The organism is Actinomadura sp. RB99 (assembly GCF_014706005.1).
Classification (GTDB): domain Bacteria; phylum Actinomycetota; class Actinomycetes; order Streptosporangiales; family Streptosporangiaceae; genus Spirillospora.
In genome coordinates this window covers 57,196-112,669 of the sequence record NZ_JABMCA010000030.1, presented here as the reverse complement: position 1 = coordinate 112,669, position 55,474 = coordinate 57,196, and the positions used below count along the sequence as shown (strand labels likewise).

The window sequence follows — 55,474 nt, the reverse complement described above, 5'->3', positions numbered from 1 at the left end:
GGTGGGGTCAGCCGTTGACCAGGCCCTTGAGGGTGTTGACGCGGGCGGTCTTGTTCTGTTCGGCGGTCTCGTACTTGGCCTTGGTGTGCACGAGCTTTTCGTGGATGAGGTCCAGATCCTTGAGGACCTTGGCGAACTCGGTCTCGAACAGGTTGTAGACCTGGGTGAACGCGGCCGAGGACTCGCCCTTCCAGGCGCTCTGCAGCTCGGCGTGGTGGGTGTTGAGCTGGTTCTTGATCTGCCCGATCTGGCCGTGGGCGTCCTGGACGTTGCCGGCCGCCTGCTGCATGTGCTGCCGGTTCACCGATGACCGGTTGCTCATCGCCGTTCTCCTTCGTCGGCTGGTTCCGGGCGTCACGACGTGACACTCGCCCGTACCGGCGAAAATCCCCATCCGCCCGATACGACGACACACCCCGTGACAACGAGCAAGATGAAGCGTAGAGACCGCCGATTCCGCCTGTCCATCAGGTAAGTCACCTGTGGATAACTATGGCGGGCGTCGCCGCTGGGCTGATCAGCGCAATCAGTCAAGTCCCTGATCGGTTCCACTGCTATTTGGCCGGAACCGGCCGCTGTGCAGCCGAAGATGTAAGGGTTGGCCCCTCTTTGAACAGTTGCAATAGATTCGCCGGAATTGGCGTCGCGTCCTTCGTTCCGTAGCCGAGCTTGGCGATGTCGTCGGCGGTGGGGATCGGGTAGCGGAGGCCCTGGTCGGTGAGGAGAGAGAACGTCTGCAGCGGCTGGCCGGGGCCGGAGAGGGTGCCCGCGAACGTCCCGCCGCCGGGGAGGACGACCTGGTCGAGGCCGGAGGACGTCTGGCCGGACACGGCGGGAAGGCTGCCCCCGATGGTGAAGCGGGCGTCCGTCGATAGGTGGGACGCCTTCCGGTAGACGGTGCACAGGGGTTGCTGGGGGTCGTACGCGACGATGCGGGGCGGTGTGTCCGGCAGGGAGCGGTCGTACAGGTTGGTCTGGGACGGCTTGGACGCGGCCTGTGCGGGGGTGATGTCGCGCGGTGGGCCCGCTGCCAGTGAGTCGAGCAGGAGCCGGGCCTGCGTAGCGGAGATGCTGGCGAGACCGTCGGGAACTTGGACGTACCACCGTTCCGGGGTGCCCGCTATGGCGGCGACATGGAAGATCTGGCCCGCCGGCGCCGAGGTGTCGCCAGGGCCGGGGAACTCGTGTCCTTCCTGGGGGATGGAGGGCGCGGCATAGTCGGGCCCCTGGGGCAGACCGTTCAGCCAGCGTTCGTCCACGGGCACGGGCTGGTCGGCGCTGAGGCCGCGGGCGGCCTTCGGGGTGATCCGCATCCGGCTGTTGCGCCAGATGAGCCAGTCCTGGGATCCGCCCCTGACGACCACGCCTTGGGCGTCGGTGAGAGGGCGCCCTCCTATGTCGCGTCCGCCCACCAGGGAGACCGTGGATCCGCCCGAAGGTGCCGTAGTGCGGGCGCACAAGGACCATGACGTGTGGCTGGGCTTCCCTGGCGCGGGCAGGGACTCGGGGGCGCCCTGGATACCGGTGAGCGGGTCGCGTGGGTACTTCGCCAGGGACTTGGACGAGACCGCCTTGCGCTGGATGTCGGACGTCGGCATGGCCAGGCGGGCGGACGCGTAGTTGAGGAACGGGACGAGCTTGCGGTCCTGCCTGCTGTAGGCGTAGGTCGCGCCCGTCTCCTTCTCGATGATGAGGACACCGGGGCGTTCGAGGTTGCGGGCGCCGCCCTTGAAGATGAGGCCGGTGATGCCGAATCCGGCTGCTACCAGGACGGCCACCATGACGCCGCAGAGCGTCCCGACGCCGGTGCGGCGCAGCGGGGACTCCGCGGCGCTCGGGCGGCCCTGGAGGAGCGCCAGGGCCACGCGCTGGGTCATCAGACGGTGCGCCTGGTAGAGGTCCTTGCGGGTCTGCATCAGCCGGCCAGTCCGCGCAGCCAGGAGTACAGGCCGAGCAGCCCCAACGCGAGGGGCAGCAGGCTGATGATGAGCATGATGTCGACGATGTCGCCGGCACGGCCCCAGAAGGGTGACGGCTTGCGGACGGGGAGCCGCAGGGCCATGGCCGTCATGACGGCGACGGCCAGTACGGCGGGGACGATGACCGTCAGCAGCGTCACGGCAGGGCCGGCCGTGGCGGCCTGGTGCAGGGCGAGGATGGCGAGGCCGGCGAGGCCTGACAGCAGCATCCAGAGGCGCTGTGAACGGCCGTGGAAGACACGCGCGCGCAGGAGGAGCACCAGGGAGAGGCAGAGGCTCATCGTCACGGGGAGCCATCCGTGCGTGGTCAGTAGGGAGAGCTGTGCGCCGAGCCCCGCCAGCCCTACGGCGGAGACCAGTCCGGTGGCGAAGCGGTCGGCTTCGCGCGTACGGCGTAGGAGGGTAGGGCCGTCGAAGGTCTGGGCGCTGCGGAGTTCTTCGGCGTTCTCCGGGACGGGAGGCAGGGGCAGGCGGGCAAGGCGGAACGCCAAGGACGGGATGAGGGCCGTGACGGCGAGGCCCAGGGAGGCGTCGAGGGCGGCCGTACCCGACGGGGACAGCCCGCCCCCTTGGACGAGTGCGGCGGAGACCAGTCCGAGCAGGGCGACGAACGCGATGCCCAGGAACGTCGGCAGGCCGTCGTGGATAGCGAAGGCGGAGACGACGGCGGCGAGAGTGACCGCTGCAAAGGCTGCCGCCAGGTGGGGCGTTCCTAGGTCCAGAAGAGGCACGGGCCTGGCCGGCGCTAGGAGGCCGCCTAGGAACGCGTATGGAAGCGCGCTGTAGCCGAACACGGCTCCGGCCCCCGAATCGCCCAGCGCGCGCGACAGGACGATCCCCGCCAGCAGGAGCACTACGGCGACACCGGCGGACACAGCAGTCAGCAGCCCCCAGGGCGGCCCCGATAGGGCGATGCCCACGGCGCCCAGGCCGAGGGTCGCTGCGCCGGCGAGGAGGCCGAAGCGCCGGGTGGTCTCCGGGCGCCACCGGTCGGCGTGCTCGTTCACCCCGGTGGCGACGACGTCGGCCACGTCGTCGAACGCGACCTCGGGGAACTGGGACAGCTCGGGCCGAAAGTAGAGGATCTCCCCGTCTCGGACGCCGAGGGAGGACAGCGAGCGGGACTCGTCGAGGGGCGCCTCGTCCAGCCGCTGCAGCACCCAGCCGGAGTGCGCGAGCCCGGCGTCGGCCAAATTGTTGCCCGCGACCTGCAGCAACGTCGGAAGCATGTGGGAAAGGGGAATGTCTCCGGGCAGCGAGAGGTCCAGCCTGCGGTGCGGGGCGACGACGACCACGCGGCACAGGTCGGCGCCCGTCGAGGTATTCACGCGACCTCCGTTCGTAGCGATGACCGCACATTCACTATCAGCCGGGGCCGTTTTCCGCCACCTGGAGAATGGCTTTACATCGGGCCGCGGTCCGCGTCCGGGATCACTAGGATGACCGAAAATTGACTCCGGGTCATGACGATGCGAAGGGACGCGGCCGTGGGAATCGTGGTGGTGCGGCGGCCGGAAAGGCGGCCGCCTCCGCGGCTGCCCGAGGGCGAGATCGTGCTGGAGCCTCCCCCGGAGATCCCGGAGACGATCAGCCAGGGGTTCGCGAACGCGCTGATGTACCTGCCGATGGCGGCCAGCGGCGCCGCCATGGGGCTGATGTTCATGGGCGGCGCGGGCGGCGCCGGCGGCGGCAACCCGATCATGTGGGTGGCGTCCGGCCTGTTCGTCCTGTCGATGGTCGGCATGGGCTTCGGGCACATGGGGCAGGGCGCGGGCGAGCGGAAGCAGCGGCTGAACGGGGCGCGCCGCGACTACTACCGCTACCTGGACCAGATGCGCGCGCGCGTGCGGAAGGCCGCGGCACAGCAGCGGGAGGCCCTGGAGTGGAGCGGGCCCAGCCCGCGGACACTGTGGTCGCTGGCGATGAGCCACCGGCTGTGGGAGCGGCGCCCGGCGGACGACGACTTCGGCCAGGTGCGGATCGGGCGCGGGCGGCAGAGGCTCGCGCTGGAGCTCGTCACTCCGGAGACCAAGCCGATCGAGGACCTGGAGCCGATGTGCGCCGGTGCGCTGCGGCGCTTCGTGCGCGCCCATGCGACGGTCCCCGACCTCCCCGTCGCGGTGTCGTTGCCGGCGTTCGCGCGGATCGTGGTGACGGGTGACCCGATCGCGGCTCGGTCCATGGCGCGGGCGCTGGTGGCGCAGCTTGTCACCTTCCATACGCCGGACGATGTGCGCCTCACCATCTGCGCGTCGCCGGACCGGATGAGGCACTGGCAGTGGGCCAAGTGGCTGCCGCACTGCCTGCACCCCACGGAGGAGGACGCTGCAGGGCCTGTGCGCCTCACAGGGCACTCGCTTGCGGACCTTGAGGCTCTCCTTGAGGACGACCTGAAGGACCGCCCTCGGTTCTCTCCTGGGGTCGACACCCAGGATCTTCCGTTCCACGTGGTGGTGATGGACGACGGCATCGTCCCGGCGGACTCGCAGATAGGCGCGGACGGCATCAAGGGCGTGTGCGTCATCGACCTCAGCGGTTCCGTTGCGCCGACGTCCGACGCGACCATGCTGCGCCTGCACGTCACCAACGACGGCATGCGGATGCTGGAGCGCGACCACACCGGCAAGGACGTGTCCAGTCCGCTGGGTAAGGCGGACTGGTTCACGCCCGTGCAGGCGGAGGGTCTCGCGCTGCGCCTGGCGCCGTTGCGGGCGGGCGCCGCGGACGAGCCGGAGCAGAACGCGCTGGCCGGCAATCTCACTTTGACGTCGCTGCTCGGCCTGGCCGGGCCCTACGACATCGACCTTCGCTCCACCTGGCAGCCGCGGGCGCAACGCAACCGGCTACGCGTTCCCATAGGCGTGGACTCCGACGGCCGTACCGTGGAGCTCGATATCAAGGAGTCCGCGCAGGGCGGCATGGGTCCGCACGGGCTGCTGATCGGTGCGACCGGTTCGGGTAAGTCCGAGCTGTTGCGGACGCTGGTTCTGGCCTTGGCGGTCACGCATTCCTCGGAGACGCTCAACTTCGTCCTTGTCGACTTCAAGGGCGGGGCGACGTTCCTCGGGCTGGAACGCCTGCAGCATGTGTCGGCGGTCATCACGAACCTGGAGGAGGAGCTTCCGCTCGTCGACCGCATGTACGACGCGCTCCAGGGGGAGATGATCCGGCGGCAGGAGCTGCTGCGGGCCGCCGGTAACTACGCCTCGCTGCGCGACTACGAGCGCGCGCGCGAGCAGGGTGCCCAGTTGGCCCCGCTGCCGACGCTGTTCGTGGTGCTGGACGAGTTCTCCGAGCTGCTGGCCGCCAAGCCGGAGTTCGCGGAGCTGTTCGTGATGATCGGGCGCCTGGGGCGTTCCCTGGGCGTGCACCTGCTCCTCGCCTCGCAGCGGTTGGAGGAGGGCAAGCTGCGGGGACTCGATTCGCATCTGTCGTACCGGATCGGGCTCCGCACGTTCTCGGCCATGGAGTCGCGGGTGGTCCTGGGTGTGCCGGACGCCTACGAGCTGCCGTCCCAGCCCGGCAACGGTTACCTCAAGGTCGACGTCAGCGACATGGTCCGGTTCAAGGCGGCGTACGTATCGGGGCCGGTCGAGGAGGAGGAGCGCACGCAGACGGCCGCTGCCGGTACGGGGACGCCGCGCCAGATCATTCCCTACAGCACGGCTTATGTACCCCCGCAGACGCCGCGTCAGCCCGCTCTCGAGCAGTCCGGTGCCGGGCCGGAGTCGGGCGAGACTCTGTTCAAGGCCGTCATCGATCAGCTCGCAGGGCAGGGCCCTCCAGCGCACCGCATCTGGCTGCCGCCGCTGGACGTTCCCCCCACGATCGACCAGTTGCTTCCCGCGTTGACGCCCACGCGCGAGCACGGCCTGACAGCAGCGGGCTGGGAGGGCCGTGGCCGTCTCGCCGCCGTGGTGGGGATCGTCGACCGGCCCTTCGACCAGCAGCGCGTCCCGTTCTGGGTGGACCTGTCGGCGGCGGCCGGGCATGTGGGGATCGCAGGCGCTCCGCAGACGGGCAAGTCCACGATCCTGCGCTCGCTCATCACGTCGCTCTCGCTGCTGCACACACCGGAGGAGGTGCAGTTCTACTGCCTGGACTTCGGTGGCGGCACGCTCGCCGGCCTTTCAGGGCTGCCGCATGTGGGCGGTGTGAGCAACCGGCTCAACGCCGATCGCGTCCGCAGGACGGTCGCCGAGGTATCCACGCTCCTTGAACGGCGTGAGCGGGACTTCGCCGAACGCGGCATCGACACCATCGCGACGTATCGGCGTCTACGGGCGGCCGGTCAGATCCCCGGTGACGGGTTCGGAGACGTGTTCCTCGTAGTGGACGGGTGGATGACGCTGCGCCAGGAGTACGAGCATCTGGAGGAGGTCATCACCGACATGGCCGCGCGCGGGCTCGGCTTCGGCGTGCACGTGGTGGCGACGGCCGGCAAGTGGTCGGAGTTCCGGATGGGGATCCGGGACGTTTTCGGCACGCGGCTGGAACTGCGCCTGGGCGACTCCTACGAGTCGGAGATCGACCGACGGCTGGCCGAGAACGTCCCCGAGGGGCGCCCGGGGCGTGGCCTCACGCGGGACCGCCTGCATTTCCTGGCCGCGCTGCCGCGCCTGGACGGGAAGGGCGGCGCCGACGACCTCGGCGACGGCGTGGCGAAGATGGTGGAGGCGGTCGCGGGAGCCTGGCAGGGGCCCCAGGCGCCGCCCGTCCGGCTGCTGCCGGACCTGCTGCCGTCCTCGGCCCTGCGGGAGGCTCTCGGGGACGCTGAGACGCCGAAATGGCGGGTCCCCGTCGGGATCGACGAGGACGCCCTGTCGCCGGTCCTGCTGGACTTCGCCGCCGACCCGCACTTCGTGGTCGTCGGCGACACCGAGTGCGGCAAGTCGAACCTGCTGCGGCTGATCACCGAGGGCATCGTGGCCGGCCACGACCCCGACGAGGCGAAGCTGATCTTCATCGACTACCGGCGCGCGCTCCTCGACACGGCCGACACCGACCACCGCGTCGGCTATGCCGCTTCGGCGTCGGCCGCCACGGAGCTGGTGGCCGATCTGGTGGACGCCCTCAACGACCGCCTCCCTCCGGCCGACCTCACCCCGGAGCAGTTGCGTAAGCGGTCCTGGTGGAAGGGGTCGGACGTGTTCGTCGTCGTCGACGACTACGACCTCGTCGCCACGGCGAACAACCCGCTGTTGCCGCTCCTGGACCTTCTCCCCCAGGCGCGTGACATCGGCCTTCACCTCGTCCTGTCCCGGACCATGGGCGGGATGGGTCGCGCCCTGTACGACCCGGTGATTCAGCAGTTGAAGGACTTGGCCGCACCGGCGCTCATCATGTCCGGCAGTAAGGAGGAGGGCGCGCTCTTCGGCGAGGTGCGCGCGACGCCACTGCCGGTGGGCCGGGGCACCTTCACCGACAGGCGGAACGGCGCACGCCTGGTGCAGACCGCCGTACTCGACGACTAACGGAGGCCGCTCAGTGGTGGGCGCCGATGGTGCCGCCCTCGGTGCCGGTGACGATCGGCTCCTCGTCCTCTTCCCGGTCGCCCAGGACGACGCGTCCGGGACGCCATCCGCGGCGTTTCCCCATGGGAACGACGATGCCGCAGAGAGCCGCCAGTGCCGCGAGCCCTACGGCGCCTGCCGCGACGCCTATAGCGACGTCGGTCGTATGGCCGTCCGGGTGCGATGGCGCCGCCAGTTTCACCGGGTGCAGTGAGGGTTGCGCCGTCGCCGCTCCAGGGGCGTCCTCGCCGGGCACTATCGCGGTGACGGCCTGCGTCGGGTTCACCATGCCGCGCCCTGTGCCGTCACCAACGTTGCCGTCGGCGGTCGACAGAACGCGCCGGACGACCTGGTCCTGATGCAGCGCCGGGTGGCTCGCCCGCACCAGCGCCACGACACCCGACACGTAGGCGGCGGCGAAGCTGGTCCCTTCCGCTTGGGGGTTGTAGCCGCCGCCGGGCCACGGAATGGTGAGGTCCCTTCCGGGCGCACCCACGTCCACCCTGGACTGCAGGCCAGACGACTCGATGCGGTGGCCGTCCTCCCCTAGCGACGCGACGGAGATGACCCCCGGATAGCTCGCGGGGTAGGCGGGGCCATCGTTTCCGTCGTCCCTGGTGGCGTTGCCCGCCGCGGCGACGACGACCGCATCGTGGTTTTGCGCGTAGCGGACGGCCTGCTCCAGGGCCGAGGACGGAGCGGCCGCTATGGAGACGTTGACGACCTGAGCACCGGCGTCGACCGCCTTACGGATGGCGCTGGGAAGGCGCTCGCCGCCGTGCTCGTCGCGGTCGGCGTTCTGCTGTTTGACGATGACGAGGCTGGCGCCTGGCGCGACACCGGCGAGCGGGATCCCTCGGGAGGTCAGGTCGCGGCCGGCGATGAGCGCGGCGACACCGGTGCCATGGCCGGCGCAGTCCTTCTTGCCCGTTGCGGTGAGATCGGTGTAGTCGGCGACGCGCCCCTCCAGCATCGTGTGACCCGCGTCCACGCCGCTGTCGACGACGGCCACCTTGACGCCCTGTCCCCGGGTCAGGCCCCACACACGCTGGAAGGCGAGCCGCTTCTGCGCCCAGGATTCCTTGATCGCCCCGCGGTAGCCGCGTGGGAGGTCGCATGTGACCGGAACCTGCGTGGCCGGTGGCGGCGCACTAGTGGACGGCTTAGGGGTCGGCTTGGCGGAGGGTTTGGCGGACGGTGCCGTCGTGGGCTTCGACGATGGCTTCTTCGACGGCGAGGACTTCGGCGACGGCTCCACTACGGGACGTCCGAACGCGGTGCCTGGTACGGCAGCGGACGCCGGTGAGGCGGGCCACGAGGACGCCAGTAAGACACCGGCCGCAACGAGTCCGATCGCGCGCATCGCCTTCTCCCCCGGGGGCATGGGTGGCTGCTCGGCGAACGACTGTAGAGGAATCCTTACGCCGTTGGCATCGCACCTGTAGGGGAGCTGTCAAGGAACGTGGCGCCGGTGGTCCCGCCGTAGCCGGACGGTCATCAGGACCGCTGCGATCACCGCGCCCAGGAGGAAACCCACAAGGAAACCGGTACGGGAGTCCGCCGGCGCGAAGGCGAGCCATCCTGCGCAGACCACGACGACGAAGGCCGCGTAGCACGAGATGAACACGTAGAAGCGCTTGCTGCGGAAGAACCGCCTGGCCGGAACGTCGGGCAGTGCCTGCTCCCAGGCATCGTCTCCAGGCGAGGTCAGCCGTGCGGCGAACTCCTCTACGGGACCGAACTCCTCTTCCGGGGCCTTCCCTGACTCCGCTACGTACGCGGCAAGGTCGTCCACCGTCTCCGACACCTCGTCCGCGGGGACGCCGCTGGCGCGCAGCCGTTCCGCGAGATCGTCGAAGTAGGGAGCCATGGCGGCCATCTTCACAGCCGGGCGGACGGGGGGACAAACCGGCTCCTGGCTGGGACGGCACCGGGAGTCCCGCGCCCAGACGGTGGCTCGGAGACGGCCGCGGCACCTCGATCCTCGCTAAACGGAACGATCACTCGGAATAGCCGGAAGGATCTTGCGGTTGCAACTAACGTGCGAACCCCGGCCCTTGGGGTAGCACGTACGCCACGTCCACCACGACCCCCTGGAGGCGAGCCATGCCCAGCAGCATCCTTCGGCCCCGCGCCAACAACGGCCGCAAACACGTGAAGTCCACCTCGCTGCGCGCGCTCGCGGTCGCAGCGCGGCTGGAACGACACCATGCCCCGGAGGGCCCACCGGGCCGCTCCCCCGGCCGGGACGAGCAGCCGCCGCCCGAGCGGCGGACGCCGGACCCGGCCTGACCCCAGCACGAGCGGCCACATCCGGCCGCCGCATCCGGAGCCCTCGCGCACCCGCGCGAGGGCTCCGGCATGCCGGGCCGGGGACCTAGATCAACCGTTTCACGAAGCGCATACCATCTTGTGGCCATAGTCTTACGAGACGAAGCGACAGTAACGGGGAGCGAGTGGTGTGACGGACAGGACGATGCCGGACGCCCATCCGCTGCGGTCGGGGGACCCGACCGAGCTGGGTGGATACGAGATCCTGGGCCGTTTGGGAGAGGGCGGGCAGGGCGCGGTCTTCCTGGGCCGGCCGTCCGGCGCGCAGGCCTCGGTCCGCTCCTCCGACCATGTCGCGATCAAGCTGCTGCACGGCGGGCTCGCCGGGGACGAGTCCGCGCGGGCCCGGTTCGTGCGGGAACTGGAGGTCGCCAAGCGCGTGGCCCGGTTCTGCACAGCCCAGGTCCTCGACGCCGACCTCGCGGGCGACCAGCCGTACATCGTCAGCGAGTACGTCCCCGGGCTGTCCCTGCACCGGGTGGTCCGCGAGGAGGGTCCCCGTACCGGTGGCGCGCTCGAACGCCTCGCCATCAGCACGCTGACGGCGCTCACCGCGATCCACCAGGCCGGGATCGTCCACCGCGACTTCAAGCCGCACAACGTGATGATGGGCCCGGACGGCCCCCGCGTGATCGACTTCGGAGTGGCGCGCGCGCTGGGCGCGGCAGGTGAGACCCAGAACGTCGGTACACCCGCCTACATGGCGCCCGAGCACTTCACGGGCGGCCAGGTGGGTCCCGCCTCGGACATGTTCGCCTGGGGCACCACCATGGTGTTCGCCGCCACCGGACGGCCCGCGTTCGGCAATGACGAGATGGCGACCGTCATGAACCGGATCATCACCGGTGAGCCGGACATCGGCGACCTGTCCGGTCCGATGCGCGACCTGGTGCTGGCGTGCCTGGCCAAGGAGCCCTCCCAGCGTCCCACTGCGCGGGAGGCCCAAGAGCGCCTCGTGGGAGCGGCCAGCGGCACCTCCCAGGGGGCCGCCGCGGTGCCGCCCCTCCCCACCTTCCCGGGGCTCGCCGTGGAGAACGCGGCGCCCGGCCATCCGGGATCGACGGACCCGAACGCTCCGCCGTCGGTGATGGCGGGAACGTTCCTGCCGCCCGACCGCGTCTCCGACGCGACCGGCCCGCGGAACGCGACGATGCCGCAGCCGCCGCCGTACGGCGAGATGGCGCCGCAGCCGACCGATCCCCGGTACGCGCCGCCACCGGCTCCCCCAGGGCTTCCAGGGCCGTCCTATGCGCCGCCGGCGGGCGGGAAGAAGCGCGGGCGTCTCGTGCCGATCGCGGCCGCGCTGGCGGTGGCCGCCGTCATCGTGGGCGGTGGCGCGGTATGGGCCGGTACGAGGTCGGGTGGCGACGGCCACGACGACGAGGGCGTCACGGCCTCCGAACGGAGCCCTGGCGCGGACGGAGGCGCGGCCGGCGCGGGCGGCACCACCGGATCGGCGAACGGCCCGACGAACCCGAAGCAGCCCGGCAAGGGCAAGCAGCAAGGGCTGGGAAAGGGGCAGGACCCCGCCGACCCTAAGAAGAAGCAGGGCGGCAAGCAGCAGCAGCCGGGCGGGTCGACGCCGACCAAGGGCACCGGAGGCGGCGGGTCCTCGGGCCAGGAGCCGCCCAACAAGTACACGCCGCAGCAGGCGTGCGGCAGCGGCTACAACGTGCAGCGCTCCGTGTCCGGTTCCGGGGGCACCGCCTACCTGCTGTACAGCAACAGCACTAAGAAGAACTGCGCCGTCACGATGAAGACCAAGAACGTGGGCAAGGCCTCCGCGGTCTCGGTGTGGCTCCAGGCACAGGGCCGCAGCCGCACCGGTGACAGCGGCTCGTACGCCTGGTACGCGGGACCCGTGTACGTGAGCGCGCCGGGCGTGTGCGTCCGCTTCGGAGGCAACGGCGCCACCGCCCCCTACGGCAACTGCGGCTGACCCCGGCGTCCGGCCGGGAGATCGGCCCGGCCCGGAGCACAAGAAGGCACGGAGCACAAGAAAAGGCCACCCTCGCGCCGGGGTGGCCTCTGCCGTGTTCGTTCTTCGCCCTGGCGGACGGGTCGACGTGCGGTGCACCGTAGCCGACCCGCCGCGTTTCGACGTGCCGTGCGGCCCTCGTGCGGCCGGACGGCGTTGTTTGGCGGTTTTCCTGGAGTGTCAGTTGCGGGAGGCGATGAGGTGGTCGAAATCGCCGTCCTTGGCACCGAGGATGAGCGCCTCGATCTCAGGGCGGGTGTAGATGAGGGCCGGGCCCTCCGGGTGGCGGGAGTTGCGCATCGCGACCTGCCCACCGGGCAGCTCGGCGATCTCTACACAGTTCCCCTGGGAGTTGCTTCGCCGGGACTTCAGCCACCGCGCCCCGTGGAGCTTGGTCGCGGGCATCCCGTTGTCGTAGTCGGTCTGGAGCATCATGTCTCTCTGAGAAAATCACCAAGAAGCTCGACGGTGCGCTCCGGGGTCGCACTGTCGACGCACAGGCGTTCCATCGCCTGCAGATAGGTGTCGACGTCGTCGCGCTTGTCCAGGTACATGGCGCCGGTGAGGTTCTCGACGTAAACCACGTCCGGCAGGTCCTGCTCGGGAAAGCGCAGGATCGTGAACGCCCCTCCCTCGGCGGCGTGGCCGCCGAACCTGAACGGCATGATCTGGATGGTGACGTTGGGCAGCTTCGACATCTCGATGAGGTGCTCGAACTGGCCCCGCATCACCTCCGGCCCCCCGATGGGACGCCGCAGCGCCCCCTCGTCGATGACCGCCCACAGACGCGGGGCGTCCGGGCCGGTGAGCCGTTCCTGCCGTTGCAGGCGCAGTTCCACGCGCTGGTCGATCTCGTGTTCGGCGGCTCCGGCGTTGCCCAGGCGTATGACCGCACGCGCATACCCCTCCGACTGCAGCAGTCCCGGGACGAACTGCAGCTCGTACGTGCGGATCAACGCCGCCGACTCCTCCAGGCCCACATAGGTCTGGAACCAGCCGGGCAGCACGTCGTTGTACCGGTGCCACCAACCAGGGGTGTTGGCCTCCCGCGCCAGCTGTATCAGCGCCTCGCGTTCGGCCTTGTCGCCGACGCCGTACAGCGTGAGGAGGTCGTCCACGTCGCGTTCTTTGAAGCTGACGCGCCCGAGCTCCAGGCGGCTGATCTTCGACTCCGACGCGCGGATGACGTAGCCGGCGTCCTGACGGGTCACGCCCTTCTGCTCGCGCAGACGGCGCAGCTGCGACCCGAGCAGGATCCGACGAACCGTCGACCCGCTTCCCGGCGTCTCTGGAGTCACGCCCAACCTCCCGGCTATTCGGCGGACAGCGAACCTAGTGTGCCACTGGCCTCCGTGTCCTGCGGTTACCTCCGATCATCCGCGTGCAGCCCGGTCGCCCCACACCCCCACAACCCGGATGCACGTGCATTGGGCCTTGCATTCGCACGCTACGATGCGCAGGATAACGCACGAGACTTCCGAGCCACGGCTGCACAACGAGATCACTCTGCGGGGTCCGGGGAATGACGTCACGCCAGGCGCACGACGACACGCGGTGGGAACTCGGCTCCCTCGCGGGGCCGGCGGTCCCGCGGGACCATGCCGTGCACTCGACGCCCATACCCGAGTCGTGCGATCTCCCTCCGCGCCTCGACGCGGCCGTGACCGCGCTGACGGAGCCCGCCGGGCCCGCGGCCTCCTTCATCGTCCGGCCCGACCCCGAGTCGGTCACCGAGGCCAGGCACTTCGCGCTCTCCCGGCTGTCCGAATGGGGCCTGCAGGAGCTGACCGACGACGTGGGCCTGGTGGTCTCCGAACTCGTCACCAACGCGCTGCGGCACAGCGGCAGGGCGACCTGCGGGCGGCCGGGCGACGACGTGCACCGCGAGGGCGTGTACGACGACCCGGCCGACCCGCTGGGCTCGGCGCCGTCCGCGATCCGGCTGCGGCTCGTGCACCAGAAGCCCTGGCTGCTGTGCGGGATCATGGACGCGAGCCAGGCCGCGCCCCGCCGCAAGGAGCCCGACTACATCGCCGAGACGGGCCGCGGACTGCACCTCGTCGAGTCGTTCAGCGTCCGGTGGGGATGGCGGACCCTCTCCCGCGGGAAGATCGTATGGGCGCTGTTCCGTTCGCCCTGAGGGATTCCCCCTGAGGGATAACGTCCCGTTCCGCTGGGTATAGGGGACTGTCCCCCCGACGAACGGCAGAGAGGGAGCAACGGTGGAGTTCGCCGTCGAGCACCGCGTCGAAAAAGGTCTCACCGTAGTGAAGATCAGTGGCGAGATCGACGTCTTCACGAGCCCCCGGCTGCGCGAGGAACTGCTCGGCATCATCGACAGCGGCGGGCTGCACCTGGTCATCGACCTGGGCGAGGTCACCTTCCTCGACTCCACCGGTCTCGGCGTGCTGGTCGGCATCTACCACCGGCTCCGCGCGCGCGACGGCTCCATGTCCTTCATGGGAGTGAACGACCGGGTCCGGCGCGTCTTCCATGTGACCCAGCTCACCAAGATTTTCGTGCTGCACCGGTCGCTGGAAGACGCCATCGCGGCCCACGAGGCCGCCGCACCCTGATCGCCGCACCCTGATCGCCGCGCTCGGGCCGCCGCCGTTCGGGCCGCCGCCGTTTGCCGCGTACGGCCCCCGGCCCGGCGGCGGAGGACTTCACTCGGCCCCGCTTCTCCGATCGACTTGTCGGCTTTTCTCCTGACATTCAGGGTGGCGTGCCGCGGAGTTATCCACAGTTCGCCGCGAAGGCGCCGTGCCCGGTCGCAACCGGTACGGTGAGTCAGAGATCAAGCCCGCCGCCTGGGCACCGCCCATCCGACGCGCGCGGTGCTGTCGTCAGCCGATCATCGAACGGACGGGAGCGCTCCGTGGCAGAACAGCCGCTGCATGAGCACACGCTCGGCAATGGCCTGCGCGTGGTGGTCTGCGAGGACCATGTCGTACCGCTGGCAGCCGTGAACATCTGGTACGGCGTCGGCTCGCGGCACGAGCGGGCCGGCCGGACCGGCCTCGCCCACCTCTTCGAGCACCTGATGTTCCAGGGCTCCGCCAACGTCGCCGAGGGCGAGCACGCCGCGCTGCTGGAGAGCGCCGGCGCCGCGTTCAACGCCAGCACCTCCTTCGAACGCACCAACTACTACGAGACGGTCCCCATCAGCCACCTGGAACTGGCCCTGTGGCTGGAGGCCGACCGGATGGGCACGCTGCCCGCCGCGCTCACGCAGGCCAACCTCGACAACCAGCGCGACGTGGTGAAGAACGAGCGCCGCCAGCGCTACGACAACCAGCCCTACGGCACCGCGTTCGAGCGCCTGTGCGCCCTCACCTTCCCCGACGGGCACCCCTACGCGCACACCCCGATCGGGTCCATGGAGGACCTGGACGCGACCACCCTCGAAGACTGCGCCGACTTCTTCGGGACCTGGTACGCGCCGGGCAACGCGGTCCTGTCCGTCGTCGGGGACGTCGACGCCGAGAAGACCATCGCGGCGGTCGAACGGTACTTCGGCGGCATCCCGGCCGGCCCGCAGAAGCCGCCGCCCCGGCCCGGCGACCTCGGCCCCCTCACCGGCGTGCGCGACGAGACCCTCGACGAGGACGTCCCCTCCCCCGCCTACTTCGCGATGTTCACGCTGCCCTCCGACGGCGGCGACGACATCGAGGCGGCCGAACTCGCGGTGGAGATCCTCGGCGGCGGATCCGGCTCGCGCCTCTACGACCGGATGGTCCGCCGCGACCAGATCGCCACGGAGGTCTGGGCCGGGGTCACCCGGCTGTCCACCGGGCAGTCGCTGGCCATCGTGGACGCCATCGGCCCGGAACCGGACAAGATCGCCGCCGTGCTGGACGAGGAGCTCGCCCGGTTCGCCGCGGACGGCCCCGACGCCGACGAGACCGCACGCGCCACCGCGCAGGCCGAGCGGGGCTTCCTGGAGCAGACCGAGACGGTCACCGGACTGGCCAACGCGCTCTCCCAGAACGCCACGCAGTTCGACGACCCCGCCCGGGTCTTCACCGCCCCCGGACGGGCCGCGGCCGTCACCGCGGACGCGATCAAGGAGATGGCGGGCCGCTGGCTCGCCCCGGGCGGCCGCACCGCCCTGACCTACGGAGGTACGCCGTCGTGACCGGTCCCAGCCCCGACCTGCCTCCCGGTACCGTGGGCATCGCGCTCCAGCCCCGCCCGGTGCCCGGACCGGTCCCGCCGTGGGCGTTCCCGGCCGGCACCGCGGGCCGGGTCCCCGCCGGGCCCGCGACCCTGCGCGTCGACCTGCCCGGCCGCAACCTCGCCGCGGTCAGGCTCGTGCTGCACTCGGGCGCCGGCCGCGAGCCCGAGGGCCTGGACGGCGTCGCCACGCTCACCGCGCACGCGCTGCTGGAGGGCACCGAGCCCGGCGGCGGCACCGCGCTCACCGCCGCGTTCGAGCGGCTCGGCGCCAGCCTCTACGCCTCCGCCGACCTGACCGCGCTGCGGATCGCGCTGGACGTCCCGGTGACCCGGCTCGGCGCCGCCCTGGAGCTGTTCTCCTCGGTGGTGCGCCGTCCCGCGCTGGACGACGCGGACGTGCGGCGCCTCGTCCGCGAACGGCTGGAGGAGATCGCGCAGGAGGACGCCGACCCCGGCTCCCGCGCCATGCGGGAACTGCGCGCGGTGATGTTCCCCGCCGAGGCTCGCGCGTCCCGCCCGACCGGCGGCACCCGGACCTCGGTCGGCGGGCTCCAGGGCTCCGACATCCGCGGCTTCTACGCCTCGGTGGTGCCCGCCGAGGCGACCGCCGTCGTCGCGGGCGACCTGGCGGGCACCGACGCCGACGCGGCCCTCACCGCGGCGCTGGAGGGCTGGACCGGCAGCGGCGGACCGCTCCCGACCGCCGACCGGATCATGCCCGAGTCGGCCGCCCGGATCGTCGTGGTGGACCGTCCCGGCTCCGTGCAGACCTACCTCGCCCTCGGGCACGGCGTGCCCGACCGCTCCCACCACGACTGGCCGTCCCTGGTGGTCGCCTCCCACGTGCTGGGCGGCGGCCTGACGTCCCGGCTCAACGCGGTACTGCGGGAGGAGAAGGGCTACACCTACGGTGTGCGCGCGGGACTGCTGCGCATGCGGCACTGCGGGCTGTTCATCGCTCAGGGTGCCGTCCACACCGAGGTCACCGCCGACGCGGTCGCGGACGCCCTCACCGAGCTGCGCAGCGTCATCACCCGGGGGATCGACGCCGAGGAGCACGGTTCGTCCGTCCGCGCGCTGGCCGACCGGGCGCCCGCCGAGTACGAGACGGCCCGCGCCGTCGCCGCCGAACTCGCCGACGCGTCCGCCAGCGGGCTCGGCGCCGACTACCCCAGCAACTACCTGGCGGCCGTGCGTGCGTCCACCCCGGACGGCGTCGCCCGCACCTACAACAAGCACATCGACCCCGAGGGGCTCACCATCATCGCCGTGGGCGACGCCGCGCAGATCCGCGAACCGCTGGAGAAGCTCGGCTACGCCCCGGTCACCGTCACCTCGAAGGAGGAGTGACCACCGTCCGCCTTCGCTCCGCCAGGCTGCGGGGCCAACCCCCGCAGCCCGGCGACACGGCCCAGCAGCACCAGCCGACGAACACCAGCCGTCGATGCCGCCGCATCCCGACCGCGCGCGGCATCGCCGGAACGTCCCAGGACGTCACACGTCAACCAGGCACAAGCTGACGACAGCCGCAGGCCAGCGGACCACAACGGGTGCGGAGCCGACGCGCACGACCCGATGGCGGCCGCCAGCCTCAACATCAGAGACTGGCGGCACGGAGCTGAGGGCGCAGCCCGACGGGTGTGAGCCCGAGCCAGGCCGACGAGCACGACCCGACCGAGGCCGCGGTCTGAACACCAGAGACCGACGGCGCAGGACGACGGCACGAGCCGACGGGCATGAGCCCAAGCCAGGCCGACGAGCACGACCCGACCGAAGCCGTGGTCTTAACGCCGGGGAACGACGGCGTGTGGCGACGTCGGCACGAGGTGACGGGCACTGAGTCCGAGCCGGGCCGCATGGCCCGACCGGGGCCGCAGTCGCAGCATCAGGGACCGTCGGCACGGGGAGACCGCACGGAGCGAGGTTGGATACGCCGGGCACGCCCGGCGGCTACGGTCTCGCCATCACGGACCGGCGGCACGGACCGGCGGGACGGGCGAACCGATGGCATGGTGGAATCCGTCTGACATTCGCGGGGGCACGCCCCGCGCGTCGCGAGAAGGGAACGGCCGGTGTCCTACGGGCAGATGGCAGGCGGGCCGTCCGTCGACACGATCCTCGCGGAGCCGAACTGCAAGCCGGGCGGCGTCGTGGCGGGCAAGGTCCACGTGCGCGGCGGCGACCGCCCCCTTGAGGTACGGCACGTCACGCTGGCGCTGATGCCGCGCATGCGCGACGGGCACGGCGAGACGGCGGGTCCGGAGGTCTACCGCGGCGCGCTGACCCGCCGCTTCACGCTGGAGCCCGCACGGCAGCGGGACCTGTCGTTCTCCATCCCGCTGCCGTACGAGCTGCCGTTCACCACCGTCCTCGGACGGGAGTTGCCCGGCTTCACCATCGGGCTGTGCACCGAGGTGGATGTCGCCGGGCAACCTGATCCCGGGGACATCGACCCCATCTCGGTGGAGCCGCTGGAGTCCCAGCAGTGGGTGCTGGCGGCCATCGCGAAGCTCGGTTTCCAGATCAGGCACGTCACGTTCGAGGAATCCGAACTGCGGGGCGTCTCGCGGCACCTGCCGTTCCACCAGGAGATCCACCTCGCGCCGCCGTCCACCTTCCACGGCCGGCTCGACCAGATCGGGCTGACCTTCGTCGCCAGCCCTCGCGAGGTGGCGTTCGTCCTGCGCGCCGAGGACCGCACCGCCCCGTCCGACGAGGCGTTCGGGGTGTTCAAGGTCGGGCACGCCGAAGCCGCCGAGACGGACTGGAACGCCAGGATCGGCAAGTGGCTCGAGGAGGCTGCCGCGCTGCCTCGCGCCGCCCACGCGAGCCCGCCGCCCGGAGGGTCCGCGTACGGCGGGGTGACTTTTCCGCCGCCCCCGCCCTCACCCGGGCAGCCTGCTCCAAGCCCGGCGTCCCCAGGCGGCGAGTACGGCGGAGCGGGTCACGCCCAGTTCCCGCCACCCGGACCGGCTCCCGGCGCACCGCTGGCGCACTTGCAGAGCCCAGGCCACCCGGCAGGTGCCCCGCCCTTCCCGCCGCCGGGTGGTGGGGGCTATCCGGGCCCCGGCGCGCCTGGGCCGTCCGGTCCAGGCTTCCCTCCGCCTCCGCCCGGACAGTTCGGGCCGTCCGCATTCGGCCAACCCGCCGGTGAGGGCGGCCACGGCAGCGCACCCGCCTACCCGCCCGGGGCCCCGGCACCGGGCCAGGAATTCCCGCCCCCACCGCCGGGCCAGGGATTCGCCTCACCGCCCGGCCCCGGCATGGGAGACCACGGCGCCGCGCCTGGGTATCCGCCTAGCGGTCCCCCACCGCCGGGCGGCCCCGGACACCAGCCGCAGGGCGCGCCCCCGGCGGCGAACGTCCCGCCGGGGCAGGGCACCCCGTTTCCGCCGCCTCCGCCAGGGCATCCAGGAGCCGCGAACCACGCACCCGGCTTCCCGCCGCCCTCCGCGCCGCATGGCGCGGCCCCGGGCGGTTTCCCACCGAACGGCGCACCTGGTCTCAGACTGCCGCCGAACAGCGCTCCAGGCGCCGGCATGCCACCGGGCAGTGCACCTGGTGTCGGGATGCCCGGCAACGTGCCTGGTCAGCATGCCGCTGGGCCCGCTCCCTACCCGCCGCCCGCGCCTCCGGGTCCGGGGCATGGGGAGCCGTCGGGCCCGCCGCCCGCCCCGCCGGGTCCGCCGCCTGCGCCCGACGGCCCCGTGTATTACGCGCCGGGCGAGCCGCCGCCCGCGCCTCCGGGGCCCGCACCGTATCCGCCGCCTATGCACGTCCACCATGGCCACCACGGGCATCACGGGCACTACCGCCACGGTCCCGGCATCGCCACCGCCGGCCTGGTCGGCGGCGCCGTCGTGGCGGGTGTCGCCGGAGGCATGGCCCTGGACGCCATGGGCGACGTGGCCGGCGACATCGCGGGTGATATCGCCGGCGACATAGCCGGCAACGTCGCCGCGGAGGTCCTGGGCGGCTTGCTGGGCGGCCTCTTCGGCTGACCTCGCCGCTCAGGACGTCGGTCGAGCGTTCGACGGCCCTTCCCGCCGGGCAGGTACGTGTTACTCGAGGGGCACGCCGAACACGGCGGCGCCCGGATTGAGCAAGCCGTCTCAGCACCACGATGCGCGAGGTCGTCAGGAGGCTCGACCGATGCGCACCGCTGGTCGCAGACCGATGAGTCCTGGCTGCCCGCACGGTCTGCACAGGACGAAGACGGACGTCTAGCTCCATCTCGTGTCACGACGACCTGGTGGGAGAGCCGATGCGTGAGCTGGTGGTCGACATGTTCAGCACCGTCGACGGGTACGGCGGCGGCGGACCGAGACCGAAGGCGTACTGGGGGTACGAAGGGCCGGGGCTCTTCGAGTGGATACACGGCCAACTCGAGCAGGAACACGTCACCCTCATGGGCGCCGAGACGTACCGGCGGATGGCCGAGATCGTCGCGACCGGCGACGATCCGACCTTCCCGCGGATGACGGAGCTGCCCAAGGTCGTCTTCTCCAAGACGCTCCGGCCGCCGCTCGCCTGGGCGAACACCACGCTCATCGACGAGCCGCTCGAGACGGCCGTGCCGCGCCTCAAGGCCATGGAGGACGGTCTCCCGATGCGGACCATCGGCAGCCCGTCGCTGGTGCGCAGCCTCTTCGCGCTCGGCCTGGTCGACCGCGTCCGGGTGATGGTCTTCCCCATGATCCACGGCACCGAGGGCGAGGAGCCGGTCTTCGCCGAGCTGCCCGCGCTCGACCTGGACCTCACCACCACCAGCGTGATCGACGACCGCCTCGTCCTCCTCGACTACCGCGTCGCCCGCGACCGGTCGCCCGAATAACGCCACCAGATGACGCCGCCCGGACGGTAGCGCCGGCACCGGTCAGCGCCCGCTGATGACACCCGAAGAGGATGGCCAGCGGTGGTGCCGACAACAGCGGCCGACAGCGGGGACTAGCGAGGCTGGCCGGTGCCTCTGCCTGGCCAGAACAGCCGATGACGGCGGACGACGGCGGCCAGCGGCGCTCAGCGGGTGTGGCCAACGGTGCCCAGTGGGGATGACCGGTTCGGGCGGCCGGGGACGGCGGCCGACAGCGGCGCCCGGTTCTGCGCGTATGCGTGTACAACGTTGGGCCCTGGCGGTGCTGGAGGAGAGGATCGGATCGGGCGTTGCCGAGGCGCAGGCGCGAACGGCCTGAGGGCCGCGCGACGACGCCGACGCCCTGGACGGACCATGCCTCGCTAGAGCGCGGCCCATGCCGGTGCCTGGCGAGGGCGGCCAGCGACGGTGGTTGATGAGGGCAGCCAATGACAGCGCCTAACAGCGGCGGCTAGCAAGGGCGGACGACGACGGCGGACGGCGCCAGTGCGCGGTGGGTGTGGCCTGTGACGGTGACGGCGTGCGGCGGCTGGTGACGGCGGATGACGATGGCAGCGCGGTGAGTGTGGCCAGCGACGATGGCCAGTGACGGCGTATGACGGCGGCGCGTGGCGAGGGCGACGGTGGACGGCGACGGTGGACGGCGACGGTGGACGGCGACGGTGGACGGCGACGGTGCGTGGCGAGGGCGGCCGGTGACTGCGGCCAGCGACGGCGACGCGATGAGGACGCCCGGTGGCGGTGACCAGTGCCAGCGACCAGTGGCGGTGGCGATGGCCGGTGACGGCGTGCGACGGCAGCGGCTGACTGAAGGTGGCCGATGAAGGTGACCAGTGACGGCGACCGGTGACGGCCGCCGGTGACGGCCGCCGGTGACGGTGGTCAGTGACGGTGGTCAGTGACGGTGGCCGGTGGTGTGGCTGGCTGAGGGTGGCAGTGGTGGTGGCTGGCGGGGGTGAGCGGCGGGGGTGGTTGGAGGGGGTGCGTTGCTGGGCTGCTTGGTCTTTGGGGGTGGGTGGGGCGGTCGGGGGTGGATATGGCGGGCGTTTCGGACCGGATGTGGCGCGGTCTCGGCCAATCGGGTCCCGGATGGTTAGGGTCGAGAAGGCAGCCCGCCTCCCGAGGAGTCACATGACCACCGTGATCCTGGTCCTGCTCTGCCTTGCGATCGCCGGACGCGAGCTCTACCTGGCCTCCGACAAGCGGCTCCCGCAAGCACAGGCGGACGTGCGCGAACTGCGCGCCCAAATGTCCGAACTCGTCAAACGCCATGAGGCGCTCAAGGCGGAGGTCGCCGCGGCGGCCGAGCCGTCCGGGATCCCGATCCCGCAGCCGCTGCCGGACGGCGCGTCCGCGGAGATCCTCGACCGGCTGGAGAGCTTCTCGGGCCGGATCGACCGGCTGGAGAAGGAGACCGCCGACCTCGCCGGGGAGCTGGCGGGCCTCGGCCTCGACCGGGAGGCGCAGCACGCGCTCGCCCGCTCCCTGGACACGGTGGAGCAGGACGTGCACGAGCTGCACCGGGAGATGCTCGAACGCGTCGACCGCGAGGAGGGCGTCGTCCCCGGGCTCCTGCTCAGCGAGGAGGGGGAGGCCGAGGCGCTGCTCGCCGACGCGTACGAGCGGTGCGCCGCCGAGTGGGGGCTGCGCGTCCGCGTCCGCGACCAGCGGTCCCCGCAGGCGGCCGACGGCTCCTACCTGGGGACGGTCTACTACCTGTCCGGCCGCCGCGCCGACGATCTCGCCGAGGACCTGTTGACGCAGGTCAGGGGCCTGATCAACGCGGAGGACCCGGGTGCGTTGAGCGCCCTGCTCGGCGAGCTGGCGCACCTGCGGGGCGGTGGGATCGCGCGGTTCGGCCGGTTCGCCGTCGTCCGGACCGGGAGCACGCTGCTCTGCGGCGTCCTGCCGGGCGAGGCGCCCGCGGCCGAGCCCTGGGAGCTCGCGGGACGTCTCCGCGAGCTCCCCGAGGACCGGCGGGCCGACCTGTCCTGGCTCCGTCCGGACGCGTGATCAGGGCCGGACGAAGCGGGGCGGGGCGTCGTCGGTCCGGTCGACGCCGAACGCCAGCAGGCAGCGGGGCGGATGCCCGGCGTCGGTCTGCAGGCACAGCCCGACGCCCAGATCGGGGTCGATGACCACGACGCGCCGGAGGGCCCGCAGGGCGCGCCGGGCACGGCCTCGCGTCCGGGGCCGGGACGGCTCGTGCAGCGTGCTCGTCACGACCCGTCCCGCGTAGCGCCAGAGGGTCAGCGAGTCGAGGACCCGCACGCCCGCCGAGGTGAGGTTCGCGACGATGACCACGCCGCTGTCGTCGTCCTCCCCCATCTCGGACGGCGTCGTCAGCGCCGCGTCCTCCGGCAGGTCGCGGGGCGCCCTGGGGCCGCCGACCGCACGGTGGTAGCGGAGCGGGTCGAGGGTGTCGATCACGAACGCCCCCGCGTACGGCCTGGACGCGCGCGGCTGCCCGGGACGCGCCCGCAGCGGCGTCCGCGGCGCGTTGCGGGCGTTCAGGTGCGCGCTGAGGTCGAAGACCATGCCGGCGTCGTCGAGCCAGGTGGGCAGGCCCAGCTTCGATGACGAGGTGCGGTCGAGGCCGTCCGTCATGCCGCGGATCTCGTCGGCGCGGCCCGAGAGCGCCGCCGCCATGCCGAGCCCGGGGAACGCGCCTTCGAGGACGGCGAGCATCGCCCGCCAGGTGGTGCTCCCCACGAACTCGATCATGAAGGCGTCGGCCAGTGCCCTGCGCCGTCCCGGGTCCGCCATGGGCCCCGGCGGGGGCGCGGGCGGCGGCACGGTGGACGGCGGCTGGGCGGACAGTCCTCGGGCCGGCGGCCGTGCGATTTCCGGCCGTGTCACGTCCGGTTTCGTCAGCGAGGGCGGTGGTTCGGCGGAGAGGCCCTTGCCGGGGAGGAAGGGCTCGTCGGCTGCGGGGCGTTCGTGGCGGCCGGCGCTCCGCGTGTCCGCCGGGTCTTCGGGGGTTCCGGACTGCAGGCCGCCGGGCCTCCGGACGACCCACCGCTCCGGCTCGTCCTCCGGACGCGACGCACCGGCGATGTCTTCCTCGGGTACCGGCACACCCGTCCCGTGCGGCGCCCACTGCGGCGCCTCCCAGCGCGACGAGCCCTCGGACGACGGCACTTCGGTCGACCTGTACGGCGAGGAGGAGCCAGTAGGCCCCGTCGCCTCGGCGGGCACCCCTGCGCCTGGCTCCTGCTGTCCCCACGGCGCGGGTGTGGTCTCGGAGGACGGCTCGGTGGGACGCCCCTCCGGATCCTCTGCGGGACGCGCTTCCGGCACGTGCGGTGCCCACTGCGAGGGTTCGGCGTCTCGTGCGGACGTCTCAGGCGCCGCGCCTGAACTCGGATCGCGGGCAGACCACGGCGCCGGCGTGGAGCCGGCAGGGGGTTCGGCCGACGGTGCCGGGTCGCGGGGGGACCGATCCGCAGGCGGCTCGGTGGCCGAGGAATCCGTGGGACGCGCCCCTGGGTCCTCTGGTGTCCATGGGGTCGGTGCGGTCTCCGGGGGCGGGGCGACGGGGCGTGCCGCGGGGTTTTCGGGCGTCCATGGGGCGGGCGTGCCCTCCGGGGACGCGGGACGTGCTTCCGGTACGTGCGGCGTCCACTGGGGAGAGCCTGCGTCCGACCGCTCGGTTCCCCACGGCGCGGGTGTGGACTCGGGTGGTGGTGCCGCAGGGCGGGTCTCCGGCGTGTGCGGTGTCCAGCCCGAGGAAGCGGGCGACGGTGCCGCGGGCGGTGAAGCCGGATCGTGGGGCGTCCATGGGGCGGGGCCGGCAGGTGACGGCGGCCCTGGATCGTGCGATGACCAGTCCGCGGGCCCGCCGGCCGACGGCCCCGGGGCGGGCGCGGACGGTGGTGTTGCGGGGCGGGTCTCCGGCGTGTGGGGCGCGTACGACGGGGGGTCTGAGGGGGCGCGGGCGATGGCGCCTCGGGGCGTCCAGGGCGGCTCGGCGGAGGGGGGCGGCGGTGAGGGAGATGTGCCCGGTGGGTAAGGCGATTCGGCGGTGGGCGGCGGGGCCTCGGGCTGCGGGGGCGGGACGGGGATCCAGTCGGCGGGCTCCTCCGGGCGGGACCTGCTCCTTCCCGCGACGTGGACGTCGCCGGGGTGGGGTGCGGGCGGGCCGCTGTCTTCGGGCTCGGGTCCGGGACGGTCGCGTGGGCCGAATCTCACGGTGACGATCCTGCGCTCTGGACGCGGGGCTCGGCAAGCGGGACGGAGGTCAACGGCGGCCGTCCTGGGCGCCGAAGAGAGCGGCGCAGAGGGATTCCAGGCGGTCGGGGCCGTCGCCGGCGGGCAGCACGGTGAGGACGGGCTCGCCGGTCTCACCGGGCGTGTCGGGTGCGTCGGGGGTGTCGAGGGTGTCGAGGCGGAGCCGGACGGTGACCTCGCGGCGCAGGGGCTCGTCGGTGCCCTGGGCGGCGGCGACGTCCTGGAGGCCGACGGAGACGGTCTCGGGGAGGTCGACGACGAGGGGCTGCTCGCCGGCGGGGAGGCGCTCCTGCCAGAGGTCGAGGACGCGGCGGGCGAGGCCGTTGAGGAGGCGGCCCCAGGGGACGACGAGGGCGGGCGGGACGTTCTCGGTCTGCAGTTCGGGGAGCCCGAACCGGGCGAGGCCCTTGGTGGCGAACCAGAAGCCGTGCGGTCCCGAGGTGTGCGGGAGGAGCATCCAGTCGGTGAGGCGGACGGCGCCGTCGGGCTCCGGCAGGGAGCGGGTGAGGTGGTCGTGGGCGAGGATCTGCGGGGTGAAGACGTCGATGACGGGGGCGGTGCGGGCGGCGGCGACGGCTCCGGCGACGGCGCGGGCGGCCCATTCGTGGGCGGGCGGGTGCCCGGGGCGGTAGGCGGCGCGGACGGCGAGGATGTGGGAGGCGGCGTCGAGGGCGGCGAGTTCGGCCGGTGAGGCGCCGTAGGCGGCGAGGAGGTCGGCGGGCAGCGGCGGGAACTCGGCGGCGGGCCGCTGGTCGAGGGTGACCATGGGGCTGCCGAGCATGCCGAGGACGAGGTCGCGGAGCGGGGGCCGGGTCCGTGCGGCGACCTCGTCGTAGGCGAGTTCGCCGGGGTCGGGGATCGGCGCGGTGAGCACGACGGCGTAGGTGGCGTAGAGGGTCTCCGGGACCGGCAGGGTCAGCTTCTCGCCCAAATCGTCCCCCGATGGACCGTTGATGCGCTTCGACACTATCGATCTCAACGGACGGGACCGTTGGAAACTATCTGTCGCGGAGGGGACAGTTACCTCCCACCGGTGGGAGGCGGGCCCCCGACCACCGGATTCACTCCGGGAGGCGGTGCTCGAACCACACCACCTTTCCGCCGTCGGTGCGGTGGGTGCCCCAGCGGGCGGCGATGTGGCTGACGAGCTGGAGGCCGCGCCCGGACTCGGCGGTGGCGTCGGCGTGCCGCAGGTGCGGCATGTCCTGCCCGTCGTCGTAGACCTCGCAGAGCAGGGCGTCGCCGCGGATGAGCCGCAGCACGATGGCCCCGGCGCCGTGCAGCAGGGCATTGGTGATCAGCTCGCTGACCAGCAGCTGGACGGTGTCGGCGACCGCGTCGAGGCGCCATTCGGCGAGCTTGAAGGCGACCTGGGCGCGGGTCCGCGGGACCATGCTCGGCTCGGGTTCCAGCTCCCAGACGGCGACGTCGTCCTTGGGGATGCCGTCGAGGCCGACGGCGACGATGGCGATGTCGTCGGCGGGGGCGGTGGTGGCGAGCGCGTCGAGGAGGGCGTCGCAGGTCGCGTCGAGCGGGCGGTCGGGCCCGGCGAGCAGGACGCGCAGCTCGTCGAGGCCCTGGTCGATGTCGCGGTCGCGGCGTTCGAGCAGCCCGTCGGTGCACAGGACGAGCCGGGAGCCGTCCTCGACCTCGATCTCCATGGTCTCGAACGGTTCGCCGCCGACGCCGATCGGCAGCCCGGCGGGGACGGGCAGCACCCGGCTCTCGCCGCTCTCCGACACCAGGACGGGCGGGACGTGCCCGGCGTTGGCGAAGCTGCACCGCCGGGCGACCGGGTCGTACACGGCGTACAGGCAGGTGGCGACGTAGCCTTCGCCGAGCCGCCGGGCGAGCTCGTCGAGCTGGCGGAGCAGCAGGTCGGGGCGCATGTCCTCGACGGCGAGGGTGCGGACCGCGGTGCGCATCTGGCCCATGATCGCGGCGGAGGTGAGGCCGTGCCCCATGACGTCGCCGACGACGATGCCGAGGCGGCGGCCGGGCAGCGGGAACGCGTCGAACCAGTCGCCGCCGACCTGCGCGGCCTGGCCGGCGGGCCGGTAGCGGTAGTGGACGCGGGCACCGGGGACCTCGGGCGGGTCGGCGGGCAGCATGCTGCGCTGCAGCTCCTGCGCGCCCTGGACCTCGCGGCGGTAGAGCCGGCCGTTGTCGACGCACAGCGCGGCGCGGCGGGCGAGCTCGTCGACCATGGCGAGCTCGAGGTCGTCGAAGCGGGGGCGGTCGGGCTTGCGCAGCAGCTTGAAGGTGCCGAGCACCCGGCCGCGCGCGATCAGCGGGACGATCAGCAGGTCGCGGCCGGTGAACAGGGGGGTCAGGTCGCGGCCGGCGAACGAGGCGGACAGCCGGGCCGCGAACTCGGCGTCGACCTGCGGGACGTGCACCGCGCGGCCGGTGCGCATGGCGCGGACGAACGGGGTGCCGCGCCCCAGCACGAGCGTCTCGCCCTCCGGGACGATCGGCTCCCAGCGTCCGGGCTCGTCGTTATGGGCCACGGCGACGCGCCGCATCACGGCGGTCTCGTCGAGGTCGGCGGACGGCTGGGCGGAGTCGGCGGCGACGCCTTCGAGGAGTTCGACGGCGGCGAAGTCGGCGACCCGAGGGACGAGGACCTCGGCGAGCGTGCGGGCGGCCTGGAGGTGGTCGAGGGAGCCGCCGATCTGCTGCCCGGCCTCGCTGAGGAAGGTCAGCGTCTCGTTCTCGTCCGCGCCCGACGTACCGGACGTGCCGGTGGTGCCGGACGAGGCGGCCGCGGCGCCGTCCCGGTCGTCGTGGTCGGCGGCGGTGTGCGGGGGGACGGCGCGGGGGCGGATGCGCAGGGCCCGCGGCATGTCGCCGATGTGCGGGACGACGGGAAGCCGCACGGTGACGCTGAGCGAGACGGCGGGCCGGCCGAGCGCGAGCACGCGGGACACGATGGCATCGGTGGCGGCGGTTCCGGCGGCGGGCAGCAGCTCGGCAAGGCGGCGGGCGAGGGGCCCGTCACCGTGGCCGGAGCCATGGCCGGAGCCATGGCCGGCGCCGTGGCGCGCGAGCCCGTCCCCGACGGCCCCCTCGGTGGCGGGCTCGTCCGCACCGGCCTCGTCCGTGGCGGTCTCCTCCGCGCCGGGCTCGTCCATGGGCGGGGCGAGGACGGGTTCGACGCGCAGCAGCCGGGCTCCGGCGGCGCGCCGGGCGGCGCCGTCGGGCGCGGCGACGAGGACGCCGTCCATGGCCAGGCCCGGGCCGTCCTCGCGAAGCCGGCGCAGGTCGGCGGCCAGCGCGAGGACGCGGACGTTGCGGGCGCCGCGGTCGCCGTCCGGTTCGATCGGGTACACCCACCAGCCGACCTCGGCGGGCCGTCCGTCGTCCGCGCGGGGCACTATGCAGGCGCCGCACCAGACGTGCCCGAAGACCTCGGGTTCGAAGGCCCCGCGGTGCTCCTGCGGCAGGCGCAGCAGCGAGGCGGGGGAACGGCCGGCGGCCTGCAGCGGCCCGGCGCCGAAGAGCTCGGTGGCGGCGTGGTTCCAGTGGTTGATGCGGCCGTGCTCGTTGAGCGTGAAGGCGGCCATGCTCACGACGCCGAGCAGGGGCTGGTCGAGGAACCGGGGCTGCCGGGCCCCGGCCCGCTGGTCGGGCGGGGCCGCTGCGCCCCCGCTGAGCGGCGGCCTGTTCTCGGCGATGGTCACGCTGCCCCCTTCCCCGGGCGGGATGCTCGCTGCATCCGGCGACCCACAGTGAAGGGGACGTTACCCCGGGTGAACGACATTCGCCCGGGTTCTCGCGAACTCGGCAGGTGTGGCGGCCACCGATGACGAGTGAGCGCTCACTCAGTACACTGAGGTGCTACCGTCCGGCGACGGAAGGGAAGGTGGCGTAGGTGGCGGTGGGCAGGGAGCCGATGCGGGAGCGGATCCTGGCGGCGGCGGTCGCGGTGATCAGGGAGCGCGGGATCACCGCCGCGACGACCAAGGAGATCGCGCGGAGCGCCGGCGTCTCCGAGGGCAGCCTCTACAACCACTTCGCCAACAAGACCGCCCTGTTCGCGGCGGCGCTGGGCGAGGTCGCCGCCACCGCGCGGACGGCCATGGCGACGCTCGCCGGGTCCGCCGGGCAGGGGACGGTCGAGGGCAACCTCGCCCGGCTGGCCACCGGCATGGTGCGCTTCTACGGCGAGCTGCTGCCGATGATCGGGCCGGTGCTCGCGGACCCGGACCTGATCGCCTGGCTGCGCGCGGACGGCCCCGTCCAGGCACAGAGGGAGGCCGCCGAGCATGCCCCGGACCCCGCACTCCCGCCAGGGTCGCCCGGCGGGCCGCCGTCCGGACCGCCCGGCGGTCCGGCGGCCGGGCCGGTCCTCGGGCACGCCGCGCTGATCGGCTACCTGAAGGCGGAGCGGCGGGCCGGACGGCTGTCGGCGGGGGCTCCGCTGCCGGCCATCGCCGCCGCTCTGCTCGGCGGCTGCCAGCAGCACGCGTTCCTGATCCGCCTCGCGGGGCCGGAGGCGGTCGCGGCGGGCGCCCGGCTCCCGGAGGACCCCGAGAAGTTCGCCGAGCAGCTCGTCCAGGCCGTTCTGGCGGGTCATCTGCCGTCCTGACGCCCGCGCCCCGGCCTCCGCCCCACGCCGCCGCCGGGCCCCTGCCGCCCCACTACGGGCTCGCGGATCTCGACGGCAGCAGGAGGCTTATAGCGCCGCCTGGACACCGGTTCGGCCGACACGCCACGGTATGTGACGGACGCCACGCAACCTTCGGGCCCCGTTCGGGCGTCTTACCTAACGGGAAGCCACTGAAGCGTGGATGCGCCCGACCAGTACGGCCCGCGACGTCCCGGACCCCGGGGTCGCCCTGGCGACGCCGGTCCGCGCACCCGCCGCCCGGCCCGCGCCGCCGCGGAGCCGAGCCCCCGACCACGCCGGACCGTCTCCCCCGGAGACGGGCACGAACCCGCGAGGACCACGTCGCTGGAGCGTGCCAAACGCCGGCCCGAACCCGTCGGGAACGGTGGCGCGTACCACCTGTACGGGGGGCGGTCATTCCGCCCGGCACGCGCGTGCCGCCGAGCACGCGCCAGCAACCGGCCCTTCACGGGGTCACGACCACGGGGAGCGATGATGACCGCTGTCACCATGCCCGTCCGCAACACCGCCGTTGTGCGTGTTCCGGCCGCCGCCGCGCACACCGAGACCATCCGGGACACCGAGACCATCCGGGACACCGGGAGCATCGAGAACACCGAGCGCTACGAGCGCGACGTCCTGCCGCTGGCCGACCCGCTGTACGCCAGCGCCGTGCGGATGACGCGCAACAGCGCCGACGCCGAGGACCTCGTCCAGGAGACCCTGGCCAAGGCCTACGTGAACTTCCACCAGTTCCAGGAGGGCACGAACCTCAAGGCGTGGCTGCACCGGATCCTCACCAACAACTTCATCAACACCTACCGCAAGAAGCAGCGCGAGCCCCAGCGGGCCGGCTCCGAGGAGCTGGAGGAGTGGCAGATCGCGCAGGCCGAGGCGCACTCGTCCGGGTTCCGGTCCGCCGAGTCCGAGGCGCTGGACCGCATCCCCGACTCCGAGGTGATCGACGCCCTGCGCGCGCTGCCGAAGGACTTCCGGGACGCCGTCTACCTCGCCGACGTCGAGGGCTACGCCTACAAGGAGATCGCCGAGATGATGGGCACCCCCATCGGCACGGTGATGTCCCGCCTGCACCGCGGCCGCAAGCAGCTCCGCGAGGCCCTCGCGGGCCACAAGCGCGCCGCGCACACCCTGGCCGCCTGACCCGGGCGGCCCCGGCAGCGGGCGATCCGCCCCCGCCCCGCCCCGGCCCTTGAGCCTTCGCACGTTCCGACTCGATCCCGCGGTTACCCCGTGACCGCGGGATCGTCGGTTTTCCTGCACTGTTGGTAGTCACATGGATACATTGAGCGATGGTCCCTCAGGCCATCGGGAGTAGCCATGTCGAACACCATCGCCGTCCTGGCGGGCGCGCTGATCGCCCTCTCGCCCGCCGTTCCCGCGCATCACCACGAGAGCGGGACGACGTCCCTCCGGCTCACGCTCACCCATCCCGGGCGCCACGCGTCGAGCACGCACACGGTGACCCTCTACTGCGACCCTCCGGGCGGGCGGCACCCCGATCCCGCCCGTGCCTGCTCCGAGCTCAACGGCTCCGGCGGGAAGTTCGCCCACGCACCGGACGGCCGGATGTGCACCGCGGTCTACGCGCCCGTCGTGGCGCAGGCGAAGGGCCGCTGGCACGGCCGCCCGGTGTCGTTCCGCGCGCGCTACGGCAACGACTGCGTGATGCACTCCCGCACCGGAACCGTATTCGCGTTCTAACGGCACGGTCTTCGCGACTTGAGGAGCATCCCACCAATTCACCAAGACCGTCCGCATAGGTACGCCGACTGTGGGTAAGGCGCGCACACGGGCCACGCGAGCCGCCGGTCACTCGAGAGGATGTGCGCGCGATGCCACGACGGGTCAGCGACGTCATGACCCCGGCCCCCCAGTCGCTGCCGCTGGACGCGACGCTCTACGAGGCGGCACGGGTGATGCGGGACGAGGGCATCGGCGACGTCCTGGTCACCTACGCCGGGCAGCTCTGCGGGATGGTCACCGACCGGGACATCGTCGTGCGGGCCGTCGCGGAGAGCCGCGACACGGCGCTCACGCCGCTCGGCGAGGTGTGCACCGCCGAGCTGTGCACCGTGCGCCCCGACGACGACACCGAGACGGCGGAGCGGCTGATGATCGAGCAGTGCGTCCGGAGGCTGCCGGTGGTGGACGGCGGCCGGCGGCCCGTCGGCATCGTGTCCATCGGCGATCTCGCGGTGGCGGACGGGCAGCGGGGCCCGCTACCCGAGATCAGCAAGGCTCCGCCGAACAACTGAGCCCGCTCAGCCCGGGCATGACGTGCCGCAGGATAACGTCATAAGCGTGGCTCCAACCGAAACGGTGCTCACCGACCAGCTCGCCGTGGAGATCGCCCGGCTGGGGATGGTCGGCGAGTCCTCCGACGTCGGCACCCTGCACCGGGTCGCCGAGCTGGCGTCGCGCGCCGTGCAGGGGTGCGCGGGCGCCTCGTGCGTCCGCTGGGCGATGCCGACGGCGTCCCTCGGCGACCCCGTCGCGGTCGCCGCGCTCGGGGCGTCGCCTGATCCGGTGCCGCGGCCTCCGGACGTCCCGCGCGTCCCGAGGCAGCAGGCCGCCTCGGAACGGGGCACCGCCGACCCCGACCTTCCGGACATGGCCGGGGACGTCGCGCCGGACGAGCTGCCCTCCCCGGACGCGGAGCGTCCCGAGCCGCTGGCCGTGGCCGCGAGCCACCCCGACCTCGCCGAGATCATCGACCGGCAGCTGTCGCGGGGGCACGGCCCCATCTACGACGTCGTCCTGGACCGCCGCACGCTGAGCTGCGACGACATCCTGGTCGAGACCCGCTGGCCGGAGGCGGTGTCGGACATGCTCCGCCGCGGGGTGCGGTGCTTCACCACGTCCCCGCACCTGAACCCGCCGGTGCTGGTCACGCTGACGCTGTACGGGGTGACACCGAAGTCGCTCGGGCCGGACCGGCTCGCGCTCGTCTCGCTCCTGCTGGCGCAGGGCAGCGCGACGATGTCGAACGCGCAGCAGTACGACGACGTGCACCGGACCGCCGCGCAGCTGCAGGAGGCGGTGGAGGCGCGGGCCGTCGTCGACCAGGCGAAGGGCATCCTGATGCACGCGCTCGGCTGCGGCGCCGACGAGGCTTTCGCGGAGATGCGCCGCATTTCCCAGACAAGACATGTGAAACTAACCGCACTGGCCCAGCGGATAGTCGGTGACCAGGGGCTCCGCTAGGTCCCGCGCTAGGAGCACGGAGGTGACCGGCATAGGCTGCGAGATGCAGTCGCCGCGACTGCGGTCCGGATGAGCGGAGCGCGAAGCCGATCCTGTTTCGACCTTGCCTCGGGGCACAGAGGGAGACCTGTTGCACGATCAGCCCGATCAGCTCGAACCCGAGTCCCTGGTACGGGAGATCTCGGATCTCGAGGGGCGCATCGGTGAGCTGCGCCAGGCCGCCGGCATGCCCGAGGCGGACCTGCGGGCCACCCTGGACGCGGCGCTGGTGGAGCTCGAGCTGGCGGTGACGGCGCTGCGCACCCTGGGCGCCGACCAGGGCACCGAGCAGGGCGGGTCGAACGCGGCCGAGAACGAGCGGCGGGTGCTGCGGACGGTCTTCCAGGACGCGCCCGTGCCGCTGTTCCTGCTCGACCGCAACACCAGCGTCCGGCGGGTGAACCGCCAGGCCGCGGAGCTGCTGGGCACCTCGTCCGGTTACGTCTCCGGCAAGCAGTTCACCGCGTTCTGCGATCTGGCGACCCGCGCGGCGGTCCGCTCGCAGCTGGCCGCGGTGGTGCGGACGGGACGGCGGCGGCGGGTGCCGGTGCGGTTCCTCGGCCGGGAGCGCCCGGTCGACGCGGTCATCACGCTGGCCCGGGTGTGGATCCGCGGGGAGCCGGACCCGATGGTGGTCGTCGCGGCGGGCGCCGCGCGCCCCCCGGCGGACTCCTCGGGCGACGGTACCGGGACCGCGGCCGCGGGCACCGCGGGACGCGGCGCGCCGGCCAAGCGGGACGGCGGGAAGCGGCCGGCACGGCGCCCGGAAGCGGGCGCGGACGCGGCCGCGCCGCGGGTGCCGGAGCCGGCGTCGCCGCCGCAGGCGCGCGCGCCGCAGCCGCAGGCCCGCATCGACGACGAGGCCGTGGCCACGATCGTGCACCGGATGGACGTGCTGGCCACAGCGAGCGAGCTGCTGCTGGACGAGCCGGTCTTCAACGAGACGGTCGCGGTCCGGCGGTGCGCCCGGCTGCTGGCCGCGGAGCTGGCCGACTGGGCGTTCATCGACCTGACCGGCCCGAACACCGGCCCGTCCGGGCTGGGCGGCGGCGCGGCCGGATCGGCGCCCGTCCTGCACCGCCAGGTCGTGATGGGGCCGGACGACGAGTACTCCGTCGAGGCGGCGCGGACGCTGCAGGAGCTGCACCCGGCCGCCGGAACGCTCCCGCACGACGTGTTCGTCACCCGGCAGAGCGCCCTGCGCCCGCACCTGGACGGCCTGGACGAGCTCGGCAAGGCCGCCGACGGTGTCCCGATCTGCGCGAAGATCGGCGCGACGTCGCTGCTGAGCGTGCCGGTGGAGGACGGCGACCGGTGCCTCGGCGCGATCACGCTCGCGTCCGGCGGCGAGTACGGGCCGTTCGACCTGATGGACCTCGGCGTCGTGCAGCGGCTCGGCCGCTACCTGGCGCTGGTGATCCGCGCGGCGCGGCTCTACCGCCGCAGCGCGGAGGTCGCCGACTCGCTCCAGGCGAGCCTGCTGCCGCGGGCGCTGCCCGCCATCCCGGGCGCGACGGTCGCGGCGCGCTACCTGACGGCGACGCACGGCGCGGACGTCGGCGGCGACTTCTACGACGTGTTCCGCGTCGGGGACGGCTGGGGGCTGGTCCTCGGCGACGTGTGCGGCAAGGGCGAGGACGCGGCGGCGGTGACCGCGACGGCGCGGCACTGCGTGCGGCTCGGGGCGCGGTGGAAGTCGACTCCGGGCGAGATCCTCGGCATCGCGAACGAGGCGCTGCTGGACGAGGACCGGTTCGTCACCGCGATCATGGCGGGGCTGGAGATCACCGCGGAGCGGGTCACGGTGTCGCTGGGCACCGCCGGCCACCCGCCGGCGATCGTGGTCCGCGCGGACGGGGTGATCAGGTCGGCGTCGCGGGGCGGCGTGCCGCTCGGCCTGTTCGAGGACTTCGAGGCCGGCTCGGACACCATCGACCTCCACGCCGGCGACACGCTGATCCTGCACTCGGACGGGGTGCTGGAGGCGTGCGACCACGCGCGCCAGGAGTTCGGCCAGGAGCGGCTGCTGGAGGCGCTGGCGGGCCAGGCGGGCGGCACTCCGGAGGAGATGCTCGGCGCGGTGGAGCAGGCGCTGCTGGAGTTCTGCGACGGCGACCTGCGCGACGACGTGTCGATGGTGGCGCTCCGCGTGGAGTCCCCCACGCTCGACTGACGCCCCGGCGCGAAACCGGCACTGACGGGCGTTTTGCCGGGTAAAGGGACCTCATGAGCGTCGACCCCTCGTCCAAGCCGCGCAACGAGACCGAGCACGAGCGGCTCGACCGGCAGCTGATGGAGCTGCTCCAGGGCTTCCGGGTGGCCACCACGGGCGTGCAGGTGCTGTTCGCGTTCCTGCTGACCGTCCCGTTCTCCAAGGGATTCGTGCAGGTCGACGACACCGGGAAGGCGCTGTTCTACGTGGCTCTGTTCGGTGCGGCGCTCGCCTCGATCTGCTTCATCGCGCCGGTGTTCCAGCACCGGATCCTGTTCCAGCTCAACAAGAAGCCGCTGCTGATCCGGCGGGCGAACCGGTTCGGCATCCTCGGCGCGTTCGCGCTCGCGGTCTCGATCACCGCGTCCACCACGCTGATCGTGCAGACGCTCGCGGCGGAGGGGGCGGCGATCGCCGCGGCGGTGGTCGTCCTGGCGCTGTGCGGGTGGGCGTGGTTCGTCCAGCCGTACCTGACCCGGCTGTCGGCGGGCGGCCGCGCGGAGCGGGAGGAGAGCTCCTGACCGCGCGGCACCCGCCGCCTCGCCGACGCACGAGCGCCGGCCCGGAATCGCCGGCTCAGTACGCCTTGCCGGCTCAGTACGCCTTGCCGAAGATCACGCGCTTGCCGTAGGCGGACGGCCGCCCGCACTTGACGCACACGCCGGTCTCCTCCGGCGCCTCGGCGGGGATGACCCGCGGGGTCGCGGCGGTCTCGGCCTTGATCTCGTCCTCGCAGGCGGTGGCGCCGCAGTGGAACGCGCGGGCCCAGCCGCCGGCGACCTGCGCGGTGAACGCGTCCCAGGAGTCGACGGCGGCGGTGTGCTCCTCGCGGAACGCCTCGGCCCGGGCCAGCAGGAACGACTGGAACTCGGCGAGCATCCCGGGCAGCACCTCGGGCACCTTCTCCAGCGGGATCTGCTCCTTGCCCTGCCCCTCGGCGGTCGGGAGCCGCCGGACGACGGTCGCGACGCCGCCCTCGATGTCGCGCTTGCCGAGCTCGATGCGGATCGGGACGCCGCGCATCTCCCACTCGTTGAACTTGAACCCGGGCGACAGCTGCGGCCGGTTGTCGTCGACGTGCACGCGGATGCCCATCGACTTGATCGCGGCGCCGAGCCGGCGGGCCTCCGCGGCGGCCTGCTCGCCCTGCTCCTTGCGCCCGATCGGGACGATGACGACCTGGTAGGGGGCGAGGCGCGGCGGCAGCACGAGGCCCTTGTCGTCCCCGTGCGTCATGATCATGCCGCCGATCATGCGGGTGCTCATGCCCCAGGACGTGGTGTGCGCCAGCGTCAGCTTGCCCGCCTCGTCCTGGTACTGGATCTCGAAGGCCTTGGCGAAGTTCGTGCCGAGGTAGTGCGACGTGCCGGCCTGCAGGGCCCGGCCGTCCCGCATCATGCCCTCGATGGTGTACGTGCGGACGGCGCCGGCGAACCGCTCGCCGGGCGTCTTCTCGCCCGCGATCACCGGCATCGCCGCGAGCTCGCGCGCCACGCTCGCGTAGGCGTCCAGCGCCCACATCGTCTCGCGCATCGCGTCGCCCTCGTCGATGTGGGCGGTGTGCCCCTCCTGCCAGAGGAACTCGGTGGTGCGCAGGAACATCCGCGGCCGCATCTCCCAGCGGACCACGTTCGCCCACTGGTTCAGCAGCAGCGGCAGGTCGCGGTGCGAGTCGATCCACTTGGCCATGTACTCGCCGATGACGGTCTCGGAGGTCGGCCGCATGACCAGCGGCTCCTCCAGATCCTTGCCGCCGGCGTGCGTCACGACGGCGAGCTCCGGGGAGAAGCCCTCGACGTGCTCGGCCTCGCGCTTGAAGTAGGACTCCGGGATCAGCATCGGGAAGCACGCGTTGTCGTGCCCCGCGTCCTTGATGCGCCGGTCCAGGTCCGCCTGGAGCAGCTCCCACACCCGGTAACCGTACGGGCGGATGACCATCGTGCCGCGAACCGGACCGCGGTCGACGAGCTGGGCCTGCACGACCAGCTCGTTGTACCAGGCGGAGAAATCCTCGCTCTGCGGCGTCACACCTTCTCGACTCACAGCGAACAAGGGTACTGACCGGCGGCGGGGGCTCGGGCCGCTTCGCTACCCTCGCGAGATGCGCTGGTCCCAGATGTTCGCGCCGACGCTCCGCGACGACCCCGCCGAGGCGGACGCGCCGAGCCACCGGCTGCTGCTGCGCGCGGGCTACGTCCGGCAGCTCACGGCCGGGCACTACAGCCTGCTGCCGCTCGCCGTCCGCGTCCGCGCGAAGATCATCGAGATCGTCCGGCAGGAGATGGACGCGATCGGCGCGCAGGAGATGCTGCTGCCCGCGCTGCACCCGGCGGAGCCGTGGCGGCGGTCGGGCCGGTGGGAGCTGATGGGGCAGGAGATGTTCCGCCTCAAGGACCGGCGCGGCGCCGACCACGCGCTCGGCATGACCCACGAGGAGATCTTCGCGACGGTCGCGCGCGAGCTGAACTCCTACAAGCAGCTGCCGCAGCAGTGGTACCAGTTCCAGACCAAGTTCCGGGACGAGCCGCGCCCCAAGGGCGGCCTCATGCGGACGCGCGAGTTCACCATGAAGGACGCCTACAGCTTCGACGTGGACCGCGCCGGGCTGGACGTCTCGTTCGACGCCTACCACGGCGCCTACACGCGGATCTTCGCGCGGCTGGACCTGCCGGCGCTGGCGTGCGAGGCGTCCAGCGGGACCATGGGCGGGGCCGGCTCGACGGAGTTCATGTGCCCCGCCGACGTCGGCGAGGACCTGGTCGTCCACTCCCCCGCCTGCGGGTACGCGGCGAACATCGAGCGCGCCACCTCCGCGCTGCCCGCCGCGTCCGACGACCCCGGGCCGCCCGCGCCGGAGCGCTTCGACACGCCCGGCGTCCGCACCATCGACGATCTGACCGCCTACGGCGCGCCCGGCGACCGGCAGATCAAGACGCTCGTGTACGTCCTGGACGGCACGCTCACGCTCGTCCTCCTGCGCGGCGACCACGCGCTCAACGAGCAGAAGCTCGTGGACGCGACCGGCGCCGCGCGGATCCGCCCGGCGGAACCGGAGGAGATCCGGTCGGCGCTCGGCGCGCTCCCCGGCAGCCTCGGCGCGGTCGGCGTCGCGCTCCCGGTGATCGCGGACGAGGCGCTGCGCGGCCGCCGGTCGATGTTCACCGGCGCGAACACCGACGACGTGCACCTGCGCGGCGTCGACGTCGCCCGGGACATCGCCGTCGGGTCCTGGGCGGACCTGCGCGAGGTCGCCGCCGGCGAGCCGTGCCCGCGCTGCGGGGAGCCGCTGGAGATCGTCCGGGCGATCGAGATCGGGCACATCTTCAAGCTCGGCGACCGGTACGCCCGCGCGCTCGGCGTCGAGGTCCTCGACCCGGACGGCAAGCGGGTGCCGGTCGTGATGGGCAGCTACGGCATCGGCGTCGAGCGGGCGATGGCCGCGATCGTGGAGACCCACCACGACGAGCGCGGCATCGTCTGGCCGGTGGCGGTGGCGCCGTTCGAGGCCGCCGTGGTGATCGCGCAGTCCGACGACGCGGACGTGGCGGACGCCGCCGAGCGGATCTACGGCGCCCTCCGGGACGCCGGGGTCGACGTGGTGATCGACGACCGGGCCGAGCGCGCGGGGGTGAAGTTCCGCGACGTCGAGCTGACCGGGATCCCGTACCGGATCACGGTGGGCCGCCGCGGGCTCGCCGAGGGCGTGGCGGAGGTGACCGCCCGGGCCACCGGCGAGACCAAGAAGGTCCCGCTGGACACGGCCGCCGCGCACGTCCGGGCACTCCTGGCGCCCGTCTGAGGCGGCCGCTCTCCGGCACGCCCGGGCGCCCGCGATCGCCGCCGAGCCGGCGGTGCCGGAAAACGGTTTGACGGGGTCGCGGCGCCTTCCGGAGACTCGGCGGGGGTTCTCAACGACGAGGGGTCACCGTGGGTCACGTGGAGGTCGGGCACGTCAGCCATGCGCTGCCCGACGGGCGGGTGCTGCTGGACGACGTGTCGTTCCGGGTCGGCGACGGCGTCACGGCGGCGCTGGTCGGGCCGAACGGGGCCGGGAAGACGACGCTGCTCCGGCTGGTCGCCGGGGACCTGGCGCCGCAGGACGGGACGGTCGCGCACAGCGGCGGGCTCGGCGTGATGCGGCAGTTCATCGGCAACGTGCGGGACGAGTCGTCCGTGCACGACCTGCTGCTGTCGGTGGCGCCGCCGCGGGTCCGCGAGGCGGCCGCGGCGGTGGAGGCCGCCGAGCTGGCGATGATGGAGCGCGACGACGAGCCGACCCAGCTGAGGTACGCGAACGCGCTGGCCGGCTGGGGCGACGCGGGCGGCTACGAGATCGAGGTGCTGTGGGACGCGTGCTGCGTGGCGGCCCTCGGCGTCCCCTACGACGCGTGCCGGTGGCGGGAGACGCGGACGCTGTCGGGCGGCGAGCAGAAGCGGCTCGCACTGGAGGCGCTGCTGCGGGGCCCCGACGAGGTGCTGCTGCTGGACGAGCCGGACAACTACCTGGACGTGCCGGGCAAGCAGTGGCTGGAGGAGCGGCTCCGGGAGACGGCCAAGACCGTGCTGGTGGTCTCGCACGACCGCGAGCTGCTCGACCGCTGCGCCGACCGGATCGTGACCGTCGAGGCGGGCCGGGTGTGGATCCACGGCGGCCGGTTCTCGACGTACGCGGCGGCCCGCCGGGACCGCAACGAGCGGCTGGAGGAGCTGCGGCGGCGGTGGGACGAGGAGCACGCGAAGCTCAAGGAGCTCGTCAACACCCTGAAGACCAAGGCGACGGTCAATGACGGTTTCGCGTCGCGGTACCGGGCGGCGCAGACCCGGCTGCGCAAGTTCGAGGAGGCGGGGCCGCCGGAGACGCCGCCGCGCGACCAGAGCCTGAAGATGCGGCTGCGCGGGGGCCGGACCGGGAAGCGGGCGGTGATCTGCGAGGACCTGGAGCTGACCGGGTTGATGCGGCCGTTCGGCGCGGAGGTCTGGTTCGGCGAGCGGGTCGCGGTGCTCGGCTCGAATGGGTCGGGGAAGTCGCATTTCCTGCGCCTGCTCGCCGCGGTGGCGGAGGTGCTGCCGCGGGGCGCGGTGCCGGTGCGCCCGGTGGCGCACACCGGGGTCGCCCGTCTCGGCGCGCGGGTGGTGCCGGGGCTGTTCGCGCAGACGCACGCGCGTCCCGACCTGGCGGGGCGGACGCCGTGCGAGATCGTCATGACCGAGCACGCCCGGCTGCGCAACGACGCAATGAACGCGCTCGCGCGCTACGAGCTGCAGTTCTGCGCCGAGCAGCCGTTCGAGACGCTGTCGGGCGGGCAGCAGGCGCGGTTGCAGATCCTGCTGCTGGAGCTGGGCGGTGCGACGCTGCTGCTGCTGGACGAGCCGACCGACAACCTCGACCTGGCCAGTGCCGAGGCGCTCCAGGAGGGTCTGGAGTCGTACGAGGGGACCGTCCTCGCGGTGACGCACGACCGCTGGTTCGCCCGTTCCTTCGACCGTTTCCTGGTGTTCGGCGCGGACGGGTCGGTCTACGAGGCCCCTGAGCCGGTCTGGGACGAGGCGAGGGTCGCCCGGCCGCGCTGATCGGACGCGCGGCCGGACGGCCCTCGTTCTCCCCGGATGGTCAGGGACGCTGGCCGGGGCGGTCCACGACGCCCGCGGCCAGGCGGACGGAGTAGCTCTCGACGGCGCCCTTCAGGAAGCGCCCGCCGTCCGGCATGGTGTGGTCCTTGACGACGGTGGTGCGGTGGCCCCGGTAGGCGTAGGTGGACGGGTCCAGGAGGATCTCGTCCTTCGCCCAGCCCTCGATGACGAACGAGACCGACACCGCCTTGTGCCCGGCCCCGTCCTCGGCGGTGCGGTCCACGGTGACGCCGGGGACCTTCGCCATCGCGCGGTACGCGGCGGCGGTCTGCGCGGGCGGCAGCGCGCCGTTGTTCAGCAGCAGCGACCCGAGCAGCTGGAACGCGCCCTCGTTCCGGCCGCCCGGCGCGCCGGACCTGCGGGCCCAGGCCAGCATCCCGTCCGGGTCGGCGGGCAGCTTGGCGACAGTGGCGTGGTCGATCGGCGGCATCCCGCCGCCCGTGGCGGAGGTGACGAGCCTGCCGTTGTCGTACGTCGCCATGCGCTTGCCGTCGGCCCGGATCCAGGTCCGGTCGACCTGGGTCCTCAGCGGCGAGCCCGGCGCGATGGCCTGGCCGCGGCCGGGGACGCCGCTGCGCCGGTAGCGGGTCTCGGTGTAGACCCACTGGCCGGGACGGGGCGCCGTGTACGGCTGCTTCAGCGCGAACGTCGCGGCGACGTTCAGCACCTGCTGCGTCTCGGTCGCCGCCGCGGGCGCCGGGTGGTGCGGCCTGCCGTCGCTCGTGGCGACGACGGCACCGGCGATGAGCGCTCCGGCGACGCCGCCGGCGGCGACGAGGCGGAACGTCGTCCGGCGGGACGGGCCGGTGCGGCGGGCGGCGGACGCCGTGATCCGCTCGTAGGCGGCGCGTCCGGCCGGGTCGTGGGCGGCGCCGTCGAACGCGCCGGGCGGGCAGGGGTCGGCCGGGGCCATGACGCGGCGGACTTCGTGGAGGTCCTTCATGCCTGGGTGCTCCTTTGCAGCGGTGCGGCGGGTGCCGGGCGGTCTGCGGCGTCGATGTCGGCGAGGGCGGCGGTCAGCCGGCGGCGGGCGCGGTGCAGGCGCACGGAGAACGTCTTGACCGAGCAGCCCACGGCGGTCGCCGCGTCCCGCGCGTCGAGGCCCTCCCAGCCGACGAGCCGGAGGATCTCGCGGTCGCGGGCGGACAGGCGGCCGAGCGCGGCCGCTATGCGGCCGCCTTCGGCCAGACCGGTCGCCATGTCGGCGGCGGGGGCGCGCGGGCCGTCGCCGCGCAGCCGGTCCCACAGCCGGAGGCGCCGGCGGCGGCTCCGCATCTCGTTGGCGAGGACGTTGCGGGCGACGTTCAGCAGCCACGGGAACGGGCGGTCGGGCGGGATGTCGCCGCGCCGCCGCCAGGCGACCAGGAACGTTTCCGCGGCGATGTCCCGGGCCGTCTCGTGGTCGATCCGACGCGCCGCGTACCTGAGCACGTCGTCGTAGTGCGCGTCCCACAACCGGGTGAATCCCCCGTCTGGATCCGGCACGCCGGCTCCCTTCTCTCGGGTCGGTGTCGCTCGGAGATGTCCGGCAGGGCCGTTCCGCCTACACCCTGTTCGATCTTCGCTGGTCAGTGCACTCCGGTGGATCTGTCCAAGAACGCGGTGAGATGGATAGGGTGCCCGCGTGCGGGTGGTGGTGACGGGAGCGGCGGGATTCATCGGGGGGCATGTGGCCGGCGCCCTGTCGGGCGCGGGGCACGAGGTCCTCGCCGTCGACGCGCCCGGGCGGTCGCCGACGCCGGAGCCGGCGCGGCGCGCCTGGGCCGGGGTGGCGGCGCTGCCGGGCGTCACGGCGCTGGAGCGGGACCTGGCGGTGGACGACCTCGACGCGGTCGCCGCCGCCGACGTCGTGGTCCATCTCGCGGGGCGGCCGGGCGTGCGCAGCTCGTGGGGCGGCGGGCGCGCGGCGGCGGAGCGCGACAACGTGCTGGCGACGGCGCGGCTGCTGGAGGCGTGCGCGCGGCGCCCGGCGCGGCTGCGCCCGCGGGTGGTGGTCGCGTCGAGCTCGTCGGTGTACGGGTCGGCGGGGCACCGGCCGAACCGGGAGGACGACCCGCTCGACCCGGCGAGCCCCTACGCGGCCAGCAAGGTGGAGGTCGAGCGGCTCGCGGGGCTCGCCGCGGAGAACGGCCTGCGCACCGTGGTGCTCCGGTACTTCTCGGTCTACGGCCCCCGGCAGCGGCCCGACATGGCGTTCCACCGGTTCGTGGAGGCGGCGCTGGACGGGCGCCCGCTGCCGGTCTTCGGGGACGGGCGGACGTCGCGGTCGTTCACGCACGTGCGGGACGTGGTCGCGGCGACGCTGGCGGCGGCCGCCGAGGACCTGCCGCCGGGCGTCGCCCTCAACATCGGCCATCCCGAGCCGGTGGCGGTGCGGGCGGCGATCGCGCTGCTGACCGGGGTGCTCGGCGTGCGGCCCGAGATCCGGCGGGAGGCGCCGGTGGCCGGTGACGCGGCGCTGACCTGGGCGGACTGCGGGCTGGCCGGGCGGCTGCTCGGCTGGTCGGCCACCACCTCGCTCGCGGACGGCCTGGCGGACCAGATCGCCTGGCACCGGTCGCTGCGCGCGCAGGAGGTGGCGGTCGGATGAGGCACCGGGCGGCGTATCTCGCGTTCGACCGCTTCCCGTCGGGCAAGGGGTCGGCCGTGCACATCGCGCAGATGGCCGACGAGCTGTTCGAGCGGTTCGGCGGCGGGCTGCTGGGCGTGCTCGGCGGCGGCGGGCTGCCCGGCTACCAGCGGGAGGGCGCGCGGGAGATCGTCAGGTTCGAGGAGCAGATTCCCAACCTCATCGACCGCGCGGAGGCGTACTCGGCGTGGGCGGCGGCGCTGCTGAAGGAGCACGCGGGGTCGCTGGAGGTCGTCCACGTCCGGGATCCGTGGAGCGCGCTGCCCGCGCTGACCGCCGCCGGCCGGCGCTACCGGGTCGTCTTCGAGGTGAACGGGCTGCCGTCCATCGAGATGGGCCACACCTGGCCATGGGCCTCGCCCGCGACGCTCGGCAAGATCCGCGAGCTGGAGCGGTTCTGCCTGGACCGCTGCGACGCGGTCGTGGTGCCGTCGCGGGTGATCGGCGAGGCCGTCCGGAGGCTCGGGGCGGCGGAGGAGAAGGTCCACCTCGTGCCGAACGGCGCCGACCTCCCCGGCGAGACGGCGCGTCCCGCCGGCGCGCCCGACCGGTACGTCGTCTACGTCGGGGCGCTTCAGCCATGGCAGGGCATCGACGTGCTGCTCCGCGCGTTCGCGCGGCTGGGCGACCTCACGGACCTGCGGCTGGTGATCTGCTCGTCCGTCCCGGAGCGGCGCGCGAAGCCGGTACGGCGGCTGGCGGAGCGGCTCGGCGTCGCCGACCGCCTGGACTGGCGGTTCGCGCTGCCGCACCCCGAGGTCGCCGCGTGGCTGGCGCACGCCGAGGTGTCGGTGGCGCCGCTGACGGGCTGCGCCCGCAACCTCGACCAGGGCTGCGCGCCTCTGAAGGTGATCGAGTCGATGGCGGCGGGCGTCCCGGTCGTCGCCTCGGACCTGCCGGCGGTCCGCGAGCTCATGGCGGACGGGGAGCACGGGCGGCTCGTCCCGGCGGACCGTCCGGCGGAGCTGGCGCGGGCCGTCCGGATCCTGCTGGAGTACCCCGGCGAGGCCGCCGCGATGGGCGCGCGGGCGCGCGCACACGTCGCCGGCGGCCTGACCTGGACGCGGTCCCGCGCCCGGCTGGCCGAGGTCTACCGTACGATCGCGCCGTCAGACCGATAGGTGGGGTGTCGTCATGTTCTGGCGCAAGCAACGCGCGGCCATCGAGGGGTTCCACCCGCTGCACCGGACGCTGGTGCTGGAGAAGGGGTTCTCGGTGTCGCTGCCGCGCGACCAGTGGGAGCCGGTGATCCGGAGCCTCGCCGGCCATGAGGCGGCCGTGAAGCGGCGCAAGTGGCGGGTCACCCCCCGGACGTCGCGGGTGCTGGTGCCGATGCTGCGCGTCCTCGCGGCGGACATGCCGCCCGAGGGCCTGCTGTCGGTGGCGCTGGACATGCGGGGCGCGGACGTCCCCGAGAAGCGCGGCCCCGAGCGGCCGGTGCAGGTGTCCCGGCCGATCCTGTCGATGAAGGAGTGGTTCGTCGTCGACCCGTGGCTGCGGATGCGCGCCGAGCTGCGGGACGGCAGCGTCGTGGAGCTGGCGGTGACCGACCGGGTCCGGCACCGCAAGTACAAGAAGCGGAACCCGCGCGGCAAGGTCAAGTACAAGCACAAGACGAAGACGGTGCAGATGGTCAGCGTGACGCGCCGGCTGGGCAAGGGCGCCGCCCCGCGGCCGCCCGGCACGCCGCCGCCGAGGTGGATCCAGGTGCGGGTCAAGGACGGCAACCGGTTCATGATCCGCGCGAACGCCAAGCTGCTCGGGCCGCTGAAGGACGACGAGCTGCGCGAGCGGATCCTGCACGTGTCGACGGAGCCGTTCCGCTGGACGCCCGCCGGCGCGGCCGGCGCGGCCGGAAGGAGCGCGCGGTGACGCCCTGCACCGTGACCACCGGGTTCTTCCTGCTCGGACGCTGCGGGCGCCCGGCCGTGGCCGCGTGCCCGGGATGCGGGCGCGCGGTCTGCGCGGAGCACGCCGTGCAGGGCGGGTACTGCCCGGCCTGCGCCGCGCAGGCGGGCGGCGAGCCCGACCCGTACGACCCGTCCTACGCGAGCGGTTACCGGCGCCGCTACTACGAGAGCAGTTCGCAGACGTACTACGACAACCAGTGGTACTCGTCGTTCGACTCCTATGACCGCGGCGCGTTCAACCCCGGCGACGACTACTCGTACGGGGCGGGCGACTTCGGGCCGGACGACGGTGACGGCGGGTTCGTGGACAGCTGATGACCCGTGTCCTCTGGGTGACAGAGCACTATCCGCCAAGCCAGGGCGGGATGGCCAACTCGTGCGACCGGATCGTCCGGGGGCTGCGCGGCGCCGGCGTCGAGGTGGACGTCGCGCACCTGACGCGGCGCGAGCGGCCCTGGGCGGTGACGCGCGAGCACGGCGGCCGGCTGCTGGCCGCCCCGCTCGGCGACGACCCCGAGCACGCGCTGCGGCGGCTGTGGACGACGCTGACCGCCGAGCGGCTCACCGGCGCGTACACGCACGTCGTCGCGTTCGGCGGCACGTACTCGATGCTCGCCGCGCCCGTCCTCGCCCGGCTGGTGGACGCGCCCCTGATCACCCTGCTGCGCGGCAACGACATCGACGTCGGCGTGTTCTCGATGCGGCGGCGCGGCGTCCTGGCGGACGCGCTGCGCGCCTCCGCGCGGGTCTGCGTGGTGGCGCGCGACCACATGCCGCTGGTGACGGCGCTGGCCCCGGACGCGGCCGTGACGTTCGTGGCGAACAGCGTCGACACCGCGCAGTGGCGCGTCCTGCCGTCGGAGCGGGAGCGGGGGCGCGCCTGGCGGGCGGAGAACGTCGAGCCGGAGCGCCGCACCATCGGCGTCATCGGGCAGCTGAAGAACAAGAAGGGCGTCGGGTTCTTCCTGGACGCGCTCGTCGCCTCCGGCCATGCCGGCCGGTTCCACCTGGTGCTCGTCGGCGAGGTCGAGGAGACAGTGACGGCGTGGCTCGCCGAGCGCAAGGACACCGTGCCGCACTCGTTCCTGCCGTTCCTCGAACGCTACGACCTGCCCGCCGTGTACGCGAGCTGCGACCTCGCGGCGCTGCCGTCGTTCTACGACGGGATGCCGAACGTGGCGCTGGAGGCGGCGGCGCTCGGGGTGCCGCTGATCTGCTCGGACGCGGGCGGTCTCGCGGACGTGGCGGACGACGCGATCGGCTTCGTGTTCCCCGCGGGCGACGCGCACGCCTGCCGCGAGGCGATCGACCGGGCGGCCCGCGCGAGCGACGAGGAGCTGGCGGCGCTGGGCACGGCGGGCGCCGAGCGGATCGCCCGCGACTTCACGCCCGCCGCCGAGACCGCCGGGTACCTCGCGGTCCTCGGCGAGGTGCGTTGATCGCCTGCTACGCGGCTGGCGGCGGTCTCGGGCACCTCACCCGGCTCCGTGCCTTCCTGCACACGCTGGCGGTGGACGACGAGGTCGTGGTCCTGTCGGACTCGCCGTTCGCCGCCGACCCGCGCGTCTCGTCCGGCTGGACGGTGCGTCCCGCGTCCACCCGCCTGGCCGCGCTCGCACCGGACGAGCTGGTCGTCGACGCCTTCCCGGCCGGCCTCAAGGGCGAGCTGGCCCGGCCGCCGTCCGGGATCCGGGTCACGCACCTGGCGCGCCTGCTGCGCTGGGACGCCTACCTGCCGCTCCTGCCCGCCGACCCGCCCCGCTTCGACCGGACGTTCGTCCTCGAACCCCTCGACCCGGCCCACGAGGCCCACCTCCGCGCGGTGTCCGCCGAGATCGCGCCGCTCGCGCTGACGGACCCGCCGTCCGGGACGCTCGACGTCCGCGGCTGGCTGGTCGTCCACAGCGGCCCCGACGCCGAGACGCTCGAACTCCTCGCCTACGCGCGAGACATGGCGGCCATGGAGGGCGCGGACCCTCCGCTGACGCTCGTCTCACCGCACCGCCCGGACGGCCTGCCCGCCAGGGTCGTCCACCTGGACGCCTACCCCGCGGGCCCGCCCGGGCCCGGCGTCGAGCGGATCGTCACCGCCGCCGGGTTCAACGCCGTCCGGCAGTACGCGCCCTGGCGGGACCGGCACCGGGTGCTGCCGTTCCCGCGCACCCTCGACGACCAGTTCGCGCGCGCCGCCCGCGTCAGAAGTACTTCGAGGTGAGGTCGCCGGTCGGCCAGGTCTTCACCGCGTTCGCGGCCTTGTGCAGCGCCGGGTCGATGTCGCCGTAGCTCGGCGCGCTGCCCTCCTGCCGCTGGTCGAACAGCACCGCCCAGGCGAGGCCGTCGTTGCGGCGGACGAGCAGCGTGCTCGTCCCGGCGAGGCTGCCGTCGTGCCAGGTGTTCATGCCGGTGCCGCCGGTGACGGGCCGGACCATCCAGCCGCAGCCGTAGTACCAGCCGCTGCTGTTGATCCCGGTCTCCGGCTTGGTGAACGCCCGCTTGATCGACGCGGCGGTCAGCACGCTCGTGCCGCCGTCGTAGATGCCGGCGAACCGGGTCAGGTCCATCGCGGTGGCGAGCCAGCCGCCGTGCGCGTCCATGTTCTCCAGGTTGAAGGCGCCGTAGGGGGTGGACACCTTCTTGCCGCTGTTGTCGAACACGGTCGGGCCCGTGTAGCCGGAGTAGTAGTGGGGCTCGCCGCTCGCCTGGGTGAGCGTGTGGCCCAGCTTCATCCGCTTGATGCCGCGCGGCGTCAGGACGGCCTTCTGCACGTACGACGCGTAGCTCAGCCCGGTGACCTTCTCGATGATGCGGCCGAGCAGCATGAAGCCGTAGTTCGAGTAGGCGTACTTGGTGCCCGGCGCATGGTCGAGCTTGTGCGCCGACACGTACTTCATGATGTTCGCCTGCTTCACCGGCAGCGCGATGCCGAGCGCCTTGGCGATCGCCGCGTCCTGGAACATCGGGTCGGGCGAGATGTCGCGGTCCCAGCCGCCGAGGTGCTGCAGCAGCCGCAGGACGGTGACGTCCTTCAGCCGCGGGTCGGCGGCGGTCGACAGCCCGAGCAGCGTCGCGGCGCGGTCGGTGAGCTTCAGCTTCCCGTCCTGGACGAGCCGCAGCACCGCCGTCGCGGTCACCGGCTTGCTCAGGCTCGCGACGCGGAACGGCGACGTCGGCTGCGTGGTGAAGCCGGTGCTGGAACTCCACGTGTATCCGCGCGACAGCACCAGCTTGCCCTTGCGGACGACCGCGAGCTGCCCGGAGGGGACGTTGCGGGCCTGCATGAAGCTCTTCATCGTCGCGTCGAAGCTCCCGAGGCCGGCGAGCGCCGTCCCGGTCACCCGCCACGACCGCGTCGCTGCGGCCTGCGCGGCGGCGGCCCGCGCCGTGCGCGGCGAATCGTCGGACGAGCAGCCCGTCAGCAGCGCCGGCACCGCCGCGCCGAGACCGGCCAGCCCGGCCGCCTTGCCGAAGTCCCGCCTGGTTACCGGCGCCATGCATTCCCCCCGTAGAGACCCGCTGCCTGGAATGTACGGCTTCGGACACTAATGGGGGCCGATCTCCGCCGAGACCGGTCGGCGGCGGCGTTGATCAGTTGTTGACCGGGAGGCGGAGGTCGAACTCGACCTCGACCTCGTCGGCGAGGCGGAGCGCGCCGAAGAACGCCGAGAACGGCTTGATCCCCCAGCGGGTCTGCTGCACCGTCGCCCCGCCGCGCAGCCGGTCCCCGTCGAGCTCGGCGCGGACCCGGACGGGCTTCGTCCGGCCCATGATGGTCAGGTCGCCCTCGACCTCCCCGGCCTCGGTGCGGACCGCGGTCGCGGTGAAGGTGATCTCCGGGTGGTGGCGGGCCTCCAGCACCTTGCGAAGGTTGTCGCCGATGTCCAGCCGGTCCTTCTCCGACAGCGGCTTCACGCCGCCGGCGCCCTCCCGGACCTCCAGGCCGTCCACCACGACGACCACCTTCCCGGACGACTCCGACAGCGGCTCGCGGACCGTCGCCTCCGCCGTCCAGTTGGTCGCCTCGATGGTCAGGTCGTGGCCGGCGCGCCGGCCGAGGCCGCTGCGGCTCGTCCGGAGCAGCAGCCGCCCGTCACCGGGGCCCAGCTCGTAGGTTCCCTCTCGAACGGTCATGCCCTCACACTGCCATGCGGCCCCGCGCGCCCCCGCCGAGGGGCTACAGGCAGGTCACCTCGGGTTGCGGACGGTACTCGGTGTGGAACTTCTCCCGGCGGACCTCGCGGCCGGCGGAGAGCAGCGTCCGCCACACGTCGATGCTGAAGCCCTTCCGGCCGGCCATCGGGACGCACCGGCGCCCGCGCCCCACGCCCGTCCCGTACGGCGAGAACCCGTACCGCTTCGACGTCTTCGACCGGACCTCGTACCGGCGGTGCCCCCACAGGCTCACCGTCAGCGAGTCCCCCGTGTAGCCGACCTGGATGCGCACCGGCGCGCCCGTGTCGTTCTTCCAGGTGAAGTCGAGGTCCGGATAGGCCACCGCCGCCTCGCGCCCCTCCGGGTACTCCGGCATCCACATGGTGTGCGCGCGCGCCTTCCGGATGTCCAGGCCCGCGCGGAACACCGCGTTGAACAGCGTCGTGGACACCTGGCAGATGCCGCCGCCCACGTCCTTCACCAGCCGCGACCCCATGATCGCGGGCGCCGGGACGTACCCGCGGCCCCGCGTCCGCGGCCCCACGACCCGGTTGAAGGAGAACGTCGCGCCCGGGCGCACCACCCTCCCGTCCAGCAACCGCGCGGCCAGCTCGATGTTGCGGACGCGCGGCTGCCCCGGCTGGAACCGCGTCGTGTAGGACGCCATCGGCGCCCCTGACCGCGAGGCCGCGTCGGGCCGCGCGGAATCGCCGGGAGCCGCCCCCTCGGCGACCGACGCGCCCGACTTGCGCGGAGCCCACAGGTACACGCCGAGAAGCAGCCCCGTGGCGGCCAGCGCACCGACCGCGAACGGCCACCAGCGCCGCACGCACTCCCCGAGGCCCGGCTCGCTCCCCGACGCCCGTCCGTAACGCCCCCGCCGGGTCCGTACCAACGATCACACCCCCCGAGGATCCCGGGCGATCTCGCCCGTCAGGATCCTGGCACCGCACCCTCCTCCCCTCTCCCGGTCGACACCCCCGCCTTTGCCGGAACAACACGAACACGAGCCCCGAAGTCGAAACTGCGCGGTGCGCGGGAGTTCAGGCGCGGTGCGCGGGAGCCGGGCGCGGTGCGCCGGGCATGCCGACCGCCCGGCCGGTGGCGCGGAACCGGCCGGGCGACGGCGTCTGTGATGGGGGTGCCCCGTCAGCGGGCGCGGGCGCCCTCGCGCAGGCGTTGCGGGTCGATCTCGCGGCCCGGGCGCCTTCGCAGGTACTCGGCCTCCAGCTGGGCCATCCGCTGGGTGTGCTCGCCGTAGGCCTGGTCGGCTGCGTGCCGGAGCGCGTCCATCCGGGTCTCGTAGAGATGCCCCAGCTCACGGAGCAGGTCGTCGTCGGTGAGATCGGCGGGGCTGACTCCCATCGCCATGTGCGGTACCTCCTCCAGCGGTTCGCGGGCGTCCGTCTCCTACCCGGTCGGACGACCATGAACCGCGGGTCTTGCGCGTCCGGTGTCACCTACCTAGCGTTTGCTTTATGACTGAGACGAGCGGTCCCCTGGTCGGCCACGTCCACTCCGGCGACATCCCCTGGGTCACGATCGGCCCGGTCGGCCTCCAGGTCCTGAGGGTCTCCCCCGACACCTGGGTGGTGCGCAACCGCTTCGAGGCGGGCTTCCAGCTGCCCACCCACAAGCACACCGGCGGCGTCCACGCCTACACGTTCTCCGGACGGTGGCGCTACAAGGAGTACGGCATCGACTACCACGCCGGGACGTTCATCTACGAGCCGCCCGGCTCCGTCCACACGCTCACCATCGAGGAGGACAGCGACATCCTGTTCATCCTCGAAGGCGCCTTCATCGAGTACGACGCCGAGGGCAACATCACCGGCGTCACCGACGGCGAGTCGACGCTCAACGCCTACTACGCCATGTGCGACGACGCCGGGATAGCGAGACCGCAGGGCATCCTGTCGTGATCCCGGACGGCTTTCCGGACGGGTTCTACGCGCACGGGCATCCGTACGGGCTGTACGAGGCCATACGGGCGGAGGGCGGGCTCGTCCGGCATCCGTCGCTGCCGCTGTGGGTGGCGGGGTCCCACGCGGCGGTGCACGCGGTGGCGAGCGACCCGGCGGCGTACCGGTCGGGCGACGGCATCCTGATCGACGAGATCGGCGTCCCCTTCGACACGCCGCCGACGATCATGCACACCGACCCGCCCGAGCACGGCCGGTACCGGGGGCTGGTCGCGCCCGCGTTCCGGCCCTCGGCGATGCGGCGGCTGGAGGGCGCGGTCCGGGAGCGGTTCCGGGCGCTGCTGGAGCCGGTGGAGGCGGGCCGCCCGTTCGACGTGGTCGCGGAGCTGGCCGTCCCGCTGCCGCTCCAGGTGATCTGCCTGCTGCTCGGCATCCCGGAGGACGACTGGCCGCGGTTCTTCCGCTGGTCGGAGTCGATCATCCCGGGGGCGGCGCCGGAGTTGTCGGACGAGGAGCGTGCCGCGCTGCGGATGGAGGCCGGCGTCTACCTGGTCGAGGTCTCCAACGAGCGGCGGGCCGCGCCGCGCGACGACGTGATCTCGCAGCTCGCCCAGGCCGAGGTGGACGGCGACCGGCTCACCGACATCGAGATGGTGATGTTCCTGATCCAGCTGCTCGTCGCCGGGAACGAGACCACCCGGCACGCGATCTCGGGCGGGCTGCTGGCGTTCGCGGAGAACCCGGACCAGTGGGAGGCGATGAAGCGGCCGGAGGCGATGCCGACCGCCATCGAGGAGATCCTGCGCTGGACGTCCCCGGTCGTCTACTTCCTCCGGACCGCGACACGCCCGGCCGTCCTGGCGGGCAGGAAGCTGGAGGCCGGCGACCACATCATGCTTCTGTACGGGTCGGCGAACCGCGATCCGGAGGCATTCGGTCCCGATGCCGACCGTTTCGACGTCACCAGGCGCCCCGAAGTGCCGGGACTGGCGTTCGGGTACGGCCCGCATTTCTGCCTCGGCGCGGCGCTCGCGCGGATGGAGATGCGGCTCGTCCTCGAAGAGCTCCGGTCCCGGTACGGAACCGTCACGGTCACCGGCGAACCGGTCTACAACGGCTCGCCGGTGGTCGTCGGGCTCCGCGGCCTCCCGCTCGCGTTCGCCTGAGGACCGGCTCCCGGCGGCCGGACCCGCTTCTCGCGGCCGGCCGCCGGGAGCCGGTCGCGCGGCGCCCGGCCGCGGTTACAGCCGCCTGAACCTTCGCCGAACTCCCGGCACCCGTCAGGCTTCCGGCCGGAAGACCGCGAGCGCCTTCGCGTGCTTGCCGAACCGGATCCCCGGGGGCATCGGCGACACCTCGCCGTCCCGGGCCAGCCGGAGTTCGTCACACTCCGTGAGCACCTCCAGCCCGCCGGCGTGCCACCCCCGGAAGCCGGGCACCACGTGCAGGTGCCCGGCGAGGACCGCGGCGACCGCCCGGACGCGGGGCATCCGCCGCCCGGAGGAGACCATCCGGATGTCGAGGCGCCCGTCGTCGAGCCGCTCCCGCCACGTGGGCGCCGCGCCGTGCGAACCGAACACGCCGTTCCCGACGAACGCCAGCCAGACGTGCCGCCGGTGCCCGTCCACGACGGCCTCGACGGGCTCGGAGTGCCGCAGCGTCCGGACGGCGGCGATCGCCAGCGCGGGCCACTTGCCGAGCCGCTTCTCCAGCCGCTCGCGCCGGTCGACCAGCTCGGTGTAGGCGCCGAAGCTCGCCGTGTTCAGGAACAGCCGCTCGCCGCCCCGGCGGGAGCCGGTCCCGGCGGGCGCGGCGTAGGCGACGTCCACGCGGCCGATCCGCCCCGCCCGGTACGCGGCGACCGCCTGCGCGGGCGACTCGACGCCGAGCGCGCGGGCGAAGTGGTCGAGCGTCCCGCCCGGCACGACCAGCAGCGGGACGTCGTGGTCGAGCGCGGCGCGCGCGGCCGCGTTGACGGTGCCGTCGCCGCCGACGACCGCGAGCACGTCGGCCCGCGCGGCGGCCTCCGCGCACGCCTTCTCGAGGTCCTGGCCGGGCTCCAGCATGACGATCTCCGCCGCCGGGAGCTCGCGCTCCAGCAGGCCGGACGCCATCTCCGCGCTGCCCGGCAGGATCCCGCGGGTGGCCTCGCCGCCGCCGCCCGAGCCGGTGTTGACGACCGCGACGACGCCGCGCCCGTCATCGGTGACCTGGACGTCCTCGCCCTCGGCCCGGGTCACGCGGGCCACCGGAGGGCGCGCCGGCCACACCAGGCGCGTGCCGAACCCGGCCAGCGCGCCGATGCCGAGGCCGGCGAGCACGTCGCCGGGGTAGTGCGCGCCCGTGTAGACGCGGGCGAACGCGACGGCGGCGGCGGTCGCCGCGACCGGCGCCGCCACCGCGGCCGGGGCCTCCAGCGCCACCCCGGCCGCGAACGCGGCGGCGGACGCCGAGTGCCCGGACGGGAAGGCGTGCGAGGTCGGCAGCTTCCACCGGATCCGGATCGGCGGCACCAGGTCCACGACCGGGCGCGCCCGGCGGAACGCCTGCTTGCCCAGGATGTTGACCATCGGGCTCGCCACCCCGATCGCGATCGAGCCGCGCAGCGCGGCGCGCCGCAGCCGGGGCCGCCGGGTGAGCCCGAGCGCCGCCGCCGTGGTGAACCACAGCACGCCGTGGTCGGCCGTCCTCGACAGCCGGGGCAGGACGTACTCCAGGCCGGGCAGCCGGGCCGCGGCGACCCGGTCGAACGCCCACCGGTCGGCGCGTCCCAGCCGGCCGAGCAGCGCCCGGTAGGGGGCGCGGGCGGTGCGGGCGGACGGGGGGCGCCCGGGCGAGCGCAGCACGGGGAGTGATCGAGAATGGTTGGACCGCATCCCCGGGGTATCCCCAGGGGCGACGACAAGATTCCGTAATGATCTCAGTTCGGGGGTCACATGCGGGTGAACGTCACCGACACATCATCGACTGCAATAGGCTTCCCGGCATGAGTCACCCGCAACGGCTCGGTTCATCGGGTGGCGAGTCGGTCGGCACGATCGCGGAGTCTCCTCACGTGAACGAGACGCTGGCCGCCTACGCCGCACGGTACGGATTGAGGCAGAGCGCGGCGCGCCCCCCGCTGCGCAAGTACATCCAGAGCGTCTGGGCCAGGCGCAACTTCATCTGGGCGTTCGCCTCGGCCAAGAACATCTCGATGTACACGGACTCGAGGCTGGGTCAGGTCTGGCAGCTGCTGACCCCGATCCTGAACGTCTCGGTCTACTACCTGATCTTCGGCGTCCTCCTCAACACCAAGCGCGGCGTACCGGACTTCATTCCCTTCCTTGTGACGGGCGTGTTCATGTTCGGGTTTACACAGCGCTCGATCACGTCGGGCTCCAAGTCCGTCGGGGACAACCTGTCGCTGATCAGGGCGCTGCACTTCCCGCGCGCGACGCTGCCGCTCGCCATCGCGACCGTGGAGTTCCAGCAGCTGCTGCTCTCCCTGATCGTGCTGCTCGGCATCGTGTTCGCGTTCGGCGAGCCGATCAGCGTTCAGATGGTGATGTTCGTCCCGGTCCTGCTGCTCCAGCTGATGTTCAACGTCGGGATCAGCATGGTGATGGCACGGCTCGGCGCGTTCAACCGGGACGTCAGCCAGCTCCTGCCGTTCATCATGCGGACCTGGCTGTACCTGTCCGGCGTGATCTTCAGCCTGCCGGACCTGCTGCACCGCAGCCACGCGCTGAAGACCCACCCGTGGATCGGGGACATCCTCAAGGCCAACCCGGCCTACGTGTACGTGGAGCTGAGCCGGCACCAGCTGCTCGGCGAGTACCGCCACTTCGTGAACACCAAGCTGACGGAGACCACCGGCCAGCTGTGGCTCTACGCGGGGATCTGGTCGGCCGTCGCGCTGATCGGCGGGTTCCTGTTCTTCTTCAGTGCCGAGGAGCGTTACGGCCGTGGCTGACACCAAGGTGCGCGGCGGGACGGCCATCGACGTCGACCCCACGCGCGAGCCGATCGTCGTCGTCGACGACCTGCACATCATCTACCGCGTGTACGGCGCGGGCGGGA

General features: G+C 73.0%; 47 protein-coding genes (1 of these 47 cut by a window edge). 29 read left to right on the top strand and 18 right to left on the bottom strand.

Annotated elements, in window-relative coordinates; all coding sequences use genetic code 11:
• Positions 1-7: 7 nt before the first annotated feature.
• From amrb99_RS25570 to eccD, 3 genes are all read right to left on the bottom strand, one after another.
• Positions 8-322, bottom strand: coding sequence for a WXG100 family type VII secretion target (locus amrb99_RS25570; RefSeq protein ID WP_190860450.1), 315 nt, complete (start codon positions 320-322; stop codon positions 8-10).
• 232 nt (positions 323-554) lie between these two features.
• Complete coding sequence (gene eccB, locus amrb99_RS25565; RefSeq protein WP_190860448.1) at positions 555-1,916, bottom strand: type VII secretion protein EccB; 1,362 nt, start codon at positions 1,914-1,916, stop codon at positions 555-557.
• Entirely contained in the window at positions 1,916-3,307 is a 1,392-nt protein-coding gene (gene eccD / locus amrb99_RS25560) for a type VII secretion integral membrane protein EccD (protein ID WP_190860446.1), read from the bottom strand. Before eccD ends, eccB begins: the two co-directional genes overlap by 1 nt.
• 135 nt (positions 3,308-3,442) lie before the next feature.
• Here eccD and eccCa point away from each other — a divergent pair, with 135 nt between their 5' ends.
• Positions 3,443-7,453 carry a type VII secretion protein EccCa gene (gene eccCa / locus amrb99_RS25555; protein WP_241755912.1) on the top strand — a complete coding sequence of 1,337 codons (4,011 nt, stop codon included), beginning with the start codon at positions 3,443-3,445 and terminating at the stop codon, positions 7,451-7,453.
• Between the two features lie 10 nt (positions 7,454-7,463).
• On the opposite strand, the gene amrb99_RS25550 is transcribed toward eccCa, so the two are convergent.
• Together amrb99_RS25550 and amrb99_RS25545 are read right to left on the bottom strand one after the other, a co-directional pair.
• On the bottom strand, positions 7,464-8,855 hold the full coding sequence (locus tag amrb99_RS25550) for a S8 family serine peptidase (protein WP_190860444.1): 1,392 nt from the start codon (positions 8,853-8,855) through the stop codon (positions 7,464-7,466).
• A gap of 90 nt (positions 8,856-8,945) precedes the next feature.
• Positions 8,946-9,371, bottom strand: coding sequence for a hypothetical protein (locus amrb99_RS25545; protein WP_190860442.1), 426 nt, complete (start codon positions 9,369-9,371; stop codon positions 8,946-8,948).
• Between the two features lie 227 nt (positions 9,372-9,598).
• Between amrb99_RS25545 and amrb99_RS25540 the strand changes: the two genes are divergently transcribed.
• Both amrb99_RS25540 and amrb99_RS50185 read left to right on the top strand, forming a co-directional pair.
• Positions 9,599-9,784 carry a hypothetical protein gene (locus tag amrb99_RS25540; RefSeq protein WP_190860440.1) on the top strand — a complete coding sequence of 62 codons (186 nt, stop codon included), beginning with the start codon at positions 9,599-9,601 and terminating at the stop codon, positions 9,782-9,784.
• Positions 9,785-9,953: 169 nt separating this feature from the next.
• Complete coding sequence (locus tag amrb99_RS50185; RefSeq protein ID WP_347256857.1) at positions 9,954-11,762, top strand: protein kinase; 1,809 nt, start codon at positions 9,954-9,956, stop codon at positions 11,760-11,762.
• A gap of 219 nt (positions 11,763-11,981) precedes the next feature.
• Here amrb99_RS50185 and amrb99_RS25530 read toward each other — a convergent pair whose 3' ends face one another.
• Positions 11,982-12,233 carry a DUF397 domain-containing protein gene (locus amrb99_RS25530; RefSeq protein ID WP_151540631.1) on the bottom strand — a complete coding sequence of 84 codons (252 nt, stop codon included), beginning with the start codon at positions 12,231-12,233 and terminating at the stop codon, positions 11,982-11,984.
• Entirely contained in the window at positions 12,233-13,099 is an 867-nt protein-coding gene (locus tag amrb99_RS25525; protein WP_173096572.1) for a helix-turn-helix transcriptional regulator, read from the bottom strand. Before amrb99_RS25525 ends, amrb99_RS25530 begins: the two co-directional genes overlap by 1 nt.
• Positions 13,100-13,323: 224 nt before the next feature.
• Here amrb99_RS25525 and amrb99_RS25520 point away from each other — a divergent pair, with 224 nt between their 5' ends.
• The 7 genes from amrb99_RS25520 to amrb99_RS25490 all read left to right on the top strand — a co-directional run bounded on the left by amrb99_RS25520 (position 13,324) and on the right by amrb99_RS25490 (position 22,866).
• Positions 13,324-13,941, top strand: a complete 618-nt coding sequence (locus tag amrb99_RS25520) for an ATP-binding protein (protein WP_190860438.1) — start codon at positions 13,324-13,326, stop codon at positions 13,939-13,941.
• Positions 13,942-14,023: 82 nt separating this feature from the next.
• On the top strand, positions 14,024-14,377 hold the full coding sequence (locus tag amrb99_RS25515) for an anti-sigma factor antagonist (protein WP_190860436.1): 354 nt from the start codon (positions 14,024-14,026) through the stop codon (positions 14,375-14,377).
• 302 nt (positions 14,378-14,679) lie between these two features.
• Positions 14,680-15,939 (top strand): insulinase family protein, encoded by a 1,260-nt coding sequence (locus tag amrb99_RS25510; protein WP_190860434.1) that lies wholly within the window; start codon positions 14,680-14,682, stop codon positions 15,937-15,939.
• Complete coding sequence (locus amrb99_RS25505) at positions 15,936-17,330, top strand: pitrilysin family protein (RefSeq protein ID WP_347256856.1); 1,395 nt, start codon at positions 15,936-15,938, stop codon at positions 17,328-17,330. Before amrb99_RS25510 ends, amrb99_RS25505 begins: the two co-directional genes overlap by 4 nt.
• 722 nt (positions 17,331-18,052) lie before the next feature.
• Positions 18,053-19,981 (top strand): sporulation protein, encoded by a 1,929-nt coding sequence (locus amrb99_RS52590; RefSeq protein WP_347256855.1) that lies wholly within the window; start codon positions 18,053-18,055, stop codon positions 19,979-19,981.
• 263 nt (positions 19,982-20,244) lie between these two features.
• Positions 20,245-20,814, top strand: a complete 570-nt coding sequence (locus amrb99_RS25495) for a dihydrofolate reductase family protein (protein WP_190860432.1) — start codon at positions 20,245-20,247, stop codon at positions 20,812-20,814.
• Between the two features lie 1,170 nt (positions 20,815-21,984).
• Entirely contained in the window at positions 21,985-22,866 is an 882-nt protein-coding gene (locus amrb99_RS25490; protein ID WP_190860430.1) for a hypothetical protein, read from the top strand.
• Here amrb99_RS25490 and amrb99_RS25485 read toward each other — a convergent pair whose 3' ends face one another.
• The 3 genes from amrb99_RS25485 to amrb99_RS25475 all read right to left on the bottom strand — a co-directional run bounded on the left by amrb99_RS25485 (position 22,867) and on the right by amrb99_RS25475 (position 28,766).
• The gene (locus amrb99_RS25485; protein WP_190860428.1) at positions 22,867-23,994 is read right to left on the bottom strand and encodes a hypothetical protein; all 1,128 of its coding nucleotides are present in this window, start codon (positions 23,992-23,994) and stop codon (positions 22,867-22,869) included.
• Between the two features lie 1,099 nt (positions 23,995-25,093).
• The gene (locus tag amrb99_RS25480) at positions 25,094-26,014 is read right to left on the bottom strand and encodes a hypothetical protein (RefSeq protein ID WP_241755911.1); all 921 of its coding nucleotides are present in this window, start codon (positions 26,012-26,014) and stop codon (positions 25,094-25,096) included.
• 130 nt (positions 26,015-26,144) lie between these two features.
• Entirely contained in the window at positions 26,145-28,766 is a 2,622-nt protein-coding gene (locus amrb99_RS25475) for a SpoIIE family protein phosphatase (RefSeq protein WP_190860426.1), read from the bottom strand.
• Between the two features lie 191 nt (positions 28,767-28,957).
• Between amrb99_RS25475 and amrb99_RS25470 the strand changes: the two genes are divergently transcribed.
• The 7 genes from amrb99_RS25470 to amrb99_RS25430 all read left to right on the top strand — a co-directional run bounded on the left by amrb99_RS25470 (position 28,958) and on the right by amrb99_RS25430 (position 35,692).
• On the top strand, positions 28,958-29,674 hold the full coding sequence (locus tag amrb99_RS25470) for a TetR/AcrR family transcriptional regulator (RefSeq protein ID WP_190860424.1): 717 nt from the start codon (positions 28,958-28,960) through the stop codon (positions 29,672-29,674).
• 516 nt (positions 29,675-30,190) lie between these two features.
• On the top strand, positions 30,191-30,856 hold the full coding sequence (locus amrb99_RS25465) for a sigma-70 family RNA polymerase sigma factor (RefSeq protein WP_241755910.1): 666 nt from the start codon (positions 30,191-30,193) through the stop codon (positions 30,854-30,856).
• A gap of 177 nt (positions 30,857-31,033) precedes the next feature.
• Positions 31,034-31,417: an SSI family serine proteinase inhibitor gene (locus tag amrb99_RS25460; protein ID WP_190860422.1), complete on the top strand. Its 384-nt coding sequence runs from the start codon at positions 31,034-31,036 to the stop codon at positions 31,415-31,417.
• A gap of 131 nt (positions 31,418-31,548) precedes the next feature.
• Positions 31,549-31,971, top strand: coding sequence for a CBS domain-containing protein (locus amrb99_RS25455; RefSeq protein ID WP_190860420.1), 423 nt, complete (start codon positions 31,549-31,551; stop codon positions 31,969-31,971).
• 46 nt (positions 31,972-32,017) lie between these two features.
• Complete coding sequence (locus amrb99_RS25445) at positions 32,018-32,920, top strand: ANTAR domain-containing protein (RefSeq protein WP_347256854.1); 903 nt, start codon at positions 32,018-32,020, stop codon at positions 32,918-32,920.
• A 130-nt stretch (positions 32,921-33,050) separates the two neighbouring features.
• Positions 33,051-35,132 (top strand): SpoIIE family protein phosphatase, encoded by a 2,082-nt coding sequence (locus amrb99_RS51435; RefSeq protein WP_347256853.1) that lies wholly within the window; start codon positions 33,051-33,053, stop codon positions 35,130-35,132.
• A 53-nt stretch (positions 35,133-35,185) separates the two neighbouring features.
• Entirely contained in the window at positions 35,186-35,692 is a 507-nt protein-coding gene (locus amrb99_RS25430; RefSeq protein ID WP_190860418.1) for a DUF6328 family protein, read from the top strand.
• A gap of 73 nt (positions 35,693-35,765) precedes the next feature.
• On the opposite strand, the gene proS is transcribed toward amrb99_RS25430, so the two are convergent.
• Positions 35,766-37,214, bottom strand: coding sequence for a proline--tRNA ligase (gene proS, locus amrb99_RS25425; RefSeq protein ID WP_190860416.1), 1,449 nt, complete (start codon positions 37,212-37,214; stop codon positions 35,766-35,768).
• A gap of 58 nt (positions 37,215-37,272) precedes the next feature.
• Between proS and amrb99_RS25420 the strand changes: the two genes are divergently transcribed.
• Together amrb99_RS25420 and amrb99_RS25415 are read left to right on the top strand one after the other, a co-directional pair.
• The gene (locus amrb99_RS25420; RefSeq protein ID WP_190860414.1) at positions 37,273-38,970 is read left to right on the top strand and encodes a proline--tRNA ligase; all 1,698 of its coding nucleotides are present in this window, start codon (positions 37,273-37,275) and stop codon (positions 38,968-38,970) included.
• A gap of 128 nt (positions 38,971-39,098) precedes the next feature.
• Positions 39,099-40,742 (top strand): ATP-binding cassette domain-containing protein, encoded by a 1,644-nt coding sequence (locus tag amrb99_RS25415; RefSeq protein ID WP_190860412.1) that lies wholly within the window; start codon positions 39,099-39,101, stop codon positions 40,740-40,742.
• Between the two features lie 40 nt (positions 40,743-40,782).
• Here amrb99_RS25415 and amrb99_RS25410 read toward each other — a convergent pair whose 3' ends face one another.
• Both amrb99_RS25410 and amrb99_RS25405 read right to left on the bottom strand, forming a co-directional pair.
• The gene (locus tag amrb99_RS25410) at positions 40,783-41,745 is read right to left on the bottom strand and encodes a CU044_5270 family protein (protein WP_190860410.1); all 963 of its coding nucleotides are present in this window, start codon (positions 41,743-41,745) and stop codon (positions 40,783-40,785) included.
• Positions 41,742-42,287 carry a sigma-70 family RNA polymerase sigma factor gene (locus amrb99_RS25405; protein WP_206700097.1) on the bottom strand — a complete coding sequence of 182 codons (546 nt, stop codon included), beginning with the start codon at positions 42,285-42,287 and terminating at the stop codon, positions 41,742-41,744. Before amrb99_RS25405 ends, amrb99_RS25410 begins: the two co-directional genes overlap by 4 nt.
• 139 nt (positions 42,288-42,426) lie before the next feature.
• Between amrb99_RS25405 and amrb99_RS25400 the strand changes: the two genes are divergently transcribed.
• From amrb99_RS25400 to amrb99_RS25375, 6 genes are read left to right on the top strand one after another with little or no spacing between them, the layout of a single operon-like run.
• Positions 42,427-43,392, top strand: a complete 966-nt coding sequence (locus tag amrb99_RS25400; RefSeq protein ID WP_347256852.1) for an NAD-dependent epimerase/dehydratase family protein — start codon at positions 42,427-42,429, stop codon at positions 43,390-43,392.
• Positions 43,389-44,552, top strand: coding sequence for a glycosyltransferase (locus amrb99_RS25395; RefSeq protein ID WP_190860406.1), 1,164 nt, complete (start codon positions 43,389-43,391; stop codon positions 44,550-44,552). Before amrb99_RS25400 ends, amrb99_RS25395 begins: the two co-directional genes overlap by 4 nt.
• A gap of 13 nt (positions 44,553-44,565) precedes the next feature.
• Positions 44,566-45,303 carry a hypothetical protein gene (locus tag amrb99_RS25390; RefSeq protein WP_190860404.1) on the top strand — a complete coding sequence of 246 codons (738 nt, stop codon included), beginning with the start codon at positions 44,566-44,568 and terminating at the stop codon, positions 45,301-45,303.
• Positions 45,300-45,656 (top strand): hypothetical protein, encoded by a 357-nt coding sequence (locus tag amrb99_RS25385; RefSeq protein ID WP_190860402.1) that lies wholly within the window; start codon positions 45,300-45,302, stop codon positions 45,654-45,656. Before amrb99_RS25390 ends, amrb99_RS25385 begins: the two co-directional genes overlap by 4 nt.
• Complete coding sequence (locus tag amrb99_RS25380; RefSeq protein WP_190860400.1) at positions 45,656-46,780, top strand: glycosyltransferase family 4 protein; 1,125 nt, start codon at positions 45,656-45,658, stop codon at positions 46,778-46,780. The genes amrb99_RS25385 and amrb99_RS25380 overlap by 1 nt, the downstream gene beginning before the upstream one ends.
• The gene (locus amrb99_RS25375) at positions 46,777-47,556 is read left to right on the top strand and encodes a hypothetical protein (RefSeq protein ID WP_190860398.1); all 780 of its coding nucleotides are present in this window, start codon (positions 46,777-46,779) and stop codon (positions 47,554-47,556) included. Before amrb99_RS25380 ends, amrb99_RS25375 begins: the two co-directional genes overlap by 4 nt.
• Here amrb99_RS25375 and amrb99_RS25370 read toward each other — a convergent pair.
• The 4 genes from amrb99_RS25370 to amrb99_RS25355 all read right to left on the bottom strand — a co-directional run bounded on the left by amrb99_RS25370 (position 47,537) and on the right by amrb99_RS25355 (position 50,861).
• Entirely contained in the window at positions 47,537-48,832 is a 1,296-nt protein-coding gene (locus tag amrb99_RS25370) for a serine hydrolase domain-containing protein (RefSeq protein ID WP_190860396.1), read from the bottom strand. The genes amrb99_RS25375 and amrb99_RS25370 overlap by 20 nt on opposite strands.
• A gap of 94 nt (positions 48,833-48,926) precedes the next feature.
• The gene (locus amrb99_RS25365) at positions 48,927-49,469 is read right to left on the bottom strand and encodes a YceI family protein (protein ID WP_190860394.1); all 543 of its coding nucleotides are present in this window, start codon (positions 49,467-49,469) and stop codon (positions 48,927-48,929) included.
• Between the two features lie 43 nt (positions 49,470-49,512).
• Positions 49,513-50,319: a VanW family protein gene (locus amrb99_RS25360; RefSeq protein ID WP_190860392.1), complete on the bottom strand. Its 807-nt coding sequence runs from the start codon at positions 50,317-50,319 to the stop codon at positions 49,513-49,515.
• 320 nt (positions 50,320-50,639) lie between these two features.
• Positions 50,640-50,861 carry a DUF6158 family protein gene (locus amrb99_RS25355; RefSeq protein WP_190860390.1) on the bottom strand — a complete coding sequence of 74 codons (222 nt, stop codon included), beginning with the start codon at positions 50,859-50,861 and terminating at the stop codon, positions 50,640-50,642.
• 107 nt (positions 50,862-50,968) lie between these two features.
• Between amrb99_RS25355 and amrb99_RS25350 the strand changes: the two genes are divergently transcribed.
• Both amrb99_RS25350 and amrb99_RS53295 read left to right on the top strand, forming a co-directional pair.
• On the top strand, positions 50,969-51,412 hold the full coding sequence (locus amrb99_RS25350) for a 2,4'-dihydroxyacetophenone dioxygenase family protein (RefSeq protein WP_190860388.1): 444 nt from the start codon (positions 50,969-50,971) through the stop codon (positions 51,410-51,412).
• Entirely contained in the window at positions 51,409-52,578 is a 1,170-nt protein-coding gene (locus amrb99_RS53295; RefSeq protein ID WP_190860386.1) for a cytochrome P450, read from the top strand. The genes amrb99_RS25350 and amrb99_RS53295 overlap by 4 nt, the downstream gene beginning before the upstream one ends.
• A 114-nt stretch (positions 52,579-52,692) precedes the next feature.
• Here the strand turns inward: amrb99_RS53295 and amrb99_RS25340 are convergent, their stop codons facing one another.
• Entirely contained in the window at positions 52,693-54,258 is a 1,566-nt protein-coding gene (locus amrb99_RS25340) for a diacylglycerol kinase family protein (protein WP_347256851.1), read from the bottom strand.
• A gap of 209 nt (positions 54,259-54,467) precedes the next feature.
• Between amrb99_RS25340 and amrb99_RS25335 the strand changes: the two genes are divergently transcribed.
• Positions 54,468-55,367 (top strand): ABC transporter permease, encoded by a 900-nt coding sequence (locus amrb99_RS25335; RefSeq protein WP_347256850.1) that lies wholly within the window; start codon positions 54,468-54,470, stop codon positions 55,365-55,367.
• On the top strand, positions 55,360-55,474 hold the 5' end (the start) of the coding sequence (locus amrb99_RS25330; protein WP_347256849.1) for an ABC transporter ATP-binding protein. It continues 683 nt past the right edge of the window; 115 of the gene's 798 nt are visible here — the first part of the coding sequence; it begins with the start codon at positions 55,360-55,362; its stop codon lies beyond the right edge, outside the window. Before amrb99_RS25335 ends, amrb99_RS25330 begins: the two co-directional genes overlap by 8 nt.

Excerpts from the sequence above, each read along its gene's own strand:
- amrb99_RS25350 (WP_190860388.1), top strand. The coding sequence starts at position 50,969 with ATGACTGAGACGAGCGGTCCCCTGGTCGGCCACGTCCACTCCGGCGAC.
- amrb99_RS25495 (WP_190860432.1), top strand. The coding sequence starts at position 20,245 with ATGCGTGAGCTGGTGGTCGACATGTTCAGCACCGTCGACGGGTACGGC.
- amrb99_RS25520 (WP_190860438.1), top strand. The coding sequence starts at position 13,324 with ATGACGTCACGCCAGGCGCACGACGACACGCGGTGGGAACTCGGCTCC.
- amrb99_RS25370 (WP_190860396.1), bottom strand. The coding sequence starts at position 48,832 with ATGGCGCCGGTAACCAGGCGGGACTTCGGCAAGGCGGCCGGGCTGGCC.
- amrb99_RS25380 (WP_190860400.1), top strand. The coding sequence starts at position 45,656 with ATGACCCGTGTCCTCTGGGTGACAGAGCACTATCCGCCAAGCCAGGGC.
- amrb99_RS25365 (WP_190860394.1), bottom strand. The coding sequence starts at position 49,469 with ATGACCGTTCGAGAGGGAACCTACGAGCTGGGCCCCGGTGACGGGCGG.
- amrb99_RS25355 (WP_190860390.1), bottom strand. The coding sequence starts at position 50,861 with ATGGCGATGGGAGTCAGCCCCGCCGATCTCACCGACGACGACCTGCTC.
- amrb99_RS25540 (WP_190860440.1), top strand. The coding sequence starts at position 9,599 with ATGCCCAGCAGCATCCTTCGGCCCCGCGCCAACAACGGCCGCAAACAC.
- amrb99_RS25430 (WP_190860418.1), top strand. The coding sequence starts at position 35,186 with ATGAGCGTCGACCCCTCGTCCAAGCCGCGCAACGAGACCGAGCACGAG.
- amrb99_RS25410 (WP_190860410.1), bottom strand. The coding sequence starts at position 41,745 with ATGAAGGACCTCCACGAAGTCCGCCGCGTCATGGCCCCGGCCGACCCC.
- amrb99_RS25395 (WP_190860406.1), top strand. The coding sequence starts at position 43,389 with ATGAGGCACCGGGCGGCGTATCTCGCGTTCGACCGCTTCCCGTCGGGC.
- amrb99_RS25390 (WP_190860404.1), top strand. The coding sequence starts at position 44,566 with ATGTTCTGGCGCAAGCAACGCGCGGCCATCGAGGGGTTCCACCCGCTG.
- amrb99_RS25420 (WP_190860414.1), top strand. The coding sequence starts at position 37,273 with ATGCGCTGGTCCCAGATGTTCGCGCCGACGCTCCGCGACGACCCCGCC.
- amrb99_RS25460 (WP_190860422.1), top strand. The coding sequence starts at position 31,034 with ATGTCGAACACCATCGCCGTCCTGGCGGGCGCGCTGATCGCCCTCTCG.
- amrb99_RS25545 (WP_190860442.1), bottom strand. The coding sequence starts at position 9,371 with ATGGCCGCCATGGCTCCCTACTTCGACGATCTCGCGGAACGGCTGCGC.
- amrb99_RS25465 (WP_241755910.1), top strand. The coding sequence starts at position 30,191 with ATGACCGCTGTCACCATGCCCGTCCGCAACACCGCCGTTGTGCGTGTT.
- amrb99_RS25550 (WP_190860444.1), bottom strand. The coding sequence starts at position 8,855 with ATGCGCGCGATCGGACTCGTTGCGGCCGGTGTCTTACTGGCGTCCTCG.
- eccCa (WP_241755912.1), top strand. The coding sequence starts at position 3,443 with ATGACGATGCGAAGGGACGCGGCCGTGGGAATCGTGGTGGTGCGGCGG.
- eccB (WP_190860448.1), bottom strand. The coding sequence starts at position 1,916 with ATGCAGACCCGCAAGGACCTCTACCAGGCGCACCGTCTGATGACCCAG.
- amrb99_RS25570 (WP_190860450.1), bottom strand. The coding sequence starts at position 322 with ATGAGCAACCGGTCATCGGTGAACCGGCAGCACATGCAGCAGGCGGCC.
- amrb99_RS25530 (WP_151540631.1), bottom strand. The coding sequence starts at position 12,233 with ATGCTCCAGACCGACTACGACAACGGGATGCCCGCGACCAAGCTCCAC.
- amrb99_RS25490 (WP_190860430.1), top strand. The coding sequence starts at position 21,985 with ATGACCACCGTGATCCTGGTCCTGCTCTGCCTTGCGATCGCCGGACGC.
- amrb99_RS25455 (WP_190860420.1), top strand. The coding sequence starts at position 31,549 with ATGCCACGACGGGTCAGCGACGTCATGACCCCGGCCCCCCAGTCGCTG.